Source organism: Phenylobacterium sp., from assembly GCF_004299445.1.
Taxonomy (GTDB): Bacteria; Pseudomonadota; Alphaproteobacteria; order Caulobacterales; family Caulobacteraceae; genus Phenylobacterium.
In genome coordinates, this window is the sequence record NZ_SCTC01000069.1 from 1 (window position 1) to 54,656 (window position 54,656).

At 68.8% G+C, this 54,656-nt stretch carries 55 protein-coding genes and 1 pseudogene (1 of these 56 running past the window's edge); 36 read left to right on the plus strand and 20 right to left on the minus strand.

The annotated features are described in order from the left end of the window. The first annotated feature begins 575 nt into the window (after positions 1 to 575). Both EPN98_RS18660 and EPN98_RS18665 read left to right on the plus strand, forming a co-directional pair. Complete coding sequence (locus EPN98_RS18660; RefSeq protein ID WP_293364431.1) at positions 576 to 2,363, plus strand: ABC transporter ATP-binding protein; 1,788 nt, start codon at positions 576 to 578, stop codon at positions 2,361 to 2,363. Between the two features lie 53 nt (positions 2,364 to 2,416). After that, positions 2,417 to 2,569 (plus strand): hypothetical protein, encoded by a 153-nt coding sequence (locus EPN98_RS18665; RefSeq protein ID WP_293364432.1) that lies wholly within the window; start codon positions 2,417 to 2,419, stop codon positions 2,567 to 2,569. A gap of 29 nt (positions 2,570 to 2,598) precedes the next feature. Here the strand turns inward: EPN98_RS18665 and EPN98_RS18670 are convergent, their stop codons facing one another. From EPN98_RS18670 to EPN98_RS18680, 3 genes are all read right to left on the minus strand, one after another. Beyond that, complete coding sequence (locus tag EPN98_RS18670) at positions 2,599 to 3,810, minus strand: winged helix-turn-helix domain-containing protein (protein WP_293364433.1); 1,212 nt, start codon at positions 3,808 to 3,810, stop codon at positions 2,599 to 2,601. A 180-nt stretch (positions 3,811 to 3,990) separates the two neighbouring features. Then, positions 3,991 to 4,749 carry a polyphosphate kinase 2 gene (gene ppk2, locus EPN98_RS18675; protein ID WP_293364434.1) on the minus strand — a complete coding sequence of 253 codons (759 nt, stop codon included), beginning with the start codon at positions 4,747 to 4,749 and terminating at the stop codon, positions 3,991 to 3,993. A 2-nt stretch (positions 4,750 to 4,751) separates the two neighbouring features. After that, on the minus strand, positions 4,752 to 5,111 hold the full coding sequence (locus tag EPN98_RS18680; protein WP_293364435.1) for a hypothetical protein: 360 nt from the start codon (positions 5,109 to 5,111) through the stop codon (positions 4,752 to 4,754). 75 nt (positions 5,112 to 5,186) lie between these two features. Between EPN98_RS18680 and EPN98_RS18685 the strand changes: the two genes are divergently transcribed. From EPN98_RS18685 to EPN98_RS18700, 4 genes are all read left to right on the plus strand, one after another. Beyond that, positions 5,187 to 5,900, plus strand: coding sequence for a 16S rRNA (uracil(1498)-N(3))-methyltransferase (locus tag EPN98_RS18685; RefSeq protein ID WP_293364436.1), 714 nt, complete (start codon positions 5,187 to 5,189; stop codon positions 5,898 to 5,900). Positions 5,901 to 6,037: 137 nt separating this feature from the next. After that, the gene (locus tag EPN98_RS18690) at positions 6,038 to 7,393 is read left to right on the plus strand and encodes a glutamate--cysteine ligase (RefSeq protein WP_293364437.1); all 1,356 of its coding nucleotides are present in this window, start codon (positions 6,038 to 6,040) and stop codon (positions 7,391 to 7,393) included. A gap of 74 nt (positions 7,394 to 7,467) precedes the next feature. Beyond that, positions 7,468 to 7,863: a GFA family protein gene (locus EPN98_RS18695; RefSeq protein ID WP_293364438.1), complete on the plus strand. Its 396-nt coding sequence runs from the start codon at positions 7,468 to 7,470 to the stop codon at positions 7,861 to 7,863. A 1-nt stretch (position 7,864) separates the two neighbouring features. After that, complete coding sequence (locus EPN98_RS18700) at positions 7,865 to 8,362, plus strand: hypothetical protein (RefSeq protein ID WP_293364439.1); 498 nt, start codon at positions 7,865 to 7,867, stop codon at positions 8,360 to 8,362. Here the strand turns inward: EPN98_RS18700 and EPN98_RS18705 are convergent. Further along, complete coding sequence (locus EPN98_RS18705) at positions 8,359 to 8,877, minus strand: DUF427 domain-containing protein (RefSeq protein ID WP_293364440.1); 519 nt, start codon at positions 8,875 to 8,877, stop codon at positions 8,359 to 8,361. The two genes, EPN98_RS18700 and EPN98_RS18705, sit on opposite strands and share 4 nt — an antisense overlap. A gap of 218 nt (positions 8,878 to 9,095) precedes the next feature. On the opposite strand from EPN98_RS18705, the gene EPN98_RS18710 reads away from it, so the two are divergent. Further along, positions 9,096 to 10,964: an oligopeptide:H+ symporter gene (locus tag EPN98_RS18710; protein WP_293364441.1), complete on the plus strand. Its 1,869-nt coding sequence runs from the start codon at positions 9,096 to 9,098 to the stop codon at positions 10,962 to 10,964. A 66-nt stretch (positions 10,965 to 11,030) separates the two neighbouring features. Here the strand turns inward: EPN98_RS18710 and EPN98_RS18715 are convergent, their stop codons facing one another. Together EPN98_RS18715 and tldD are read right to left on the minus strand one after the other, a co-directional pair. Continuing rightward, positions 11,031 to 13,046 (minus strand): TonB-dependent receptor plug domain-containing protein, encoded by a 2,016-nt coding sequence (locus tag EPN98_RS18715; protein WP_293364442.1) that lies wholly within the window; start codon positions 13,044 to 13,046, stop codon positions 11,031 to 11,033. 114 nt (positions 13,047 to 13,160) lie between these two features. Then, positions 13,161 to 14,591, minus strand: a complete 1,431-nt coding sequence (gene tldD, locus EPN98_RS18720; RefSeq protein ID WP_293364443.1) for a metalloprotease TldD — start codon at positions 14,589 to 14,591, stop codon at positions 13,161 to 13,163. A 400-nt stretch (positions 14,592 to 14,991) separates the two neighbouring features. Between tldD and coxB the strand changes: the two genes are divergently transcribed. The 10 genes from coxB to EPN98_RS18770 all read left to right on the plus strand — a co-directional run bounded on the left by coxB (position 14,992) and on the right by EPN98_RS18770 (position 24,509). Continuing rightward, on the plus strand, positions 14,992 to 15,993 hold the full coding sequence (gene coxB, locus EPN98_RS18725; protein WP_293364444.1) for a cytochrome c oxidase subunit II: 1,002 nt from the start codon (positions 14,992 to 14,994) through the stop codon (positions 15,991 to 15,993). Positions 15,994 to 16,012: 19 nt separating this feature from the next. Further along, positions 16,013 to 17,668 carry a cytochrome c oxidase subunit I gene (ctaD, locus tag EPN98_RS18730; RefSeq protein ID WP_293364445.1) on the plus strand — a complete coding sequence of 552 codons (1,656 nt, stop codon included), beginning with the start codon at positions 16,013 to 16,015 and terminating at the stop codon, positions 17,666 to 17,668. Positions 17,669 to 17,825: 157 nt separating this feature from the next. Beyond that, the gene (gene cyoE, locus EPN98_RS18735; RefSeq protein WP_293364446.1) at positions 17,826 to 18,797 is read left to right on the plus strand and encodes a heme o synthase; all 972 of its coding nucleotides are present in this window, start codon (positions 17,826 to 17,828) and stop codon (positions 18,795 to 18,797) included. Next, positions 18,798 to 18,950 (plus strand): hypothetical protein, encoded by a 153-nt coding sequence (locus tag EPN98_RS18740; protein WP_293364447.1) that lies wholly within the window; start codon positions 18,798 to 18,800, stop codon positions 18,948 to 18,950. Positions 18,951 to 19,008: 58 nt separating this feature from the next. Next, entirely contained in the window at positions 19,009 to 19,557 is a 549-nt protein-coding gene (locus EPN98_RS18745; RefSeq protein WP_293364615.1) for a cytochrome c oxidase assembly protein, read from the plus strand. 343 nt (positions 19,558 to 19,900) lie between these two features. Next, positions 19,901 to 20,773 carry a cytochrome c oxidase subunit 3 gene (locus EPN98_RS18750; RefSeq protein ID WP_293364448.1) on the plus strand — a complete coding sequence of 291 codons (873 nt, stop codon included), beginning with the start codon at positions 19,901 to 19,903 and terminating at the stop codon, positions 20,771 to 20,773. A gap of 9 nt (positions 20,774 to 20,782) precedes the next feature. Further along, positions 20,783 to 21,142, plus strand: a complete 360-nt coding sequence (locus EPN98_RS18755; protein WP_293364449.1) for a DUF983 domain-containing protein — start codon at positions 20,783 to 20,785, stop codon at positions 21,140 to 21,142. Next, entirely contained in the window at positions 21,132 to 21,857 is a 726-nt protein-coding gene (locus tag EPN98_RS18760) for an SURF1 family cytochrome oxidase biogenesis protein (RefSeq protein ID WP_293364450.1), read from the plus strand. The genes EPN98_RS18755 and EPN98_RS18760 overlap by 11 nt, the downstream gene beginning before the upstream one ends. Further along, positions 21,857 to 23,260, plus strand: a complete 1,404-nt coding sequence (gene thrC / locus EPN98_RS18765; RefSeq protein WP_293364451.1) for a threonine synthase — start codon at positions 21,857 to 21,859, stop codon at positions 23,258 to 23,260. Before EPN98_RS18760 ends, thrC begins: the two co-directional genes overlap by 1 nt. Beyond that, positions 23,250 to 24,509 (plus strand): pitrilysin family protein, encoded by a 1,260-nt coding sequence (locus EPN98_RS18770; protein WP_293364452.1) that lies wholly within the window; start codon positions 23,250 to 23,252, stop codon positions 24,507 to 24,509. The genes thrC and EPN98_RS18770 overlap by 11 nt, the downstream gene beginning before the upstream one ends. 30 nt (positions 24,510 to 24,539) lie before the next feature. Here the strand turns inward: EPN98_RS18770 and EPN98_RS18775 are convergent, their stop codons facing one another. From EPN98_RS18775 to EPN98_RS18785, 3 genes are read right to left on the minus strand one after another with little or no spacing between them, the layout of a single operon-like run. After that, a complete protein-coding gene (locus EPN98_RS18775; RefSeq protein WP_293364453.1) occupies positions 24,540 to 24,848 on the minus strand; it encodes a transcriptional regulator in 309 nt (102 codons plus the stop codon). Between the two features lie 5 nt (positions 24,849 to 24,853). Further along, entirely contained in the window at positions 24,854 to 25,465 is a 612-nt protein-coding gene (locus EPN98_RS18780; protein WP_293364454.1) for a hypothetical protein, read from the minus strand. Next, positions 25,465 to 26,706 (minus strand): acyltransferase family protein, encoded by a 1,242-nt coding sequence (locus EPN98_RS18785; protein WP_293364455.1) that lies wholly within the window; start codon positions 26,704 to 26,706, stop codon positions 25,465 to 25,467. Before EPN98_RS18785 ends, EPN98_RS18780 begins: the two co-directional genes overlap by 1 nt. A gap of 186 nt (positions 26,707 to 26,892) precedes the next feature. On the opposite strand from EPN98_RS18785, the gene EPN98_RS18790 reads away from it, so the two are divergent. Both EPN98_RS18790 and EPN98_RS18795 read left to right on the plus strand, forming a co-directional pair. Continuing rightward, complete coding sequence (locus tag EPN98_RS18790; protein WP_293364456.1) at positions 26,893 to 27,504, plus strand: GNAT family protein; 612 nt, start codon at positions 26,893 to 26,895, stop codon at positions 27,502 to 27,504. Continuing rightward, on the plus strand, positions 27,485 to 29,203 hold the full coding sequence (locus tag EPN98_RS18795) for a bifunctional diguanylate cyclase/phosphodiesterase (protein WP_293364457.1): 1,719 nt from the start codon (positions 27,485 to 27,487) through the stop codon (positions 29,201 to 29,203). The genes EPN98_RS18790 and EPN98_RS18795 overlap by 20 nt, the downstream gene beginning before the upstream one ends. A 114-nt stretch (positions 29,204 to 29,317) precedes the next feature. Here the strand turns inward: EPN98_RS18795 and EPN98_RS18800 are convergent, their stop codons facing one another. Continuing rightward, a complete protein-coding gene (locus EPN98_RS18800; protein WP_293364458.1) occupies positions 29,318 to 29,878 on the minus strand; it encodes a YqgE/AlgH family protein in 561 nt (186 codons plus the stop codon). Positions 29,879 to 30,010: 132 nt separating this feature from the next. On the opposite strand from EPN98_RS18800, the gene EPN98_RS18805 reads away from it, so the two are divergent. Continuing rightward, on the plus strand, positions 30,011 to 30,493 hold the full coding sequence (locus tag EPN98_RS18805) for a peroxiredoxin (protein ID WP_293364459.1): 483 nt from the start codon (positions 30,011 to 30,013) through the stop codon (positions 30,491 to 30,493). Continuing rightward, positions 30,493 to 31,470, plus strand: a complete 978-nt coding sequence (locus EPN98_RS18810; protein WP_293364460.1) for a S8 family peptidase — start codon at positions 30,493 to 30,495, stop codon at positions 31,468 to 31,470. Before EPN98_RS18805 ends, EPN98_RS18810 begins: the two co-directional genes overlap by 1 nt. A 13-nt stretch (positions 31,471 to 31,483) precedes the next feature. On the opposite strand, the gene EPN98_RS18815 is transcribed toward EPN98_RS18810, so the two are convergent. After that, positions 31,484 to 31,852 (minus strand): hypothetical protein, encoded by a 369-nt coding sequence (locus EPN98_RS18815; protein ID WP_293364461.1) that lies wholly within the window; start codon positions 31,850 to 31,852, stop codon positions 31,484 to 31,486. A 150-nt stretch (positions 31,853 to 32,002) separates the two neighbouring features. Here EPN98_RS18815 and EPN98_RS18820 point away from each other — a divergent pair, with 150 nt between their 5' ends. Then, positions 32,003 to 32,323, plus strand: a complete 321-nt coding sequence (locus tag EPN98_RS18820; RefSeq protein WP_293364462.1) for a hypothetical protein — start codon at positions 32,003 to 32,005, stop codon at positions 32,321 to 32,323. Positions 32,324 to 32,382: 59 nt separating this feature from the next. Here EPN98_RS18820 and EPN98_RS18825 read toward each other — a convergent pair whose 3' ends face one another. Beyond that, a complete protein-coding gene (locus EPN98_RS18825; RefSeq protein WP_366558499.1) occupies positions 32,383 to 32,994 on the minus strand; it encodes a DNA-3-methyladenine glycosylase in 612 nt (203 codons plus the stop codon). Between EPN98_RS18825 and EPN98_RS18830 the strand changes: the two genes are divergently transcribed. Together EPN98_RS18830 and EPN98_RS18835 are read left to right on the plus strand one after the other, a co-directional pair. Continuing rightward, on the plus strand, positions 32,993 to 34,174 hold the full coding sequence (locus tag EPN98_RS18830; protein ID WP_293364464.1) for an amidohydrolase family protein: 1,182 nt from the start codon (positions 32,993 to 32,995) through the stop codon (positions 34,172 to 34,174). The genes EPN98_RS18825 and EPN98_RS18830 overlap by 2 nt on opposite strands. 142 nt (positions 34,175 to 34,316) lie before the next feature. Further along, entirely contained in the window at positions 34,317 to 35,450 is a 1,134-nt protein-coding gene (locus EPN98_RS18835) for an esterase-like activity of phytase family protein (protein WP_293364465.1), read from the plus strand. Between the two features lie 4 nt (positions 35,451 to 35,454). Here EPN98_RS18835 and EPN98_RS18840 read toward each other — a convergent pair whose 3' ends face one another. Next, a complete protein-coding gene (locus EPN98_RS18840; RefSeq protein WP_293364466.1) occupies positions 35,455 to 37,200 on the minus strand; it encodes an acyl-CoA dehydrogenase in 1,746 nt (581 codons plus the stop codon). A 162-nt stretch (positions 37,201 to 37,362) separates the two neighbouring features. Between EPN98_RS18840 and EPN98_RS18845 the strand changes: the two genes are divergently transcribed. The 8 genes and pseudogenes from EPN98_RS18845 to EPN98_RS18880 all read left to right on the plus strand — a co-directional run bounded on the left by EPN98_RS18845 (position 37,363) and on the right by EPN98_RS18880 (position 45,406). Continuing rightward, positions 37,363 to 37,965: a YceI family protein gene (locus tag EPN98_RS18845; protein ID WP_293364467.1), complete on the plus strand. Its 603-nt coding sequence runs from the start codon at positions 37,363 to 37,365 to the stop codon at positions 37,963 to 37,965. Beyond that, the gene (locus EPN98_RS18850) at positions 37,962 to 39,221 is read left to right on the plus strand and encodes a YceI family protein (protein WP_293364468.1); all 1,260 of its coding nucleotides are present in this window, start codon (positions 37,962 to 37,964) and stop codon (positions 39,219 to 39,221) included. The genes EPN98_RS18845 and EPN98_RS18850 overlap by 4 nt, the downstream gene beginning before the upstream one ends. A gap of 2 nt (positions 39,222 to 39,223) precedes the next feature. Beyond that, positions 39,224 to 40,132: pseudogene (locus EPN98_RS18855) on the plus strand (L-threonylcarbamoyladenylate synthase); the annotation flags it as partial. Positions 40,133 to 40,273: 141 nt separating this feature from the next. Next, entirely contained in the window at positions 40,274 to 41,164 is an 891-nt protein-coding gene (locus tag EPN98_RS18860; RefSeq protein ID WP_293364469.1) for a lipid kinase, read from the plus strand. A gap of 97 nt (positions 41,165 to 41,261) precedes the next feature. After that, positions 41,262 to 42,671, plus strand: a complete 1,410-nt coding sequence (locus EPN98_RS18865; protein ID WP_293364470.1) for an FAD-binding oxidoreductase — start codon at positions 41,262 to 41,264, stop codon at positions 42,669 to 42,671. A 44-nt stretch (positions 42,672 to 42,715) separates the two neighbouring features. Continuing rightward, a complete protein-coding gene (gene yaaA, locus EPN98_RS18870) occupies positions 42,716 to 43,516 on the plus strand; it encodes a peroxide stress protein YaaA (protein ID WP_293364471.1) in 801 nt (266 codons plus the stop codon). A gap of 1 nt (position 43,517) precedes the next feature. After that, a complete protein-coding gene (locus EPN98_RS18875; RefSeq protein WP_293364472.1) occupies positions 43,518 to 44,315 on the plus strand; it encodes a 3-hydroxybutyrate dehydrogenase in 798 nt (265 codons plus the stop codon). Between the two features lie 107 nt (positions 44,316 to 44,422). Beyond that, on the plus strand, positions 44,423 to 45,406 hold the full coding sequence (locus EPN98_RS18880; protein ID WP_293364473.1) for a nitronate monooxygenase family protein: 984 nt from the start codon (positions 44,423 to 44,425) through the stop codon (positions 45,404 to 45,406). 44 nt (positions 45,407 to 45,450) lie between these two features. On the opposite strand, the gene EPN98_RS18885 is transcribed toward EPN98_RS18880, so the two are convergent. From EPN98_RS18885 to EPN98_RS18900, 4 genes are all read right to left on the minus strand, one after another. Then, on the minus strand, positions 45,451 to 45,879 hold the full coding sequence (locus EPN98_RS18885) for an ester cyclase (RefSeq protein WP_293364474.1): 429 nt from the start codon (positions 45,877 to 45,879) through the stop codon (positions 45,451 to 45,453). A gap of 86 nt (positions 45,880 to 45,965) precedes the next feature. Next, on the minus strand, positions 45,966 to 46,391 hold the full coding sequence (locus tag EPN98_RS18890; protein ID WP_293364475.1) for a nuclear transport factor 2 family protein: 426 nt from the start codon (positions 46,389 to 46,391) through the stop codon (positions 45,966 to 45,968). Continuing rightward, complete coding sequence (locus tag EPN98_RS18895) at positions 46,388 to 46,903, minus strand: ACT domain-containing protein (RefSeq protein WP_293364476.1); 516 nt, start codon at positions 46,901 to 46,903, stop codon at positions 46,388 to 46,390. Before EPN98_RS18895 ends, EPN98_RS18890 begins: the two co-directional genes overlap by 4 nt. A 119-nt stretch (positions 46,904 to 47,022) precedes the next feature. Further along, entirely contained in the window at positions 47,023 to 47,595 is a 573-nt protein-coding gene (locus EPN98_RS18900) for a YbjN domain-containing protein (RefSeq protein ID WP_293364477.1), read from the minus strand. Positions 47,596 to 47,716: 121 nt separating this feature from the next. Between EPN98_RS18900 and EPN98_RS18905 the strand changes: the two genes are divergently transcribed. From EPN98_RS18905 to EPN98_RS18920, 4 genes are all read left to right on the plus strand, one after another. After that, the gene (locus tag EPN98_RS18905) at positions 47,717 to 48,685 is read left to right on the plus strand and encodes an SPFH domain-containing protein (RefSeq protein WP_293364478.1); all 969 of its coding nucleotides are present in this window, start codon (positions 47,717 to 47,719) and stop codon (positions 48,683 to 48,685) included. Positions 48,686 to 48,690: 5 nt separating this feature from the next. Beyond that, a complete protein-coding gene (locus EPN98_RS18910) occupies positions 48,691 to 49,149 on the plus strand; it encodes an NfeD family protein (protein WP_293364479.1) in 459 nt (152 codons plus the stop codon). 177 nt (positions 49,150 to 49,326) lie between these two features. After that, a complete protein-coding gene (locus tag EPN98_RS18915) occupies positions 49,327 to 50,652 on the plus strand; it encodes a hypothetical protein (RefSeq protein WP_293364480.1) in 1,326 nt (441 codons plus the stop codon). Positions 50,653 to 50,787: 135 nt separating this feature from the next. After that, on the plus strand, positions 50,788 to 51,078 hold the full coding sequence (locus EPN98_RS18920) for a DUF1330 domain-containing protein (RefSeq protein ID WP_293364481.1): 291 nt from the start codon (positions 50,788 to 50,790) through the stop codon (positions 51,076 to 51,078). On the opposite strand, the gene EPN98_RS18925 is transcribed toward EPN98_RS18920, so the two are convergent. The 3 genes from EPN98_RS18925 to EPN98_RS18935 all read right to left on the minus strand — a co-directional run. Continuing rightward, entirely contained in the window at positions 51,075 to 52,616 is a 1,542-nt protein-coding gene (locus EPN98_RS18925; protein ID WP_293364482.1) for an acetolactate synthase large subunit, read from the minus strand. The two genes, EPN98_RS18920 and EPN98_RS18925, sit on opposite strands and share 4 nt — an antisense overlap. After that, positions 52,616 to 54,391, minus strand: a complete 1,776-nt coding sequence (locus EPN98_RS18930) for a feruloyl-CoA synthase (RefSeq protein ID WP_293364483.1) — start codon at positions 54,389 to 54,391, stop codon at positions 52,616 to 52,618. Before EPN98_RS18930 ends, EPN98_RS18925 begins: the two co-directional genes overlap by 1 nt. 81 nt (positions 54,392 to 54,472) lie before the next feature. Continuing rightward, positions 54,473 to 54,656: the final stretch of an NADP-dependent oxidoreductase gene (locus EPN98_RS18935; RefSeq protein WP_293364484.1), read on the minus strand. The gene runs 800 nt beyond the window's last position; the window shows 184 of its 984 coding nt (coding positions 801–984); its start codon lies beyond the right edge, outside the window; it ends in the stop codon at positions 54,473 to 54,475.

Here is a 54,656-nt window from a genome sequence, read left to right on the forward strand (position 1 = left end):
CCCCGCAAGGGGGAGGGGAGACGTGGTTCCTGAGCCAGTTCTTGCAGAGGTCGCTCCGCCCAGACCCCCCGATCCCCCGCCACAGCCCTACATCCCACCCTGGGAAAAGCTCCGACCCGGTCAGCGCATGCCCGGCGGCTCCGGCTGGTAGACGAACGCCGCTGCGACGCACGCGGCGGCGGCGTCCACCTGTGGCCGCGGCGCAACCCTTGGCCGCAAGCGTCGCTGACGCTAACCGGGTTCCTTGACCGGCTCCCCAGCGCCGCCTAGCCTTCCAACCTTCGAGGCCACGAACGAGGGAGGTCCGTCAGAATGACAGCTGTCGTAACGACCAAATCCCGCGCACGTCATCTCGGGCCGCCGCCGCCGCTCCGTTAAGTCCGAGCCGCTTCGCCGCGTGGCCTGACCGGCCACACTCGCGAAGCCACCCCGCGCGACTCCAAGGCAACTCCCATCCGCGGTCCTCCGAGCCCACCGGCTCGAGGCCCCCGCCAAGCCACGATCCCTTTTCCGCGTCCGGACCTGCGTGCGCTCTCAGATGAGCCCCGGTCCGGCGCCCGCATTCGAGACGTTCCATGACCGACCATTACGAGGATGAAGAAGAGACCCGGGAGCGGCAGCTCTCCAACGGCAAGGTGCTGGCCTTCGTGGCCGGCTACTGGCGACGACGGCCGTGGCTGATGGCCGGCACGGTGGCGCTGACGCTGATCGCCATCGGGTTCGACCTGATGATGCCGTGGGCCGCCGGACGGCTGGTCGACGCGGTCGCGGCGGGGCCGGGCGACGCCGACCCCGCCTGGCGCGCCTGGGCGGTCTTCGTCGGCGTGTACCTGGCCTTCTCGGTGATCCGGAACACCGCCATGCGGTTCCTGATCCCCTTCTCGGCCACCAACATGAAGGAGATGACCGACGACGGCTTCCGCCGCGTGCAGAGCTTCTCCGCCGACTGGCATGCCGACACCTTCGCCGGGGCCACCGTGCGGCGGCTGTCGCGGGCGATGTGGGGCTATGACGTGGTCACCGACGCCGTGCTGATCTGGTTCGGGCCCGCGGTCATCGTGCTGGTCGGCCTGTGCGTGATGATGCTGGTCCAGTGGCCGATGGTGGGTCTGTTCGCCGCCGTCGTGACGGTGATCTACATCCTGTCGAACATCTACCTGACGGCGCTGTGGGCGCGGCCGGCGAACCTGCGCTCGGTCGCGCTGGACTCGCGGATTGGCGGCGCCCTTTCGGATTCCATCTCGTCCAACGCCACGGTGAAGACCTTCGGCGCGGAGGCGCGTGAGGAGGCCCGGATCGGCGGAGTCACCGAGCTGTGGCGCAAGGCGACGATGAAGACCTGGGGCCGGTTCACCGACCTTTGGCTGTTCCACAACCTGATCCTGGTGGGCCTGCAGGCGGGCTTGACGGGCCTGTTGCTGCGCGAGTGGGTGCAGGGCCGGGCGAGCGTGGGCGACATCACCTTTGCGGTGACCGCGTTCATGCTGATGAGCGGCTATCTGCGCAACATCGGCGAGAACATCCGCACGGCCCAGAAGGGCATGGACGACATCGAGGACGTGGCCCGCTACGCGCAGACCGCGGCCCAGGTGCCGGATCGTCCCGCCGCGCCGGCGTTCCGCGCCGACCTGGGCGAGATCGTCTTCGACCGCGTGACCTTCCGCTACAAGTCGGCGGCCGAGCCCTTGTACGACCGCTTCACCCTGCGCATCGCGCCGGGCGAGCGGGTGGCGCTGGTCGGGCCCACCGGCTCGGGCAAGTCGACCTTCGTGAAGCTGGTGCAGCGCCTGTACGACGTGCAGGAGGGCGCCATCCTGATCGACGGCCAGGACGTGAGCCAGGTGACCCAGGGGTCGCTGCGGCGCGCCATCGCCGTGGTGCCGCAGGACCCGGCGCTGTTCCATCGGTCGCTGGCCGACAACATCAGCTACGCGCGGCCTGACGCCACCGAGGCCGAGGTCGCGCTGGCCGCCCGGCGGGCGCGGGCCAACGACTTCATCGCCAGGCTGCCCAAGGGCTACGACACCCTGGTCGGCGAGCGTGGCGTGAAGCTGTCGGGCGGGGAGCGCCAGCGCGTCGCCATCGCCCGGGCCTTCCTGGCCGACGCCCCGATCCTGGTGCTCGACGAGGCGACCAGCTCGCTGGACGTCGAAACCGAGCGCCAGGTGCAGGCGGCGATGGAGGAGCTGATGGTGGGCCGCACCACCATCGTCATCGCCCATCGTCTGTCGACGATCCGCGGCGCCGACCGGATCCTGGTCTTCGACGAGGGCCGGATCGTCGAGGAGGGCCGTCACGACGACCTGGTGAAGAAGGGCGGCGCCTATGCCCGACTGCACGCGGTGACGGAGGGCGTGGTGTAGCCGGAACCTCAGGTGCGTGCGACGGTTCCTCCCGCTCAAGGAGGAGCCGTCGCATGGCCGAGAAGACACCGCAGGCCCCGCACACCGTGCCGGCCGGGATCATGGACGAGTGGCTGGGCCTGAAAGGGCCCAACGGCGAACTCATGCACCAGGGCAAGCCGGCCCTGGTCGTCGACCTGCCCGACGACGAGGACGACGAAGACTGACGTCCGATCACAACGCCGGGGACGGGACGTCAGAGCGCCGCGTCGAGCGCGTGGGCCAGATCGCCCTTGCGCTGCACCCGCACGCTCTCCAGCCCCAGCCAGCCCGCCATGCGCTTCAGCTCATGCGCGAGCTTCACGGGCGTCGCGTCGCTGGCCCAGGGTTCGGCGTGGGCGGACTGGACGATCAGCACGCCGGCCTTGCGGTCGGACTTCAGGTCGACGCGGGCGGTCAGGGCGTCGCCCTCGAGGAACGGCAGAACGTAGTAGCCATGCTGGCGCTTTTCGGCCGGGACGTAGATCTCAATCCGGTAGCGGACGCCGAACATCCGCTCGGTGCGCTCGCGGAACCAGATCAGGTTGTCGAACGGCGAGAGCAGCGAGGTGGTCTCAATCCGGCGTGGCCGCCGCGCGCTGGCGTCGAGATAGGCTGGTTCGCGCCAGCCCTTCACGGCCACCGGCAGCAGGTCGCCGGCCTCGACCAGCTCGGCGATGCGGTCCTTGGCGCCCTCCACCGGCATGCGGAAGTAGTCGCGCAGGTCCTTCGACGTGGCCACGCCCATGGCGCGGGCGGCGATGCGGTAGAGCTGTCGCTGGGCTTCGGCGCGATCCGGCGTGGGCAGCTCCCACACCGCCTTGGGGATCACCTTCTCGGGCAGGCCATAGACCCGCTCGAATGTGCCGCGCCGGGTGGCGGTGGTGAGCTCGCCGGCCCAGAACAGGCACTCGACGGCGCGCTTGGCTTCGCTCCAGCCCCACCAGCCGCCCTGGCCCTTGTGCCCCATCTCCAGCTCGCTCGCCGACATCGGACCGCGCGCGGCGATTTCGTCGCGAACCCGGTCCACGAAGTCGCGCCGTTCCCGCAGGAACTTGGCGACCCCCTTCCAGACGCCGAGGCCGGCCTGGGCGTCCTCCATCCGCCAGCGGAACAGCGGCTGGCTGGCGACCGGCAGGAGCGAGGCCTCATGCGCCCAGTACTCGAACAGCGGCCGCTTCCTGGACCAGGCGATGTCTTCCAGCATCTCGCGCGGGTAGGCGCCCAGCCGCGAGAAGGCGGGCAGGTAGTGAGTGCGCGAGACCACGTTGACCGAGTCGATCTGGATCACGCCCAGCCGGTCGACCAGCCTGGTGAGCTGGCGTTTCGCCGCCCCTCGCTCGATGGGGGGCGACTCCCGATCGCCGCCGAACCCCTGGGCGGCCATCGCGATCCGGCGCGCCTCGCTGGCGGTGAGCGTGTCCTTCATGCGATCCCCACGAGTCAGACCACCACGCTAGCCGCCGAACAAAGGTGGAACAAGATTGAGTCGGCGGATGGTTAACAAGCGTGACCTTCGCCTCGGGCCAGGCAGAACAAATGAGCACTACCTGAGGTGGATTGTCGCATTCGCGTCTAAGGCGAGTTGGGACCCCGTCGGGAAAGTTGGTTACGGCTCCAGCCGCCCGTCGGTCAGAGCGGCAGGCTCGAACGGAAAGACCACGTCCGGGTCGGGCGGATCGATCGCATCGGCGATCTCCGGCGGCGCCAGCTGTTTCAAGAGGTGGCGGATGATGTTGAGCCGCGCCTTGGGCTTCTTGTCGGTGTGAACGATGGTCCAGGGCGCGTCGGTCGTGTGGGTCCGCCGCAGCATCTCGTCACGGGCGGCGGAGTAGTCGTCCCACTTCTCCTGGGCGACGGCGTCCAGCGGACTGATCTTCAGCGCCTTCAGCGGATCGGTCTTGCGCGCCTCGAGACGGTCCGCCTGCTCCTTTCGGGAGATATCGAGCCACAGCTTGATGACCTGCACGCCGCTGCCCGTCAGCATGCGTTCGAAGACGGGCACGTCGCGCAGGAAGATTTCCTGCTCCTCCGGCGTGGAGAACCCCATCACCTTCTCGACGCCCGCCCGATTGTACCAGGACCGGTTCAGGATCACGAGTTCGCCCTTGGCGGGCAGGTGCTCGACATAGCGCTGGAAGTACCACTGGCCGCGCTCGCGCTCGGTGGGCTTGGGCAGCGCCACCACCCGCGTGGAGCGGATCGACAGATGCTCGACGATCCGCTTGATCGCACCATCCTTGCCGGCGGTGTCGCGGCCTTCGAAGATCACCAGGTCGCGCTCGCCCGCCTCGATGGCGTGCTGCTGAAAGCGCACCAGCGCCACCTGCAGGGCTTCGAGTTCGCCGTCGTCGTCGTCCTTGGCCATGGCTACCTTTGTGTCTGGTTGGGGGTGGCGCGGCCGTCGGCGGTGACGATGGTGACTGGACCACGGCGCGCCGTGGGCGGAACCAACGCCGCGAGGTCGCGGTAGATGCGGTCGGTGTCGGCGCGGGTGCGGGTTACGACACAGCGGGTCGATTCGCCTTCGCGTCCCCAGGCGCTGGAGGTCGAACTCGCCACACCGCGGGCGCCCTCGAGGTAGCGTTCGACCGCCGCCTTGGTCTCGCCGTCGACGCCACAGCAGTAGCTGCCGAAGTCGATCTTCACCGAGCACGGCGCCTGGGCCGTGGGTACGGTGGCGCAGCCGGCGGCGGCGAGGAAGGCGAGGGGCAGGAAGCGCAGTATCATCGAATCCGCATCTGGCGCGCCGGGTGCGGCGCGGGCAAGGCCGCGCTAGAACGCCCCGAAGGCAAGAAGGCTCAAATGATCCGCCTCTTTATCCCGCACGACCTTGTCGCCGGCGCGCGCCTGGACCTGGATGAGGGCCAAAGCCGGTATCTGGCCGCCGTCATGCGCCAGGTGGTCGGCGACGCCGTACTCGTATTCAACGGCCGCCAGGGCGAGTGGCGGGCGACCGTGGCGGCCGTGGGCAAGCGGGAGGTGACCCTTCACGTCGAGGCGCAGACCCGAACTCAGGCGATCGGCCCCGACCTCGACCTGGTGATCGCCCTGGTCAAGCGGGCGCGGCTGGAGACCATCGTCGAGAAGGCCGCCGAGCTGGGCGCCCGGCGTGTCCGCCCGGTGATCACCGAGCGCACCAACGCCGACCACACCCGCGTCGACCGGCTGCAGGCCATCGCCACCGAGGCGTCGGAGCAGACCGGCCGGCTGGACGTGCCGGAAGTCGTTGAGCCGGTGAAGCTGGAGAAGCTGATCGGCGGCTGGGAAGCGGGTCGCCGCCTGCTGTTCTGCGACGAGGCGGGAGACGCGATGCCGGTGCTGCAGGCGGTGGGCGAAGGCGGCTCGTGGGCGATCCTGATCGGGCCGGAAGGGGGCTTTTCCCCGAAGGAGCGCGAGATGCTCCGATCCCTGTCCTATGCGACGCCGGCGACGCTGGGGCCGCGAATTCTGCGGGCCGACACCGCGGCGATCAGCGCGCTCACACTCTGGCAGGCCGCGGTCGGGGATTGGCGCTAGCGTCCGACGCAACCCAGGAAATCTAGCCCGGGCTTGAGCTTGGCGGAATTGCGCCCACCTATCCTGACGGCGTAAAGACGCGGCCTGGGCGGGACCTCAACCCGGCGACTAGGGCGGTTCGCCCGTGGAGGAAATGTATGGCCGAGGTCGCCTGCGACGATCGTCCCCTGGTGTTTGAAGACCTTGTGCGCTGGATGGCCGATGGGGCCAAGCCTGCCAGCGAGTGGCGATGTGGCGCCGAGCACGAGAAGTTCGTGTTCAAGCTCGCCGACCATTCGCCGGTCCCCTATGAGCCGGGCGGCATCAAGGCGCTGCTGGACGGCCTGACCCGCTTCGGCTGGACGCCGGTGATGGAGGGCGAGAACGTCATCGCGCTCGAGCGCGGCATGGCGAACATCAGCCTGGAGCCGGGGGGCCAGTTCGAGCTGTCGGGTGCGCCGCTCGAGACCGTCCACGACATCTGCGAGGAGACGGGCTCCCACCTCAACGAGGTGAAGATCGTCGCCGATGAACTGGGCCTGGGCTTCCTGGGGCTTGGCTTCACGCCGGTCTGGCGGCGTGACGAGATTCCGGTGATGCCGAAGGGCCGCTACAAGATCATGCGCGAGTACATGCCGAAGGTCGGCAAGCTCGGGCTCGACATGATGTTCCGCACCTGCACGGTGCAGGCGAACCTCGACTTCAGCTCCGAAGCCGACATGGTGGCGAAGTTCCGCACATCGCTGGCGCTGCAGCCGATCGCAACGGCGCTGTTCGCCAATTCGCCGTTCATCGAGGGTAAGCCGTCGGGCTTCGTGTCCAGCCGCGCCAACGTCTGGACGGACACCGATCCCGCCCGCACCGGCATGCTGGACTTCGTGTTCCAGGACGGCTTCGGCTTCGAGACCTACGCCCGCTACGCGCTGAACGTGCCGATGTACTTCGCCAAGCGCGGCGACCGATACATCGATCTGGCCGGCCGCTCGTTCGTGGACTTCATGGACGGCAAGCTGGTCGAACTGCCGGGTGAGCGGCCCACGCTCAAGGACTGGGCCGATCACACCACCACGATCTTTCCCGAGGTCCGGCTCAAGAAGTACCTCGAGATGCGCGGCGCCGACGCCGGGCCGTGGAGCCGGCTCTGTGCGCTGCCGGCGCTTTGGATGGGCATCTTCTACGACAGCCAGGCGCTGGCCGCGGCCTGGGACCTCTGCAAGGACTGGAAGATCGAGGATCACGAGCGCCTGCGCGCCGACGTGGCCCGCGTGGGCCTCAAGGCCCAGATCGCCGGGCGCTCGGTGCAGGAGGTGGCCAAGGACATGGTCGCCATCTCCCGATCGGGCCTCAAGAACCGCAACCGCCTGTCGGGCGGCATGGTCGACGAGAGCGGCTACCTCGCCGAGTTGGAACACATCGCAGAGACCGGCGTGACGCCGGCCGAACGGCTGGTGGAACTGTACAACACCCGCTGGGGCGGCAAGGTCGATCCGGTGTTCGAGGACTTCGCGTACTAGCCACCCGAACGCAGGCGCGCCGCAGCGTCTGAAGTGGCCCTTTGCGCGCGGCGCCGGCGGTCTAGAACGGACTCATGGGCGTCTGGTCGGGATCCTGTCATTGCGGCGCTGTCCGCTTTCGCGTCGAGGCCGAGATCGACGAGCTGACGCGGTGCGACTGCTCGCTCTGCCGGCGCAAGGGCGCGCTGATGGCCAAGATCCACGAGAGCGGACTGACGGTTGAGGCCGGCGAGGATCAACTGACGCTCTACCAGTGGAACACCAGGGTCGCGCGCCACTGGTTCTGCCGCACCTGCGGGATCTACACCTTCCACCGCAAGCGGGCGGCGCCGGATCACTACGGCGTCAACGTCGGCTGCCTCGAGGACTTCGACCCGCAGGCGTTCGCGTTTCGCCTCGCGGACGGCTTGACGATGAGCGTACGGTCTGGCGAGGGTCGCCCGGAGTGGAGCGGCCCGCGCGAGGACTGAGATGCCTGTCACACTGCCGAAGTACGCGCACTGGGTGGCGGAACGGCGCTTCCTCGTGGATGCGAAGGCCTTGCCCGCGCTCGACCTTGGCCACGCCCGCCGGATCGAGGATCTCTATGTGGAGGGCGGTCGCCTTCGATTGCGCGCGACCACCGACCTGTCCAACGGCGAGCGGACCTTCAAGCTCGCCAAGAAGTACGCCCCGGACAATCCGCTGATCGGACCGATGACCAACCTCTACCTGACGGAGGAAGAGTACGCGGTCCTGAACGTCCTGCCCGGTCAACGACTGTCGAAGCTGCGCCACAAGGTCGGCGGCTTCATCATCGACGTGTTCGAGGGCGCGCTCGAAGGCCTGGTGACCGCCGAGTGCGAGGCGACCAACCGGATGGCCGCCATGCGCTTCGACGTCCCCGAGTGGTGCGTGCGGGAAGTCACCAACGAGCCAGCTTACACCGGCTGGCAGCTGGCCCAGAACCAGTCCGCGCCGGCCGCCTAGCGGGCGCCGTCGTCCGCCCGAGGCATGCTGACGTTCGGGGGCCAGTGCTCGCGCTGCGACGCGCCGCTGCCCGAGTCGGTGTGCAGCACGATGTCGTCGACCGAGGGCGCCGCCTGGACCGGAGGCGCATCGACGGCTTCCTGGGCCGCTTCGGCGTCGTCGGGCGAATAGACCTCGACCTTGTTCGTATAGAACGCCAGTCGCCCCGCGATCTCCGCCATCGCGGGGTAGGGCTCCTCGTAGCTCCAGATGGCGTTCTCGGCGAAATGGCCGTCCATCTGCAGCGTGTAGTAGGACGCGTCGCCCTTGTAGGGGCAGTGCGTGGCATGGGCCGTGTGGGTCAGGAACGCCATCGAGACGTCCTCGCGCGGGAAATAGACGACCGGGGGATAGCTCGCTTCCTGCAGGACCAGCGCGTCGCCTGAGTCGGCGATCACGTGGCCCTGGTACCTGGCGCGCCAGCGGCGGCCGGCCGGCGTGATCGTGATGGGATGGTCGGGGCCGGGCATCTTCATGGGGTTCGCGTCTCCTGACGGTCTGAACGCACCAGCTCGCGACCGGCTGCCAAGGGATATGGGCGCCCGTCCCGGCGGCGCCAGGCGCCCGGCCGACGGCGGTTTGCTTGTGTCCTGAACGGGTTGGTGGTTCTCTGCCCGCAATTCAGGCTAGGCCGGGTCGAAAAGACCCCGTGGGAGACGTAGGCCGGCCCTTAGGATCGGAAGCAAACCCTCAAATGCCAATCGTACTGCTGGCCGGGATCGTCATCACGCTGGTGACGGGTATCCCGGTGCTACTCCAGATGCTCCGCCATCACCCGCGCGGCCTCATCATCCTGTTCTTCGCCGAGATGTGGGAGCGCTTCTCCTACTACGGCATGCGCGGGATCCTGATCTTCTACCTGACCCAGCACCTGTTGTTCGACCAGGACGTGGCCAGCGGCCAGTACGGGTCGTACACCAGCCTCGTCTACCTGCTGCCTCTCATCGGCGGCATGCTGGCCGACCGCTACCTGGGCACCCGCAAGGCGGTGGCGTTTGGCGCCCTTCTGCTGGTGGCGGGACACCTGACCATGGCGGTCGAGGGTCGCCCGGCGACCCAGACGCTGACCTATGCGGGCCAGACCTACAACGTAGCCATCGAAGGTCGCATGGAAGACCGCTCGGTGAAGCTGGTGGTGGGCGACAAGGCCTACGACTTCTCGGCCAACGAGGCGGGCGGCTTCGAGATCAAGGACCTGCCGGCGACCGCGCCGCTACCGGCCGTACTGCCCAAGGGCTCGTACGAGCTGAAGAAGGACGTCGATCCGTTCGGCAAGAACGCCTTCTACCTGGCGGTGGCGCTGATCATCATGGGCGTTGGCTTCCTGAAACCGAACATCTCCACGATCGTGGGCCAGCTCTATCCGCAAGGCGATCCGCGACGGGATTCCGGTTTCACGCTCTACTACTACGGCATCAACCTGGGGGCCTTCTGGGCCTCGTTCGCTTGCGCCTGGTTCGGCCTCAACGTCGGCTGGTGGGCGGGCTTCGGCCTGGCCGGGGTCGGCATGGCCGCGGGCTGGGTCGTCTTCGTGCTGGGCAAGAAGCACCTCGAGGGCAAGGGCGAGCCGCCAAACCCAGCGCTGCTGCAGGAAAAGGTGGCCGGTCCGCTCAATCGCGAGTGGCTGATCTATCTCTGCGGCGTGCTGGGCGTGATCCCGGTGTGGTTCCTGGTCCAGCGCAACGACTGGGTGGGGGTGATGCTGATCGCCTCGACCCTCGCGGCCCTGGCCTATGTGATCTACTTCATCGTCACCCAGTGCGACAAAGTTCAGCGCGAGCGCATGATCCTGGCCCTGGTGCTGGTGTTCGGCGCGGTGGTGTTCTTCACCCTGTTCGAACAGGCCGGCACCTCGCTCAACCTCTTCGCCGCGCAAAACGTCGACCTGAACCTCACACGGCAGGCCAGCACCTTCCTTGGCATCCCGATCGGCAGCGCCGATCAGCTGGCCGCGGCCGGGATTCAGCCCACGGGACTCTGGATCGACACCGGCATCGGCGCGGCCCAGACCCAGTCGTTCAACGCCGGCTTCATCCTGATCTTCGCCCCGATCTTCGCGGCGATGTGGGCGTGGCTCGGCCGGCGCGGCCAGGCGTCGAACCCGGTGATGACCTTCGGCCTGGGCCTGATCCAGGTGGGCCTGGGCTTCCTGGTGGTGGTCTGGGGCGCCGGGTTGGCCAACAGCGCCTTCCAGGTGCCGCTGATGCTGCTGGGCCTGCTCTACCTGCTGCACACCACGGGCGAGCTCTTCCTGTCGCCGGTGGGCCTGTCCGAGATCACCAAACTGTCGGTGGCCAAGGTGGTGTCGTTCATGATGGCCATCTGGTTCCTGGCTTCGTCGATCGCCCAGTACGTCGGCGGCTTCATCGCGGGCCTCGCCGGCACCGAGACGGTGGGCGGCCAGGTGCTGAACCCCGAGCTGGCGCTGAAGACCTCGCTGGGCGTGTTCAACACGCTGGGCTGGGGCGGCTTCGCGATCGGCGTGGCGTTCGTCCTGATCAGCTTCCTGATCAAGCACTGGGCGCACAGCGAGACCGAGCCGGACGAGAAGGTCGGCGCCTGACCCCAGGCCTCGGACACGACGAAGGCCGCGGAGCGATCCGCGGCCTTCTGTGTTTTCGCACGCCCGCTAGCCGAACGTCTTGCGGATCCGCAGGAACGTGCCGCCGGGGGTCTGGTTGGTTCGCTTGTCGTCGACCGAGGTGGCCTCGGCCCCGGCCGTGCGCAGGCCGCCGTAGAACGCGTAGGTCTCGTGCAGATTGCGCCGGGTCGCGTTCGGCAGCTCCAGCCGGATGTTGAGGTCGGGCTGCGGCTTGTACTCGATGAACGGCTTCACATAGGTGTTGAGCTTGCGCGTGTAGACGAGGTTGTAGCGGTAGGTCGTCTCCCTGAACCCGCCGAACGCATCGACGCCCCACGTGATGTCGTACTGCGGCATGTCCCAGGTGAAGGTGGCGTTCCAGTCCAGGCCCCGCAGCGCCGACTGCGACCGAGTCTCCATCGTCGTCGGGTCGGTCACCTCGCTCCAGCGCCTGGTGAGGTTGCCTTTCAGCAGCGCCCCCTTCGCGCCCAGCCGGTCGAGCGGAAGGGTCAGGTCGAGGGCCAGGATGTCCTTGGTCCCGTCGCCGATGTTCTCGGGCCGGTCGAACACACTGCCGCCTGGGCCCCTGACGGGCCCCCGGTCGACCACGTCGCTGAGTTCTGCGTGGCGGTAGCTCAGCGCCACCGACCCTGACGTCCAGAACCGCTGCTCCAACGCGAATTCGCCCACCCAGGCCTGGCCGGGGTTGAGGTCGGGGTTGCCCGCCGTGACGCCCCCCGCCTGGTTCAGCCCCCCGGCGGCCACGAAGTCGTTGAAGTTCAGCTGGTCGACCTCGCGCTCGAGGCGCAGCCGAAACTGGGTCATCTCCAGCGGGGACCAGCTCACCGCCAGCCGCGGCTTGAGGTAGCGCAGCGACTTCTCGAGGACGACGTCGCCCTCGGAGCTGATGGTCGAGAACTCGTAGCGCAGGCCGGCATCGACCGTGATGGTCTCGAACGGACGCCAGGCCGCCTTGGCGAACAGCTCCTTGCGGTCTTCCTCGACCTCGACGGAGCCGGCGGGCAGACGGACGATGGCCCCGTTGCGGCGGAGCGTGGTCTCGCTGTCAAGCGTGTTGACGGCCCGTTCGCCGCCCACCTCGAACGAGAGCTTCGGATCGAAGCGATACTTCACGACTGCCCGGCCGATGGTTTCCACGGTGTCGCGGTCGACGAGCAGGCGGTTGGCGACGTCCGGCGCGTCGAAGTTCTCGGTGACCAGCCGGTCGCGCCCCGTGCGCAGGGCGACCAGCTCCACGTCCCAGTCCGCGCCCAGCTTGCGCGAGTAGCGGGCCCCGAACTCGGTGTCGTCCTGCTCCTGCAGGTAGACGTACTGCTGGTCGGCGATGGGCGACGAGAAGATGCGGGTCTTCTCCTCGAACTTGAAGTCGTCCGTCAGGAGGCGCCCGTTCAACCGCAGGGAGCCGCCCAGCACGGGCGCCTCGGCCGCGGCCGTGAGTGAGTAGAACAGACCGTCACCCTCGGCGTCGTAGCCGTTGAGCACCGTGGGTTCGCCGACCGTGATCAGGGCCCCGCGCCCGGCGCCTGCGCCGTCGTCCAGCCCGCGCGCCGCCCGACCCGAGGCCTCCCATTTCACGTCGCCCAGCGCGCCCGAGCCCTCGATGCGCATCTGGCCCAGGTCGCGGCCGTCGTCGATGTGGTTGTCGGCGATCGCGAACACGCCGCGGACGCTGTTGTCCTTCTTCTGGATGACGTTCGCCATCACCGTCTTGCCCTGCATGTCGATGCCGGGCGCGCCGCCGCGGATGATGTCGATGCGCTCGACCTTGGACGCCGGAATTCGGAAGAGGACGTCCTGCAGGCTGTCCGACTTGCTGGACGGGCGCTGCCCGTCGATCAGCACATTCCCGGCCGCGCCCTCGAACCCGCGCACGGAGGCGCCGTTGTCGAGGGTGAAGCCGGGGATCCGATTGAGCATGTCCACGACGGTCGCCGGCTGCTGGGCCGCGAAGAAGGCGGTCGCATAGCTGGTTACGCCTTGCTGCACGGCGGCTTCCGGCGCCGCGGCGATCGCCGCCTGCGCCAGGAACTGAACGAATGGCATCGACGGTCTCTCCCCAAGAACGAGGGGAGAGGTGGCCTGGAGCGCAGCCCTGGCGCGAGTTAAATGCCTGTAAGGTGAATTAAATTCCGGACAGGGTTCCGCTCGACCCGATCGTCAGACCGCGGTGCCGCCGACCGTCAGGCCGGTGATCTTCAGCGAGGGCTGGCCCACGCCCACCGGCACGCTCTGCCCGGCCTTGCCGCAGACGCCGACGCCCAAGTCGAAGTCGAAATCATCGCCGATCATGGTCACCCGGGTCAGGGCAGAGGGACCGTCGCCGATCAGGGTCGCGCCCTTGACCGGGGTCGTCACCTTGCCGTCCTCGATCAGGTAGGCCTCGGTGCACTGGAAGACGAACTTGCCGTTGGTGATGTCCACCTGGCCGCCGCCGAAGTTGGCGCAGTACAGACCCTTCTTCGTGGAAGCGATCATCTCCTCGCGCTTGTGGCCGCCGCCCAGCATGGCGGTGTTGGTCATCCGCGGCATGGGCATGTGGGCGTAGGACTGGCGGCGACCGTTGCCGGTGGCGCTGAGGCCCATGAGGCGCGCGCTCATCCGATCGTGCATGTAGCCCACCAGGATGCCGTCCTCGATCAGGATGGTGCGCTCGGTGGGCGTGCCCTCGTCGTCCACCGTCAGCGATCCGCGGCGGCCCGGCAGAGTCCCGTCGTCGAACACGGTGACGCCCGGCGCGGCCACCCGCTCGCCGATGCGGCCCGAGAACGCCGAGGTGCCCTTGCGGTTGAAGTCGCCTTCCAGGCCATGGCCCACGGCTTCGTGCAGCAGCACGCCGTTCCAGCCGGGGCCCAGCACCACGTCCATCTCGCCGGCCGGGCAGGCGACGGCGTCCAGGTTGGTCAGCGCCTGGCGCAGCGCCTCGTCCACCTGATCCTGCCACTTGTCGGGGCTGATCCAGGCCTCGAAGCCGGCGCGGCCGCCGGCGCCGGTGTAGCCCTGCTCGCGCCGGCCATCGCGTTCGACGGTCACCTGGACGTTCACACGGCAAAGGGGGCGCACGTCACGGATCAGCCGGCCATCGGCCCGGAGGATCTCGACCGTGCGGCGCTCTCCGGCGATCGAGGCCATCACCTGCACCACCCGCGGATCCCGGGCGCGGGCCCAGGCGTCGATCTCCTGCAGCAGCGCGACCTTGTCGGAGAAGGCGGGCGAGCTCAGCGGGTTTTCCTCGCCGTAGAGCTTGGTGTTGGTAGCCCGCGGCGCCTCTGCGGTGACGCCCGCGTACCCGCGCTTGGCCAGCCGGGCCGAGTCGGCGGCGCGGCGGATCGCCGCTTCGGAAATCTCGGACGCGTGGGCGTAGCCGGCAGTTTCGCCCGCCACCACCCGCAGGCCGAAGCCCTCGGTCGAATCGTAGGCCGCCGATTTGAGCCGACCGTCGTCGAACAGGAACGACTCGCTCTCGGACCGCTCGACGAACAGTTCGCCGTCGTCGGCCCCCTGCAGGGCGTCAGCCAGGATTTCCTGGGCGCGGGCGGGGTCGACCCCAACGGAATCGAGGATCGAGGGAGCGGGCACTGGAGCGTTCATGCCTGGAAGATAGGGGCTCGAAGGTGGGGCGTCACCCGCGAGATGGCTCTTGGCCCTCGCCAGCCTCTCTTTTCGTCTTGGGGACGATTCGCGCCTGCTGCAGGGCCGTTGCAATCTGGCCAGCGCCCGCAGGGTCCGCTCCCCGCCCCATTCCAGAACAGGCCGCGAGCGATGCAGCGATTGCGGCGAGACGTCGCGCCATTTCCGTGTGCAAACGACGTCGAGAGCCGGTGGACGCTACGTAAGACCCGCCGACGCCTTGGCAAGCCCGAACGATGCGCGTATGGACCCCGGCGAAGGGGCCGGTCGGGCGTCGCGCAAGTCGCGCCCGCGCGTCCCGTTCCGTAGCGTCGGACCGCCTGTTGTTGAGGGCGTCGCCGGCCAAACTGACCGAGGGGACATGAAGTCGAGCTTTCACGGATTGCGGACGCGGGCGGCAGGCGCTCTCGCGGGCGCTGCGGCGGCGTTCTGGGGCGCGGCCGCCATGGCTCAGGACAAGTTCGGCGAGCCGACGGACAAGGCGATCGACCTGCAGCCGGGGGTGACCCCGCTGCGCCACGACGCGATCTGGTTCCACAATTGGATCCTGATGCCCGTGATCACGGTCATCACGCTGTTCGTGCTGGCGCTGCTGATCTGGGTGGTCATTCGCTATAACAAGAAGGCGAACCCGGTCCCGGCGAAGTTCACGCACAACACGATGATCGAGGTGATCTGGACCCTCGCGCCCGTCGCGATCCTGGTCGTGATCTCGATCTTCTCGTTCAAGCTGCTCTTCGCCTACAACGACATGCCGAAGCCGGACCTCACCATCAAGGCGGTCGGCTACCAGTGGTACTGGGGCTATGAGTACCCCGACCAGAAGATCGGCGAGTTCGTTTCGAACATGCTGCCGGAAGACGAAGCGAAGAAGGTCGCCAAGCCGTACCGCCTCGCCGTCACCGAGCCGCTGGTCGTTCCGATCAACAAGGTGGTCCGCGTTCAGGTCACCGGCGCCGACGTGATCCACGCCTTCGCCGTCCCGTCGTTCGGGATCATCGCCGACGCCATTCCCGGACGCCTGAACGAAACCTGGTTCAAGGCCGATCGCCTGGGCACCTACTACGGCAACTGCCGTGAGCTGTGCGGCGTCGACCACGCCTTCATGCCGATCGAGGTCCGCGTCGTGACGCAGGCCGAGTTCGACGCCTGGGTCGCCAAGAAGGGCGGCTCGGTCGCCGGCGCCGCGCCTGCGCCCGCTCCGGCCGCTGCGCCCGCCGCCGAGGGGGCTCCGGCCGCCGACGCCGCGGCGACGCCGGCCACCGCCACGGTGAACCCTGCCGCCCCGCCTCCGGCGACGCCTGAGCCCAAGGCTCCGGTCGCCGCCACCACGCCCGCGCCCAAGGCGCCGGCCGCGAAATAAGCCTTAGGATCCGCGTAAGATGGCTCAAGCCGCCGCTCACGATCATCACGACGACCACGGGCACATGCCCGGGTTCTTCGCCCGCTGGTTCTTCTCCACGAACCACAAGGACATCGGCACGCTCTACATCCTGTTCGCCATCATGGCGGGGATCGTCGGCGGCCTCATGTCCGGCCTGATCCGCTGGGAACTGGCCGAACCGGGCATCCAGGTGTTCACGGAAGGCTCGTGGCTCGCCACGACCGGCCTCGTGGAAGCCTCCAAGCACGGCTACAACGTGATCGTCACCGGCCACGCCCTGGTCATGATCTTCTTCATGGTCATGCCCGCGATGATCGGCGGGTTCGGCAACTGGTTCGTGCCGCTGATGATCGGCGCGCCCGACATGGCCTTCCCGCGGATGAACAACATCTCGTTCTGGCTGCTGGTCGCCGCCTGGGTGATGCTGATCGTCTCGATGTTCGTCGACGGCGGCCCCGGCAAGGGCTTCGGAGGCGGCTGGACGATCTATCCGCCGCTGTCCACGTCCGGCCATACCGGCCCGGCCATGGACTGCGCGATCCTGTCGCTGCACCTCGCGGGCGCCAGCTCGATCCTGGGCGCCATCAACTTCATCACCACGATCTTCAACATGCGCGCGCCGGGCATGACGCTGCACCGGATGCCGCTGTTCGTCTGGTCGATCCTGGTGACCGTGTTCCTGCTGCTGCTCTCGCTGCCCGTGCTGGCCGGCGCGATCACGATGCTGCTCACGGACCGCAACTTCAAAACCCACTTCTTCGACGCCGCCGGCGGCGGCGACCCGGTGATGTTCCAGCACCTGTTCTGGTTCTTCGGTCACCCGGAAGTGTACATCCTGATCCTGCCCGGGTTCGGCATGATCTCGCACATCGTCTCGACGTTCAGCCGCAAGCCCGTCTTCGGCTACCTCGCGATGGCGTACGCCATGGTGGCCATCGGCTTCATCGGCTTCGTCGTGTGGGCCCACCACATGTACACCGTGGGCATGGGCATCCAGCTGCGGGCCTACTTCGTCGCGGCGACGATGGTCATCGCGGTGCCGACCGGCGTGAAGGTGTTCTCCTGGATCGCCACGATGTGGGGCGGCTCCATCACCTTCAAGACGCCCATGCTGTGGGCGATCGGCTTCATCTTCCTGTTCACCGTGGGCGGTGTGACGGGCGTCGTGCTGGCCAACGCCGGCATCGACTACAGCCTGCACGACACCTACTACGTGGTGGCCCACTTCCACTACGTGCTGAGCCTCGGCGCCGTGTTCGCGATCTTCGCGGGCTTCTACTACTGGTTCGAGAAGATGTGGGGCGTGAAGTACAACGAGTTCCTCGGCGCGCTGCACTTCTGGGTCATGTTCGTGGGCGTGAACCTCGTGTTCTTCCCGCAGCACTTCCTGGGCCTGCAGGGCATGCCGCGTCGCTACGTCGACTATCCGGACGGCTTCGCCTACTGGAACAAGATCTCGTCGATCGGGTACGCGATCACGGGCGTGGCCGTGGTGATCTTCCTGCTGGTCCTGCTGGAAGCCGCCATCCGCCGCCGCAAGGCCGAAGCGAACCCGTGGGGCGAAGGCGCCACGACGCTGGAGTGGACGCTGAGCTCGCCTCCGCCGTTCCACCAGTTCAACGAACTCCCGGTGGTGAAGCCCGACGCGCACTAGGCGTTCGGTCCACCTATCCAAATACGAGCCGGCCGCTCCCAGGAGCGGCCGGCCTTTTTCGTTTTTCGGCCATTTTTGTCGCGGCGGGGCTGGACGTGCTTCGCCCGGGCGCCGATCTGCGCTAGAGAGCGCCACCCCGCATTCAGGTGTATCCTTGATGGCCATGGCTACGGCCCACGACACTCCGCGCACGACGCCCGCTCGCTGGCAGGACTTCCTGCAGCTGATGAAGCCGCGCGTGATGTCCCTGGTGGTGTTCACCGCGCTCACCGGGCTGGTCTGCGCGCCGGGAACGATCAATCCGATCCTGGGCGCCGTGGCCGTGCTGTGCATCGCCGTCGGGGCCGGCGCGAGCGGCGCGCTCAACATGTGGTACGACGCCGACATCGACGCCAAGATGCGCCGCACGCGCGGCCGGCCGGTGCCTGCGGGCAAGGTCCAGGGCGCAGACGCGCTGGGCCTGGGCGTGGTTCTGTCGCTGTTCTCGGTGATGCTGATGGGCGTGGCCACCAACTGGCTGGCCGCCGGCCTGCTGGCCTTCACCATCGTCTTCTACGCCGTGGTCTACACGATGTGGCTCAAGCGCTGGACGGCGCAGAACATCGTGATCGGCGGCCTGGCCGGGGCGCTGCCGCCGGTGATCGGCTGGGCCGCGGTGACCGGCACGGCGCCGGCCAATGCCTGGCTCTTGTGCGCCATCATCTTCATGTGGACGCCGCCCCACTTCTGGGCGCTGTCGCTCTACACCTCCGAGGACTACGCCAAGGCCGGGGTGCCCATGATGCCGGTGGTGAAGGGCGCGACCTCCACCCGACTGCAGATCCTGGTCTACAGCCTGCTGCTGATCCCGATCTGCATCGCGCCGGCCTTCACGGGCCTGGGCGGGCCGGTCTACCTGGGCGTCTCGGCGCTGGGCGGCCTGGTGTTCCTGCTCCTGGCCTGGCGGCTCTATCGCAGCCATGCGGGCGAGGCGGCCGATCCGCGCAACGACGATGGCCTCTACGATGTCCGCGCCGGCGCCCGCGACGCGCGGAATCTGTTCGCGTTTTCGATCCTCTACCTGACCCTGCTGTTCGCGACCCTGCTGGGCGAGCATCTGGCCGGCGTAGCCCCCCTGGAGCTTCTCTAGATGAGCGATCCCAACGGAGAGGGCGACGACTTCGCCAAGGCCCGACGCGGCCGTAATCTCGCCATCGCGCTGGGCTTGGTGGCCTTCGTGATCATCGTCTACGCGGTCTCAATCATCCGGATGGGCGGCAGTGTCCTCGAACGCACCTTCTGACCCCGCGCCCCACAAGGCGCCCGTCGATCCCGATCGCGCTCGCAATGTGAAGGTCGCGATGATCTGCGCCTCGGTCTTCTTCGGGATGATCGGGGCGGCCTTCGCCTCGGTGCCGATCTACCGGGCATTCTGCCAGATCACCGGGTTCGACGGCGCCACGCGCCGCGCCGAAGCCCCGTCCGACACGGTGCTGGACCGCAAGCTGACCGTCCGCTTCGACGCCAACGTCCGCGACCTGCCCATCGCTTTCTCGGCGCAGCAGACCTCGCAGGAGGTGAAGATCGGCGAGACCAAGCTGGCCTTCTTCCGCGTGACGAACAACTCCGACAAGCCGATCATGGCGCGGGCGCTCTACAACGTCGTGCCCGAGCAGGCGGGACCCTACTTCCAGAAGCTGCAGTGCTTCTGCTTCGAGGATCAGACGATCGCCGCCGGGGCCACGGTGGACATGCCGGTTCTCTACTACATCGACCCGAAGTACGCGGCCGACGTCGACACCAAGGGCAAGCCCGAGGTGACGCTGAGCTACACGTTCTTCCCGTCGACCAACGCCCAGCCCAAGCAGGCCGACGCCGCCACAAGCGTGAAGACCCACACCGGCGGCTGATCAGAGGCTGACGCTCAGCGTCAATCAGAGACGCTATCCTCGCCCTCTGAATAGGAGGGCGCGAAGCCCATCGAGATGCATGGTCTGTGGGACGAGATCACCGGCAAATTCCACCGCCGGAGCCAGTCGATCTCGTGCGGCGGCCGCCGCGCCTGGGAAGACAACCGGGTTAAGTGTTGGATCAAGGCTCGGCCCTGCGACCGCCCTGGCCCAATCTGCGACGCTGGAGCGCGCCTTTCCCCTTGGCGGATGCCGCTGGCGAGCGCTATAGCGTCCGCGACTGACCGCGCGCGACTCTGTCCGGAGTCGTGTGCGTGGGGATTTGACGAGGGGTTAGGACGCAATGGCTGCTGGCGTGAAGCACGACTACCACCTGGTGGACCCGAGCCCGTGGCCGTTGGTTGGCTCGATCGCCGCCACCGTCATGGCTCTGGGCGGCGTCACCTGGATGAAGGGCCTGTTCGGCCTGCCGCAGCACACCTCGTGGCTGTTCTTCGCCGGCCTCGCCGGCGTGCTGTTCACGATGCTGGGCTGGTGGGCCGACGTCGTGAAGGAAGCCAACCGCGGTGACCACACCCCGGTCGTCTCCATCGGCCTGCGCTACGGCATGGTGCTGTTCATCGCCTCGGAGGTGATGTTCTTCGTCGCGTGGTTCTGGATCTTCTTCGAGATGGCCCTGTTCCACGGCAACCGCACGCACGCCCCCATCGAGGAAGTGCGCGCCGCCTGGGCCGCCTGGCCGCCCAAGGGCATCGAGACGGTGCCGGCCTTCCAGCTGCCGCTGGTGAACACCCTGACGCTGCTGCTCTCGGGCACGACCGTCACCTGGGCGCACCACGCGCTGCAGCAGGGCGACCGCAAGAACGCCAAGATCGCGCTGGTGCTGACGATCGTCCTGGGCGCGCTGTTCACCGCGATCCAAGCGTACGAGTATCACCACATCCTTGAGCACAAGTACTTCTTCGGCGGCGAAGGCCAGGAGAACTCGGGCCTCTACGGTTCGTCCTTCTTCATGGCCACCGGCTTCCACGGCTTCCACGTGCTGGTCGGTACGATCTTCCTGGCCGTCTGCCTGATCCGCCTGATGGGCACGGGATTCACGCCCAAGCAGCACTTCGGCTTCGAAGCCGCCGCCTGGTACTGGCACTTCGTCGACGTGGTGTGGCTGTTCCTGTTCGCGTTCATCTACGTGATCTTCGGCGGACCGGCGCACTAGGCTGATCATGTGAGCAAGCCCAATCCGTTGCTGGCTGGGGTGGCCGGACGCTGCCCCAACTGCGGAGAGGGTTTTCTCTTCGACGGCTTCCTGAAGGTCGCTCCGGCCTGCGAAGCCTGCGGGTACGACTTCGCCAAGGCGGACTCGGGCGATGGCCCTGCGGTGTTCGTGATCATGATCGCGGGCTTCGTCGTGGCCTTCTCCGCCCTCTTCGTAGAGTTCGCCCTGCATCCGCCCGTCTGGGTGCACCTGATCCTGTGGCTGCCGGCGACCCTGATCATCTCGCTGGGCCTGATGCGGCCTCTGAAGGGCGCCATGCTCGCCGCCCAGTTCATGAACAAGGCCTCCGAACACCGCAATGACGAGTGAGGCCCCAGGGCGGCCGCGTTTTCCTGTCGGCCTGACGATCGCCGTCGCTATCGCGCTGGCGATCCTGGTGGCCCTGGGCACGTGGCAACTCCAGCGTCTGGTGTGGAAGCAGGGCGTGCTGACCCGCATCGCCGCGCTGCAGGCCGCTCCGGCCCAACCGATCGACGCGGTGCTTGCGCGGGTGGCGACCGGCGCGGACGCCGACTTCACCCGCGTGACCGTGACCTGCCCCGGCCTGGGCGCTGCGCCGTTCCTGGAGCTCTATTCGGTGCGAGACGGCCAGGCCGGCTCGCGTCTGATCTCGGCCTGCCGGGTGGCGGCCGGAGGCTATGCGACGGTGCTGGTGGACCGCGGCTTCGTGGCCGACGACGTCTCGGCTCGCCCGGCGGTGGCCGCCTCGACCGCCCCGGTGACCGTCCAGGGCGTCCTGCGCACGCCCGAGCACGGCAACGCTTTCTCGGCCCCCAATCGGCCCGACCGCTGGTACACCCGCGACGTCGCCGCCATGGCCGCCCAGCTCAAGGCCACGTCGCCTGCGCCCTTGTTCCTCATGGCCGAGACCCCGAGCAATCCCGAGTGGAAGGCCCTGGTCCCTGCGCCGATTCCCACCGACATCCCCAACCGCCATCTGGAGTATGCGCTGACTTGGTACGGCCTTGCGGGCGCCTTGCTCGGCGTCTATGCCGCCGTGCTTCTTCGCAGGCGGAAATCCTGATGCGCTATATCTCGACCCGTGGTCAGTCGCCGGCCGTCGGTTTCACCGACGCCGTTCTGGGCGGCCTTGCGCCCGATGGCGGCCTCTACGTGCCACAGGACTGGCCGACCTTCACGAAAGCCGAGATCGCCGCGTTCGCGGGAAAGCCCTACGCCGAGGTGGCCGCCGCCGTGTTCGGCAAGTTCGCCGGGGACGAGATCGCGCCGGCCGACATGGCCCGCATGTGCGCCGAGGCCTACGCCAGCTTCCACCACAAGGCCGTCGTGCCGATGGTGCAGGTGGGCCCGCAGACCTTCATCGCCGAGCTGTTCCACGGCCCCAGCCTCGCCTTCAAGGACGTGGCGATGCAGATTCTGGCCAAGCTGTACGACCACCTGCTGGGCCGGCAGAACCGCAAGCAGACCATCCTGTGCGCCACCTCAGGCGATACTGGCGGCGCGGCCGTCGAGGCGTTCCGCGGGGCGTCGAATGTCCGGGTGGTGGTGATGTTCCCCGAGGGCCGCATCAGCCAGGTGCAGCGTCGGTTCATGACCACGGCGACCGAGACCAACATCGCCTGCCTGTCGGTGGCCGGCACGTTCGACGACTGCCAGGCGATCCTGAAGGACGCCTTCCAGGACAAGTCGCTGAAGCAGGCGGTCGACCTCACGGGCGTCAACTCGATCAACTTCGCCCGCATCGTGGCCCAGTCGGTCTACTACTTCACCACCGCCGTGGCCCTGGGCGCGCCGGACCGCGCCGTGAACTTCGTGGTGCCGTCGGGCAACTTCGGCGACGCCTTCGCGGGCTATGTGGCGATGCGCATGGGCCTGCCGATCCAGCAGATCGTGGTGGCCACCAACTCCAACGACATCCTGGCGCGGGCGCTGACCACTGGCCGATACGCCGGCGGGGCCGTTCATGCCACCCTGTCGCCCGCCATGGACATCCAATCGGCGTCCAACTTCGAGCGGCTCTACTTCGAAGCCGGCGGCCGCGACGCCGCCGATACAGGCCAGGCCTTCGAAACCTTCAAGACGGCCGGCGCCATCGACATCCCGGCTGCGGCGCTCGCCGTCATGCAGCGGACCTTCACCGGCGTCGCCGTCGGCGAGGACGAGACGGTGGCGACCATCGTCTCCACCCTGGACGAGACCGGCGAGCTGATCGATCCGCATACGGCCGTCGCGATGGCGGGCCTCAAGCACGTCGCCCTGGACGGCCCCACTGTGGTGCTTTCGACCGCGCACGCGGCCAAGTTCCCCGAGGACGTGGAGAAGGCGACCGGCGTCGAGCCGGCGCTGCCCCGTGGCGTGGCCAGCCTGGCGGATCGGCCCGAGCGGTTCCAGCGCATCGCGGGCGATGCGACGGCCATCAAGGACTATGTGCGCGGCTTCGCGGAGGCGGCCTCGGTTGACGCCTAGAGTTCATACGCTGGCCAACGGGGTGCGGGTCGTCTGCGATCCGCTCCCGGGCTGGCAGACGGTGGCGCTCTCGGTCGTGGCCGGTCGCGGCGCCCGGTTCGAGGACGCTGCGCGATCGGGCTGGTCGCATTTGCTCGAGCACATGGTCTTCAAGGGCGCGGGCGGACGCTCGGCCCGTGACATCGTCGAGGTCATCGAGGCCGAGGGCGGCCACATCAACGCCGCCACCGGCTATGAGCGCACCAGTTTCCAGGTCCGCGCGCTGAAGGACGGGCTGGACCTGGGCTCACGCGTGCTGTCCGACCTGGTGCTGCGGCCGACGATGGACGCCGAGGACCTCGCCCGCGAGAAGCAGGTCGTGGGCCAGGAGATCGCCGAGGCCGCCGACACGCCCGACGATCTGGTGTTCGAACTGGCGCAGGAGGCGGCCTTCGACGGCCAGCCGCTGGGCCGCCCGATCCTGGGCACCCCCCGGTCGATCAAGGGGGCGACCCCGGAGACCCTGGGCGACTGGCGCACAGCGCTCTATGCGCCCGAGACCCTGATCGTCAGCGCCGCCGGCGCGGTGGACGAGGATGAACTGATCAGGCTGGCCGAGCGCGACTTCGGCGGCGCCGTCGGCGCGGGCGTTGCCGACGCCCCGCCCGCTGCGTTCGTGGGAGGAACCCGCTCGGTCGCCAAGCGCCTGGAGCAGGCCAACATCGTGCTGTTGCTCCCGGCTGTGGGGGTGATGGATCCCGACTACTTCGCCCTGCGCCTGCTGGCCGAGATGCTGGGCGGCGGTATGGCCTCGCGCCTGTTCCAGGAAGCGCGCGAGAAGCGTGGCCTGGCCTACGCCATCGACGCCTACTCCGAGACCTATGCCGATATCGGCGCGCTGGGAGTCTTCGCCGGTTGCGACGCCAAGGACGCGGCCGAACTGGCCCAGGTGACGGCCGGCGAGCTCCAGGCGCTGACCAAGCCGGTGGGCGAGGCCGAGCTCGCGCGCGCCAAGGCCCAGCTGAAGGGCTCGATGTTCATGGGCCGCGAGTCGGCCCTGGCCCGCGCCGAACAGGCCGCCGGCCAGGTGCTCCTGTTCGGCAAGACCCTCGACGCCGAGGCCGTCGCAGCCGAGGTCGACACCGTCACCGCCGACCAGATCGCCCGTCTGATGGCGCGCATCCTCGGCGAGCGAAAGGCGGCCGTTGCGATCCTTGGACCGAAGCCGGCGCTGGCCGCGGCCGACACGTTCCAGACCCTGTTCGCCTGAACCTGTCGCCTATGGGTGGCGGCTTCGGACTCACGGCGCTGGGGGCTGGCCGATCAGCCTGCCCAGCGCCTCGAGGTAGGTGGCGAAGGCCTTGCGGCCGTCGCTGCTGATCCTCACCTGGGTTCGCGGCTTGCGGCCCAGGAAGCCCTTTTCGATCGTGACATAGCCGGCCTCCTCCAGCTTGCGCAGCTGAACCGACAGGTTGCCCTGGGTGACCTCCAGCACGGACTTCAGCTCGTTGAAGTCGGCGACCTCGGCGTTGGCCAGATAGGCCATGACCCCCAGCCGCAGGCGGCCGTGGATGACATCGTCGATCTTCCCGATGTCAAAGCGCGCCATTGGGCTCAGGCCGTCCTCGGCTGTCGCATCATCACCCAGCCCGGAACCAGCATGAAGGCAATGAAACCAGCACCGCCTATGGCGATGAAGGCGGGCGCGTTCTGGATGGCAAGCGCCATGCCGACGCCGGTGACGAACCAGCCGACGGCGACGGCGCCGTACCAGGCGCGGCGGCGCAGGGCGTAGACGACCATCCAGGCCATGCCCTGCAGGATCAGGACGACGCAGGGGTAGATCAGCCAGATGGTGAGGCTCTGCTCGCGCCAGGCCACCGAGCCGATCACCGCGATGAGGGCCAGGTTGGCCGCGCCGACCGCGCCGAACATGGCTCCCACCGCCCGGGATACGACGCCGCGGCCGGTCGGCTGGCGGCTGCCACGTGCGATGATCCAGATGAGCAGGGTGATGAAGACGACCGTGGGGCCCAGGCCGATCGCAAGTCCGACGGCCCCGTCGCCGATCCAGCCCAGCATCTGAATCGCGTGCAGCAGCATCTGGACGCCGTAGCAGAGGCCGGCGGCGAAATAGGCCTCGCCGAACGAGCGCTGGAAGCCGCCGTGCGTGTCGACCAGCGCGCGCATGAAAGCCAGGTCGTCCTGGGCGGATTTCGGCGTCATCAGGCAGGTTCCTGTCCGGAGGCTGAGGTTGCGGGGATTCGGGCGCCCGTGCGCGGCTGGCGGCGGCCGTTGAGGATCGCGCCCAGCCAAGTGTAGCGAACCATCGTCTGGTAGCTGGCCAGCATCAGCGGGAAGGCCACCAGCAGGATCAGCGCGTACTTGAACTCGGGAGGCGCATCGAAGCGAGCGACCAGCCCCTGGAGCAGGATCACGAGCGGCAGGTGGATCAGGTAGAGCCAGTATGAGGCGTCGGCGAGATATCGGCGCCAGGCGCTGAAGCCCGACATGAACTGCATGGCCAGGCCGATGAAGGCGAAGCTCCAGGTCCAGGCGGCGAACGCATAGTTGGCCGCGAACAGCTGGCGGTCGACTCCGGGCAGGTTTGTGGCCGTTGTGGCGACGAGGCCGGCCTGCGCCAGCAGCGCAATCGTCAGGGCTAGGGCGGCGGCCAGGTGGACGGGCCACCACCTCTGGATCGCGCCCAGGAGGTCTGGCTGGCGTTGAAGCATCCAGCCGAACACAAACGCAGTCGCGAACTCGGCGAAGGCCGGCAGGTTGGGGATCAGCGAGCTGTCGGGCGTCGGCACGCCCATCCACATCATCCAGCGGCTATAGCCGGGCAGGGCGAGCGCCAGGGGCAGGGCCAGGAGCAGCGGAGCGACGCCGCCGCGCACGAGAAGAGCCAGCCACCGGTCCACAAGTCCGCGAAGGGCCTCGTTCCTGTCGACCGCGACGATGGCGGTCCTGCCAGCGAGGCTGAGGACGTAAAGGATCACCAGCAGGTACAGGAACCACAGGTGCGTCAGCGGGAACGGCAGCGGTGGAGGGTTCGGGTCGGCCGGCGGCGGCCGGAACGGCGGGGCGCCGTCGTACTGAATCAGCGTGCCGGCGATGGTTGCGCCCACGATCAGGACGAACACCGGCAGCCAGCTGGCCACAAGGGGCAGAGCGATCCGCTTACCGCGATCCCGCGCAAAGCCGGCCAAGCCGCGCCGGTGGAACAGCATCCGCGCGAAGAAGCCCGCGATGACGAAGAAGGTCGTCATCCGGAAGATGTGCAGGGTGAAGAAGGCGACCGCGAACGGCGTGCTGCGCTGCGGATCCGAGATCATCCAGGTCGGCCCCTCGCTGGGCAGGAACGACATGGTCGCGTGGAAGAATATCCCGAGCACCAGGGCGAACCCGCGGACCGCGTCCAACGCGTGCAGGCGCTCTGCGCCCGAAGCCGTGTCCGTCGCCATATGTCGCCTCCTGCGAAAAGGGCGCCGGGCGCGGGAGGAGCCGCGCCCGGCAGGTTCGAACGGCCTTGGGCTTGGACGGCCGCTCGCGATCAGAGTTATGCGTCAACCAGTCTATAAAGTAAACTAGTCTAAGGTGTCCTTCGCAGTGGGCTTGACGAGGCCGGGAATTGCGCGACCCTCCGTCGCATGGCCCTGCTGGACTGGATCGCGCCCGAGAGCGGCCTTCGCATAGAGGGCGACGGCGTGCGCCTGCGCCCGCCGCGGGCCACGGACTATGCCGAATGGCGCGATCTGCGCGCCGCGAGCCGAGGGTTTCTGCAGCCCTGGGAGCCGACGTGGCCCACGGATGACCTCTCCCGGGCCGCCTTCCGGCGCCGCCTTCTGGCCTATGCCCGCGACCGCGAAGCCGGGGTGGCGTACCCGTTTTTCGTCTTCCGCGCCTCGGACGACGCTCTCACCGGAGGCATCACGCTGTCGAACGTGCGGCGTGGCGTCGCGCAGATGGGGTCGGTCGGCTACTGGTGCGGCAAGACCTACACGCGCCAGGGCCTGACCCTGGCCGCGGTGCGGGCGCTGTGCGAGTTCGCGTTCCGCACTTTGGCCCTCCACAGGCTGGAAGCGGCCTGCATTCCTGACAACGCGCCGTCCCGAACTCTGCTCGGAATGGCGGGGTTCAAGGAGGAGGGATTCGCCCAGGCTTATCTTAAAATTAACGGCGCATGGCGAGACCATGTCCTGTTCGGACGCCTGACCCCCTATCGGGGCCACGAGGGTCCGGATGAGGGGGTGTCGGTCTGACCTGACCGGCGCCGTGACACGGGCTTCGTTTCGGGACGGCATGGCGAACGATCGCTGGATGTGGGACGCCACGGCCACGCTCGAGGCCCTGGGAGCGGCGGAAGTCGCGCTCTGGGTCTGGGAGCCGGAGAAGGACCGTCTGCGCCTCACGGGCGCCACCCGCGCGCTCGGCCTGGGTCCGCTTGCCCCTGACTGCTCATCAGCCGCCCTGCGGGCGCTGGCCCTGCCTCAGGACCGCGCCGTCGCCGAGGACATCCTTCGGGTGCAGGAGCCGGGAGAGGAAGTCGCCGTGCGGCTGCGCCTGCGTGGCGGCGAACCCTGCATCTGGCGCGGCGTCTGGCTGGAAGAGGGCGTGCGCGCCGCCGGCGTGGTCGCCGCCGAAGTGCGCTTCGCCGCCTCGGGCCTGGATCACCTGACCGGACTGGCCGACCGCAAGAGCTTCATCGCCCTGGCCCGCGAGCGCCTGCAGGCGCCGGGTCATCACGAACTGATCGTCGCCGACCTGGATCGCCTGCGCCGCCTCAACGAGGCGCTGGGCCACGAGCGCGCCGACCTGGTGCTAGCCGCATTGGGCTCGCGCCTGGCCGCGGCCTTCCCGCCCGGCGCCCTGCTGGCCCGGATCGGCGAGGACGAGTTCGCGGCCCTTGCGCCGGTGGGCGCCTCGCCGGGCGCCGAGACGCTGCGCCGCGCCCTCGAGCAACCGCTGCGGGTCGCCGGCTTCGATATCCATCCCACCCTGTCGATCGGGGCTGTGGAAGCGCAGGGCGGCGCCGACGCGCCCGAGGCGGCCGAGCTGCTGCGCCGCGCCGAGCTGGCGGTGGAATCGGCCAAGAGCAACGGCCGGGGCGGCGCCGCCGCCTACGGCCGCAGCCTGGAAACCGACGGCCTCTCGCGCCTGGCCCTCGAAGGCGACCTCAAGGGCGCGCTACGCCGCGGCGAGCTTATGCCGTTCTACCAGCCCATCGTTCGGCTCTCGACGGGCGCGCTGTCGGGCTTCGAGGCGCTGGTCCGCTGGCGCCATCCGCGCCGGGGCCTGTTGATGCCCGAGCAGTTCCTGCCGCTCTGCGAAGAGATGGGCCTGATGCCCGAGCTGGGCGCCATGATGATGCGCGAGGCCGCCAGCCAGTTGTCGATCTGGCGCAAGCGGCACCGCGCCGCCGGCGAACTGACCGTGGCCGTGAACCTGTCCACCGGCGAGATCGACCGGCCGGACCTGGTCTCCGACGTGGTCTCCATCCGCCAGGCCACCGACCTGCCGCCCGGCGCGCTGAAGCTGGAGGTCACCGAGAGCGACGTCATGCGCGATCCCGACCGGGCCGCGGTGGTGCTCCGCAACCTGCGCGCTGCCGGCGCGGCGCTGGCGCTGGACGACTTCGGCACCGGCTTCTCCTCGCTCAGCTACCTGACGCGGCTGCCCTTCGACACGCTGAAGATCGACCGCTACTTCGTCCGCACGATGGCCACCAACGAGGGGTCGGCGAAGATCGTCAGCTCGGTCGTGAAGCTGGGCCAGGATCTGTCGTTGGAAGTGGTGGCCGAGGGCGTCGAAAACGCCGGCATGGCGCGGCAACTGCTCTCTGTGGGTTGCGACTACGGCCAGGGCTTCGGCTATGCGCCGGCCCTGTCGGCCCAGGAGGCCGAGGTCTACCTCAATGAGAGTTATGTCGACGGCGCCGCGCCGGTGAAGGCGCGCGGCTAGCCCGAGCGCGTTGCGGAAAAGGGTGCGCCGGTTTTCCGCGCCGAACCGTGCTTCAGCTTTTGATCTGGCGCCTGTCTCCTCCGCTCGGGCGGCTCCGCCTGATCGGAACCGGCTCTAGGCCCGTCCCCCCTCCGAACTCAGGAACTTGGGATCGATCCGTAGCTTGGCCAGGGCGCGGGTCCACTTGGTGTCGTAGTCGTCGTCGAAGACCAGGGCCTCGTCGGCTTCGACGGTGAGCCAGACGTTCTCGCGAATCTCGCGTTCCAATTGGCCCGCGCCCCAGCCGGCGTAGCCCAGGGCCAGGATCGCGCGGCGCGGATGGTCCGGCCCGGCCATGGCCTCCAGGACCTCGCGAGTGGTGGTGAGCGCCAGACCTCCCTCGACGCTGAGACTGTGTTCGGCGTGATAGTCGTCCGTGTGCAGCACGAAGCCGCGCTCGACCTCGACCGGGCCGCCGATCCGCACCAGATCGGCTTCCACCTCGCCGTCGGTCTTGATCTCCAGCCGCTCCAGCAGGTCAGGGACGGTCACGCCCTCCAGCGGCCGGTTCACCGCGATGCCCATGGCGTGGTGTGCGTCGTGCGCGCAGAGCAGGATCAGGGAGCGCTCGAACCGGGGATCGCCGATCCCCGGCATGGCGATGAGCAACTGGCCCGAGAGGAACGCGCTTTCCATCCTGACGTAAAGATTCTGCCGGATCGTGGCGACTTCAAGTGCGGCGCGTCCGTATCTCTCCTGAATCGAGGTTACCTCGGCCGGGGTTCTTGCTTATCTGCACGTCCGTAACCCTTCGAAGGAGAGACCCCCATGGCGATCAAAGTGGGCGACAAGCTGCCGAACGTGACCCTCACCCAGGCGACGGCCGAGGGGCCGAAGCCGGTCCAGACCGAGGACTTCTTCAAAGGCCGGACGGTCGCCCTGTTCGCCGTACCCGGCGCCTTCACCCCCACCTGCTCTGCCAAGCATCTGCCGGGCTTCAAGCAGCACGCGCCCGATCTGAAGAGCAAGGGCGTCGACGAGATTGCCTGCCTGTCGGTGAACGACGCGTTCGTGATGCGGGCGTGGGGCGAGGATCAGGCGGTGGGCGACGACATCGTCATGCTCGGCGACGGCAACGGCGCCTTCACCGAGGCGGTCGGCCTGGAGATGGACGGCTCGAAGTTCGGGCTGGGCAAGCGCTCGCAGCGCTACTCGATGATCGTCAAGGACGGCGTCGTGACGGAACTCAACGTCGAGCAGGGCGGCGAGTTCAAGGTTTCGTCGGCCGACTATATGTTGGCGCAGCTCTGATGTCCCGGGCGGGGCTCGGCCTGATCGCGGCCCTGGCGGTTCTGCTGCCGGGATCTGCTGCGGACGCGCGCGGGCCCCGCACGGACTCTGACGAATACCGCAAGAGCTGGGGCCTCGAGGCGATCGGGGCGCGGGCGGCCTACGAGGCCGGCCTGACTGGCAAGGGCGTGACGGTGGCGATCCTCGATTGCGGCGTCGCCACCGCCCAACGCGAAGTGCTGCGCAACGTCTCCCGGCGCTCTACCGACGTGGTGCCGGGCCGCAAGGCGCCCGTCATCGATCCGCACGGGGCCTACACCGCCGCGCCCCTCGCCGCCGCGCTGAACGGGCGGGGGATGGTGGGGGTCGCCTATAACGCCACGCTGCTGGCGGTGCGGGCCGACGTGGAAGGCGGTCTGAACGGCAAATGCGCCTTTCGTCCCAGCGACCTGGCCCGCGGCCTGGACTATGCCGCCGAGCAGAAGGCCCGGGTGGTGGTCCTGCCCCTCCAGCACAGCAAGCCGCTAGGGGCCGCGTTCGAGGCGTCGCTGCAGAGGCTGGTCGATTCCGGGGCGGTGGTGGTGATCGCCGCGGGCAACCGCAACGGCCCCGACCCCAGCTGGCCGGCCATGTATGCGATCGATCCGCGCTATTCGGGCTCGATCGTCGTGGCGGGGGCCACCGGCTACTACGGCTCGATCACAGGCTGGTCGAACCGGGCCGGACAGGTGAAGGCCTGGTACATCGCGGCTCCGGGCGAATGGGTGCTCACCGACTGTCTCGCCAAGTGCCAGTTGGTGTCGGGGACATCCTTCTCGACCTCTTACGTCGCCGGCGGTCTGGCGCTGATGATGGAGGCCTGGCCGCAGATGGCGGGCCGGGACATCGCTGCGCGCCTGCTTTCATCGGCCCGCGACGCCGGCGATACAGGCGTCGACGACGTCTACGGGCGTGGGGTCCTCGACCTGGGAGTCGCGTTCGGGTCGGCGGCCGAATAGGCGCCAAGCGCCGTCAGAAGTATTCGCAGTCGCCCATGGGCGGAGGCGGGGCGTCCACCGCCGCCATGCTCAGGGCTGCGCCCATGCGCTCGGCGACTTCAGCCAGCGTGATCGCCGGCAGGGCTTGGCCGATCTCCAGCAGCGACTCGCCGCAGTCGACTCGGCGCAGGAAGGTGTCCAGGGCTTCCAGCTGCTGGTTGAGGCGGTCCACGACGTGCAGTTCGCCTAGGAGCGTTCCGCGCTGCTCGGAGCTGGCGCCTTCAAGGACGCTGACCATGGCGCCATCGAGGCGCGCGCAGGCCTCGCGGGCCAGTGCGAGCTCGGCGGTCAGGGCCGACATGACGTCTTCGGTCGGGACGACGAGGTGTTCAGCGAGCTTCACAGAGGACTTCCGGCAAGGTGGTTCATCCACCATGCACGCAGGCATCTTGCCTGCGGGTTAAGGCCACCGAACGGCGGTGCGCCATGCGCCGAAGACGGAGGCGGGGTGGCCTGTCGCGACGCACCGGGCTAACTCCCATCCATGGCGCGAATGAAACAGAGCCCGGAGTTCGACATCGAGGTGGATGGCGATCCGTATGTGTGGCGGTTGCAGCGTCAGCCGGCATGGTCCAGCGACGCCGCAGGGTGGCGAGGCATGGCGATCGCGGTGCGTCATAAGGAGGGGCAGCGCGAGGTGGTTATCGAGTTTCCCCCCGGGCCTCAGCGCCGCTTCGGCGCGCCGCTGCTGCATGCCTCGCAGATCGCGCCGGCTCTGGTGGCGAAAGCCATTGCCTCCGCCATGGCGGCGGGGTGGGAGCCGCACTCGCGCGGCAAGACGGTCACCGTTGTCGTCGACGCGACCGGCGGCTGATGGGGTCTCGCGGTGAGCGCCGCGGTTGCGCGCGCAACGACTTGCGGACCTGGCGACGTCTAACGGGGGAACGGCCGGCTCAGGAACCTCGAGCCGGCCTCTCCGAACCGCCAGGGCGTTTCGGCAGCCTTGGTGATGCCGATGCGCGGGCCGGCGATGATGCCTCGGCCTCGGCCTTCCCGCAGCTCGAACGGCGCACCGTCGAGCGGCAGGCCGTCGTGGTCGCGGGTGACGGCCATCGCCTGGCAGAGCTTGCCGGGGCCCGAGCAGAGGGCTCTTGGATCGGCGAGGTTCCGGCGCTCGCGCATCGATTCCAGCCCCCGGAGCGGCTCGAGGGCGCGGATCAGGACGGCGCTTCCAGGGGCCTCGCCACAGACGAAGTTCAGGCACCAGTGGATGCCGTAGCTCCGATAGACGTAGGCATGCTCCGGCGGGCCGAACATCACCGCGTTGCGGGGCGTCTTGCCCGAGAAGCTGTGCGACGCCGGGTCTTCGTGGTGGTAGGCCTCGGTCTCGACGATGCGGCCGCCGACGCCGCCCACATAGACCTCCCAGCCGATCAGGTCGGCGGCCACCCGCGCGGGATGGCGGGTCCAGAATCCTTGACGTTCGGAATTTGAAGGTCCGGAATGTCGGCCAACGAGAACACTCATCCGGGGAAGATGCGCCATGGCTTATGTCGAAGGCCAGACCGTCCACGACGCCGACAGCCACATCATGGAGCTGCCCGGCACGATCAACCGCTACCTCGATCCCAAGTTCCGCGACGACTTCGTGGCCAAGACAGGCCGCAAGGACGTGCTGCCCGAGTGGTTCGCCAAGGCGGCGGAGACGGCGCGCGACCCCGAGTTCCTGGCGGGCGCCGAGGCCAACATCCTGCTGCGCAAGAACTATGAGGCGCTGGGCGCCTTCAATGCCGACCAGCGGCCCAAGACCCTGGATTACCTGGGCTTCGCCAGCCAGCTGGTGTTCACGACCGCCTGTCTTTCGAACTTCGGCCTGGAGCAGATGGGTGAAGTGGAACTGGCCGCCGAGGCCGCCCGTGGCCACAACCGGATGATGGCCGAGTTCTGCACCGTCGACCGCCGCCTGCTGGGGACCGGCTACGTGCCGCTGATCGACCGGAAGCGGGCGCCGGAAATCGCCAGGGAGGCGCTGGCGCTGGGCTGCAAGGCGCTGGTGATCCCGTCGCGCCATCCGCCGGGCTTCTCGCCCAGCCACCGCGAGCTCGATCCTTTGTGGGCGCTGGCCCAGGAGGCGGGCGTGCCGATCCTCTTCCACGTCGGCGGGGAGGAGAAGATGCACAAGGATTATCTGGAGAACGGGCTGCCCTTCGTGAAGGACTTCCACGGCGGGGACGAGAACTTCACCTCGCTCACCTTCATGGCGATCCCGCTGAGCGTCTGGCAGACGCTGTCGGCCCTGGTGATCGACGGGGTGTTCGACCGCTTCCCGCGCCTGAAGTGGGGCGCGATCGAGCTGGGGGCCTCATGGCTGCCCAGCCTGATGAAGTTCCTGGATTCCGGCTGCGCAGCGTTCGGGAAGGAGGAGCGGCTGCAGAAGCTCTCGGACACGCCGTCCAACATCCTGCGCCGTCAGCTGCGGGTGACGCCCTATCCGCACGAGGACGTGGCCTGGATCATGGCCAACTCGGGCCAGGAGATGGTGCTGTTCTCCTCGGACTTCCCGCACGTCGAGGGCGGCCGCAATCCGCTGAAGCGGTTCAACGACAGCCTGGCCGGCGTGAGCGAGGCCGGGAAGCGCGCGTTCTACCGCGACAACTTCATCGACCTAATGGGCAAGGGTCTCGACCCGTCGCTGCACGACCTGCCGTCGCTGGCGGCGGCCTAATACCTAGCCACCTCACTTGAACGTCATGGTCGGGCTCGTCCCGGCCACCCAGAAGCGCTTGCGTTGGCCGCGGATCTGCGGCGTCGATGCCGTGCGCCGCAGGACGCGCCTCGTATCCGGATGGCCGGGACGAGCCCCGGCCATGACGTTCAGGGAGGGTAGGGTGGGCAATCCCAAGGTCACCGAACTGAAGTGGCGCGATGCGCCGCTCGCCAGCGTGAGGACGCCGAAGGGGAAGCTGCGACTGACCCTGGGGCTGGGGTCGGGCCTGTCGCGACGCGACAGTGATCCGCCAGGGATCGTCTGGGCGATCGGCGACCGCGGGCCGAACCTCAAGATCAAGACGGCGATGAAGACCTACGGGCTGGACCACCTGGCGCCGCTGGCCGAGCGGGATGGCGCCAAGGTGCTCCCGTTGCCCGACTTCCAGCCGTGCCTGGCGCAGCTGCGGGCGGGCAAGAAGCGGATGCACCTGGAGCGGATCGTACCGCTGGAGGGGCCGGACGGACCGCTCTCGGGCCGGGCGCCGGCGGGGAGCGCCGAGGCGGCGATGGAGCCGATCTTCGACCTGGCCGGCCGCGTGCTGCCGTCCGATCCGGCGGGGGTCGACACCGAAGGCGTGGCGGCCGCGCCGGACGGCACGTTCTGGGTCTGCGAGGAGTATGGACCGTCGCTGATGCAGGTGGGGCCGGAGGGCGCCGTGCTGCGCCGCTGGACGCCCGAAGGTCACACCCTGGCCGGCGCGCAGGCGTTGCTGCCGGCGGCGGCGCAGCGGCGTCGGCTTAACCGCGGCTTCGAGGGCCTGGCGGTGAGCGGCGATGGCGCCGCGATCTACGCCGTCTTCCAAAGTGGGTTCGAGGGCGAGGCGCACGAGACGACGGCGATCTGGAAACTGGACGCCGTCTCCGGAGCGCTGCTGGCGACCTATGACTATCCCTTCGATGCGCCGGACAGCTTCACCGCGGATGCGGCGGCCGACAGCGTCGAGGGCAAGGACCTGAAGGTCTGCGATCTGAGCTGGGTCGCCCCCCACCGCCTCCTGGTCCTGGAGCGGGTCAGCCTCAGTGCGCGCATCTACGCGGTTGACGTCGCCGCGCCGGGGCGGCTGGCCAAGACCCTGGTCTTCTCGACCGACGACCACCCGGAGATCGCGCCCGACCTCGAGGGCGTGTCGATGCTGAGCGACCGCCAACTGCTGCTGGCCACCGACAACGACTTCGGGACCGAGGGCGCGGAAACGCGGTTCTACCGGGTGACGTTCGACGCGCCGCTTTAGGGCGCTAGCCCGCCAGCGCCGCCGCGTGCGTCTCGGCCAGGTCGGGCCCGCTCTCGGCGATCGCGTCGGCGAGGCCCGGGGCTCCTGTAAGCACCTGGCTCGCATAGAGTCGGGCGAGGGCGCCCTTGCTCTGTAGCCAGGGGTCGTCCGAGCCCGCCGCAGCCAGGGCCTGGCGGCCAAGGATCCAGCCGCCGCAAACGTCGCCGGCCAGCTTCAGGAACGGGGTGGCGGCGGCCAGCGCTGAGATATTGTCGGCGGCCACCAGCCAGTCTGTGGCGCGTTCCAGGACCGCGACGCCGGCCGCCAGGCGTCGGCCGACGCCGTCCAGTTCCGCAGTCTGGTTCAGGGTTTCGGCGGTGAGCGCGATCTCGGCGCACAGCGCACGCAGCGTCTCCCCTCCATTCAGGCGCACCTTGCGGCCGACCAGGTCCATGGCCTGAATCCCGTTGGTGCCCTCGTAGATCGGGGCGATGCGGGCGTCGCGGTAGTGCTGGGCCGCGCCGGTTTCCTCAATGAAGCCCATGCCGCCGTGCACCTGGACGCCTGCGGAAGCGACCTCGACGCCGATGTCGGTGGACCAGGCCTTGGCGATGGGCGTCAGCAGTTCCTGGCGCGCGCGGGCGGCGGCGCGCTCCGCGTTGCTGCCGGCATGTTCGGCCAGGTCGGAGAGGACGCCGACGGTCAGGCAGATGCCGCGGGCGGCTTCGATCTTGGCCTTGGACAGCATGAGGGTGCGGCGCACGTCGGGGTGGCCGTAGATCATCCCCTGTGCGTCGTCGAAGGCAGGGCGGCCCTGCTTACGATCCTGGGAGAAGGTCAGGGCCTGCTGGAAGGCGCGCTCGGCGATGGCGACGCCCTGGACGCCAACCTGCAGGCGCGCGGCGTTCATCATGACGAACATGTGGGCCAGGCCCTGGCCCAGTTCGCCGACCAGCTCCGCCTGCGCGTCTTCGTAGGCCATAATGCAGGTGGGCGAGCCGTGGATGCCCAGCTTGTGTTCTATCGAGACGGGCCGGAAGTCGTTCCGGGCGCCCAGGCTGCCATCGTCCTTCACCTGGAACTTTGTGGTCAGGAACAGGCTGATGCCCTTCACGCCGGGCGGGGCGTCGGGCGTGCGGGCGATGACCAGGTGGCAGATGTTGTCGGCCGCGTCGTGGTCGCCCCAGGTTATGAAGATCTTTTGGCCGGTCAGCAGCCAGCCGCCCTCGCCGTCGGGCCGGGCGATGGACGTGAGCGCCGCGAGGTCTGTGCCGGCGTGGGGCTCCGTCAGGCACATGGCGCCCGTCCACTCGCCCGACACCAGCTTGGGCAGCACCAGACGCTTCTGGCGCTCGGTGCCGTGCTGGGCCAGGGCCTCGATGGCCGCCTGAGTCAGCATGGGGCAAAGGCCAAAGGCCATGTTGGCGGCATGCACCATCTCGAACACCGAGAGCTCCATGGCCTTGGTGAGGCCCTGGCCGCCGTAGGCCGGGTCTGCGGAAAGCGAGTTCCATCCCTGCTCGACGAAGTGCTTGTAGGCGTCGGCGAACCCGGGCGCGGCGCTGACCTTGCCGTTCTCGTAGCGCGCGCCCTGCTGGTCGCCCTGGCGGTTCAGCGGGGCCAGCTCGCCGTCGGCGAAGGCGGCGGCCGCTTCCAGCACGGCCTGGACGGTGTCGTCGTCGAGATCGGGAAAGGCCCGCTCCAGGAGCTGCGGATGGCCGACGGTCTTCAGCGCGAAGGCCAGGTCCCGAACAGGGGCGCGGAATGTCATGACGTGGGTCTCCGAAAGCTCGAGCGCCTTCTAGCCGCGCAGCCCGCCGAGGGAAGCCGAAAATATCCGCCACGGCGGCGCCCGATGCGCCGAAGCATGGCATTAACGTGCGCGCCGCCCGCATCGGCGCATATCATGCCCGCAGTTGCAGAGAGCCGCCCGATGCTTCGACGTCTTGTCCTCGCGTCCGCCATCGTCCTTCTGGCCGGAGGGGCAGCCGCGGCCGACCCCACCAGCCGCGATCCGGCCAAGGCGCCCCCGGGCGAGTACGCGCTGGACCCGCGCCATGCCAGCCTGGTCATCCGCGTGCCGCACATGGGCGGGTTCTCGCGCTACACCATGCGCTTCAACCGGCTGTCGGGCAGCTTTTCCTATGACCCGGCCAGTTGGCAGGCGACGAAGGTGACGATCTCGGTGGACCCGAAGTCGATCGACACCGAGGACAACGTCTTCAACCGCACAGTCGCGGGGTACTTCGAACCCGACAAGTACCCGGTGATCCTGTTCAGCTCGACGGCCCTTGTCGCCACCGCTGAGGGCCGGGGCCAACTGACCGGCGACCTGACGTTCCATGGGGTGACCAAGCCGGTGACCCTGGACGTGGCGTTCAACGGCGTGGGCCCCGGTATCCTAGGCGCCGGCACACGGATGGGATTCTCGGGACAGGGCAGGATCAAGCGGTCCGAGTTCGGGGTGACCCAGGCGCGGCCGTTCGCCGGCGACATGGTCGACCTCGAATTCGAAGTCGAGTTCGTGAAGAAATGAGCGAGCGTCTCCAGGCGCGCTATTCCGGCGTCGCCATCGCACTTCACTGGGTCATCGCCGCGCTGATCGCGCTGCAGGTCGCGCTGGCCGGACGGATGGAGGACCGCACGCCCGAGGCGTTTGCGGTCACCCAGTTCCACAAGTCGATCGGGATTACGATCCTCCTGCTCAGCCTTGCGCGGCTGGCGTGGCGGCTGATGCATCGGCCGCCCCCCGAACCCGCCGGGTTGGCGTCCTGGGAGCGGACGCTGGCGCACGCCGTGCACTGGGCGTTCTATGCGGTGATGATCCTGATGCCCGTGACGGGGTGGATCATGGTCTCGGCCAGCCGGATCGAGCTGCCGACGCTGCTCTTCGACGTGGTCCCGTGGCCGCACCTGCCGGGGCTGCCGGACATGGCGCCCGCGGCCAAGGAAGCCTGGCGCGAAGGCGCGGAGGCGGCGCACGAAGCCATCATGAAGGGCGCCTATGGGCTGGTCGCCCTGCACGTGGCCGGGGCGCTGAAGCACCATCTTGTGGACCGCGATGCGCCGGTATTGCCGCGGATGGCGCCGGGCGCCGTGACCGGACGGTGGTGGGAGCCGCGTCTGGCGGCGATGGTCCTCGGGCTGGCGGCCGTCATCGCGTTCGGCAGGCTGTACGATCCGCCCCGACGGGCGCAGGCCCCGCTCCCGCCCCCCGTGGTGGAGGAGACCCGAGAGTCCGTGGCGGCCGCGCCGGCGGCGCCGGTCGTTGCGGCCGCCCCGGCGGCCAAACCAAGTCCACGCTGGACCGTAAGGCGCGGCTCGACGCTGGGCTTTGCGACGGCCTGGAGCGGCGAGGCGATCGAGGGGCGGTTCGATCGGTGGACGGCGGACGTTGTCTTCGACCCTGACGACCTGGCGAGCGCGAAGGTCAGCGTGAGCATCGACATGGCTTCGGCCCGCACCGGCGACGACCAGCGCGACGCCAGCCTGCCGGCGCCCGACTGGTTCGACACGGCCAGTCATCCCAAGGCCACGTTCACCGCCACCCGCTTCGAAAAGACGGGCGAGGGCCGCTATGTGGCGCGGGGCAATCTCAGCCTGCGCGGGGTGTCGCGGCCCCTGTCGCTGCCGTTCCGCCTGACGATCGACGGCGACAGGGCGACGGTGGCCGGTGTAACGAGCCTCGACCGGACGGCGTTCGGCGTTGGACAGGGCGAGTGGGCGAGCAGCGATCAGATCCCGGCGAAGGTGAGCGTGCGCATCGACCTGAAGGCGGTTCGCGCGCCCTAGCGGCGGATGTCGCGCAGGCCGCGCGGGCAATCCGCGACGGCGGCCTGGTGCTGATGCCCACTGAGACCGTGTACGGGCTGGCGGCGGATGCGGGGAATGCGCGCGCCGTGGCGGCGGTCTATGAGGCCAAGGGCCGGCCCAGTTTCAACCCCCTGATCGCCCATGTGGCCGACGTGGCGATGGCGCGGCGGATCGCACGCTTCGATGCCCGGGCCGAGGCGCTGGCGCAGGCTTTCTGGCCGGGGCCGCTGACCCTGGTGCTGCCGGTGGCGGATGAGCGCGCGGTCTGCGACCTGGCGCGGGCGGGGCTGGACACGGTGGCGTTGCGCGCGCCGCGCCATCCGCTGGCGCATGCGCTGATCGTAGCCGTGGGCGGGCCGATCGTGGCGCCGTCCGCCAACCGCTCGGGGCGGCCCAGTCCCACGACGTTTGCGGACGCCCTCGAGGAGACGGGCGCGGCGGCCGCCGCGGCGCTGGACGGCGGCGCGTGCCGGATCGGCCTCGAGTCGACGGTGGTGGCCCTGCTGGACCAGGCGCGACTGTTGCGGCCGGGGGCGGTGACGCGCGAGCAGATCGAGGCGGTGATCGGGCCGCTTTCCGAGGCTGAGGCGGACGCAAAGCGCTCCCCAGGGCGGCTGGCGCGCCACTACGCGCCGAACGCGCCGGTGCGGCTGGGCGTGACCGAGCCTGTGGCGGGTGAGGCCTGGTTGTCGTTCGGGCCAGCGGGGTCAGGCCCCTTCAACCTCAGTCCGACCGGTGATCTTGCCGAGGCCGCGGCCAACCTGTTCGCCTATCTGCGAGCCGCCGACCGGACGAATCCGATGGGTATTGCGGTGGCGCCGATCCCCGATGGAGGCCTCGGCGAGGCGATCAACGATCGGCTGAAGCGGGCCGCGGGATTCGTGGGGTAGGGGTCTCCCGACCCAGCGGCTGACGGCGGAAGGCCTTGCCATGTGAATGACGCGAACCTTTGGCGTAGAGATGTGGTCGCCGCGCGCCAGAGGACCGAAGTGCCTGCTCTGTCGAACCCAGACGTAGTCCGACCCCGAACCGTGGCGGCCGCGCGGCGGCGCGGCCTGATGCTTGTGAACCCTAACGCCCGGCGCGGCGCGCAGGCTCTCGAGGTGATCGACCGGCTGGTCGCCGGGGGCGTGGACGTCACGGTCGAGCGCTTTGATTCCCCTGCCGAGGTGTCTGCCGACATCGTCCGCCGCGCCGGCGAGACGGACCTCGTGATCGTCTGCGGCGGCGACGGTACGGTTGCGGCTGCGGCGCGGGGCTTGCTGCAGACCGGCCTGCCGATGGGCGTGCTGCCGTTGGGCACCGCCAATGACCTGGCCCGGACCCTGGGCCTGCCGCTGGATCTCGCCGCGGCGGCGGATGTGATCGTCAGGGGGCGCACCGAGCGGATCGACATGGGCGAGGTGAACGGCCACCCGTTCTTCAACGTGGCCAGCCTGGGACTGAGCGTCGACCTGGCGCGTGGGCTCACGCGCGAGAGCAAGCGGCGCTGGGGCCGCCTGGCCTATGCCTTCCGCGCGTTGCAGGTGCTGTTCGCGGCGCGTCCCTTTCACGCCGAGGTCATCAACCGCCAGGAGCGCATCCACGTGCGAACGCTGCAGATCGCCGTGGGAAACGGACGCCACTATGGCGGCGGCTCGGTGGTCCACGAGCACGCCAGCATCGCCGACGGTCACCTCGACCTCTACAGCCTCGATCCGGGCGCGGTCTGGAAGCTGGCGCTGATGTTCGAGACCTTCCGTCGCGGTCGGCACGGGATCTGGGCCGAGGTCCAGACGTCGAAGTGCGTAGAGTTCGACGTCCGCACCCGCAGGCCCCGATCGGTCAACGCCGACGGTGATATTGTCACCCAGACTCCGGCTCACTTCGTCGTCCGCCCTGCCGCCATCGAGGTATTCGTGCCCGGGCCGTCGGGCTCCTGAACGGGCTTGGCCCTACGGCGGTTGACCAAGGCGGCCACATCCGGCCCGACACAGATCGGAGTTTCGAACGAGAGGCCGGAGGGCTAGGTATCGGGCCATGACCGTCCAAATGCCCGCCGATGTGATCTCGCGCCTGAAAGCTGTTCTCGGGGAGGGCGGCTGGAGCGAGGATCCTGAGCGGATCGCACCGAAGCTTGTGGAATGGCGGGACCGCTGGGTGGGGCAGACGCCCTTCCTGGCGCTGCCGAAGACGACCGAACAGGTCGCCGCCGTGGTCGGAGTCTGCGTCCAGGCGGGCCAGCCGATCACGACCCAGGGCGGCAACACCGGGCTGGTCGGTGGCCAGATCCCGCAGGGCGAAATCCTGCTGTCGACCGAGCGCTTGAAAGCGATCCGCGACGTGGACGCCCGCGATGACGTGCTGGTGGCCGAGGCGGGCGTGACGCTGTCGGACGTTCATGCCGCGGCGGCCGAGGTGCGGCGGCGCTTCCCGTTGGGGCTGGCGTCGGAGGGAACGGCGACCGTGGGGGGCGTGGTCTCGACCAACGCCGGCGGCACCCAGGTGCTGCGCTACGGGATGACGCGCAACCTGGTGCTGGGCCTGGAGGCCGTGCTGCCGAACGGCGAGATATGGAATGGCCTGAAGCGGCTGCGCAAGGACAACACCGGCTATGACCTGAAGCAGCTGCTGATCGGCGCCGAGGGAACCCTGGGCGTGGTCACCGCCGCGGCGCTGAAACTCTACCCCGTGATGGCGTCGCGGGCGGTGGCGATGATCGGGTTGGCCAGTCCCGAAGACGCGATAACGCTCCTCGCGCGGGCCAAGGACGAGACGGGCGGAGCCGTCGAGGCCTTCGAGTTGATGGGCCGGTTGGGCGTCGCGTTCGCGCTGCGCAACATCCCCGGCACCCGCGACCCGCTGAGCGAGGCGCACCCCTGGTATGTGCTGGCCGAATTTGCATCGGGCGAGCCGGGGTCGGCCGAGGCCGCGATGGCGCGCTTCCTGGAGTCAGGCTTGCAGGCCGGCCTCGTCGCTGACGCTGTGGTCGCCCAGACAGAGGCTCAGGCAAAGGCGCTGTGGGCCATCCGCGAGAACCAGTCGCCGGCCCAGAAGCCGGAAGGCGCGACCTGGAAGCACGACATCTCGGTTCCCGTGAGCTGCGTCCCGGCGTTCCTCGCCGAGGCCACCGCGGCGATGGAGGCCTTTGCGCCAGGCGCCCGGATCGCCGCCTTCGGTCACGTGGGCGACGGCAACATCCACTACGATGTGCTGCGGCCCGATGGCGGGTCGGACGCCGAACACGCGGCCAAGCGTGACGCCGGCTCGCGGATCGTCCACGATATCGTGGCGAAGATGGGCGGTTCAATCAGCGCCGAACATGGCCTGGGCGCGATGAAGACGGCGGAGGGCGCTCGCTACAAGTCGGATGTGGAGCTTGCCGCCCAGCAGGCGATCCGTCGTGCGCTGGACCCGAAGCGGATACTGAACCCACGCGTACTCTTCTAGCGCCGCCCTTGCCGCCCCCGCCAAGTCGCGGCAAAGGACCCGTGATGCTGATCGTGCTCTCCCCGGCCAAGGCGCTGAACTTCGCGGCCCCCCCGGCCGTCGCCCCGTTGACCACGCCGCAGTTGGCCGACCAGACCGCCGAACTGGCCAAGACCACAAAGAAGCTCAGGGTCGCCGACCTGAAGCGGATGATGGACTTGTCGGACAACCTGGCGAAGCTGAACCGCGAGCGGTTCCAGGCCTTCGATCCTGAAAGCGAAGATGGCCTGCAGGCGGCGTTCGCATTCAACGGCGATGTCTATCTGGGTTTGAAGGCGCGCGAGCTGGACAGGAAAGCGCTCACCTGGGCGCAGGACCGGGTCCGCATCCTGTCCGGGCTCTATGGCGTGCTCCGGCCCCTGGACGCCATCCAGCCCCACCGGCTGGAGATGGGCGTGCGCATCAAGACCAAGCGCGGCGGCAGCCTCTATGATTTCTGGGGGGCCCGCATCTCGGAGCAGCTGAACGCGGCGGCCGAGAGCCACAAGGACAAGACGCTCGTGAACTGCGCCAGCAGCGAGTACTTCGGCGCGGTCGATCGGGCGGCGCTGAAGCTGCCGGTGGTGGGCTGCCGGTTTGTGGAAGAAAAGGACGGCGAGGGGCGGGTGATCTCATTCTTCGCCAAGCGCGCACGCGGCGCCTTGGCCCGCTACGCCATCGACCATCGGATCGACCGCGCCGCCGACCTACGGGCCTTCGATACCGGCGGCTACAGGTACCAGGCCCACCTCTCCTCGGACGAGGAGTACGTCTTCACCCGGCCCCAGCCTCCGCCGGTCGCCGCCAATCGCAGGAAGGACGCCTGACATGGCGATCAACTATCGCCTCGAGGGTCACGCGGCCGTCGTCACCGGGTCGACCAGCGGGATCGGCCAAGCCATGGCCGGGGCGCTGGCCGAGCAGGGCGTCAACGTGATGCTGAACGGCTTCGGCGATGCGGCGAAAATCGAAGCCGATCGCGCGGCGCTTGCGGCGCGGACCGGCGTTCAGGTGCTCTTCCACGGCGCCGACATGAGCAAGCCGGCCCAGATTGCAGACCTCATCGCCACCGCCCACAAGGCGTTTGGCCGGATCGACATCCTCGTGAACAACGCCGGCGTCCAGCACGTCGCGGCGGTCGATGAGTTTCCGGACGAGAAGTGGGACCAGATCATCGGCATCAACCTGTCGTCGGTCTTTCACGCCACCAAGCACGCGCTGCCGGTGATGAAGGGCCAGGGCCGCGGGCGTATCGTGAACATCGCCTCGGCGCACGGCCTGGTCGCCTCGCCGTTCAAGTCTGCCTATGTGGCGGCCAAGCATGGGGTGGTGGGCTTCACCAAGTCGACCGCGCTGGAGGTGGCGCGCGCGGGGATCACCGTGAACGCCATCTGCCCGGGGTATGTGAAGACCCCCCTGGTCGAGATGCAGATTGGCGACCAGGCGCGCACCCGGGGGATCAGTCCCGAGCGGGTCGTTGAGGAGGTGATTCTGGCGGCCCAACCCAACAAGGCGTTCGTCGAGTACGACCAGTTGGCCGGCATGATGCTGTACCTTGTCTCGGACCTGGGCGCCTCGACCACTGGAGCGGCCTACACCATCGACGGGGGCTGGACGGCGGCCTGACCACCTGACGGTCCCTGTTCATCGCAGGCGACTGACCTCGCGTCACGGTTTCCATTGATAACCTGCGGCGCCATGCTCTCCCGCAACGAGATACGGGAGGACGTCCGATGACCCTGCACACTCCGCTATGCGACCTGCTGGGCGTGAAGCATCCGATCATGCTGGCCGGCATGGGCGGTGTCTCGTACGCCGAACTGGCCGCGGCGGTATCGAACGCAGGCGGCTATGGCGTGCTGGGCATGGCCGGGACCACGCCGGACTTCATCCGCGAACAGATGCGCCAGGTGAAGCGCCTCACCGACAAGCCGTTCGGCGTCGACCTGCTGGCGGCGAGCCCGGAGAGCCTGACGGCCTCGGTGGAGATTATCATCGAAGAGGGCGCCTCTTCGTTCGTGGCGGGCCTCGGCGTGCCGATGCCGATCATGGAAAAACTGAAGAAGGCTGGCCTGAAGGTCATGGTTGTCTGTGGGGCGGTGAAGCACGCCGTGAAGGCCGAGCAGGCGGGGTGTGATGCGGTGATCTGCCAGGGCGGCGAAGGCGGCGGGCACACGGGCCTGGTCGGCACCCTGCCGCTGGTGGCGCAGGCGGTCGAGGCGGTGAAGATTCCGGTGGTCGCCGCGGGCGGTCTCTACGACGGCCGCGGTCTCGCGGCGGCGCTGAGCCTGGGCGCGGTGGGCGTCTGGATGGGCACGCGCTTCATCGCGAGCCAAGAGGCGCATGCCGGGCAGATGTACCGGGACGTCATCCTGCAGGCGACGGACGAGGACACCATCCGCACCCGCAGCTATTCCGGCAAGCCGATGCGGGTGAAGAAGAACCCCTATGTCGAGGACTGGGAAAAGCGCCCGCAGGACATCCAGCCGTTCCCGCAACAGGCCATGCTGTCGAGCCGGGCCGGGGTCATGGGAGGCATCGGCGGCCAGATCGAGGGGCTGGACGAGGACCGCTCGTGCTTTGCGATGGGCCAGTCGGCCGGCGGCGTGCGGGATGTGCCGACGGCCGGTGCGATCGTTGCGCGCCTGATCTCGGAAGCCGAGGCGGCGATCGATAAGGTGGCTGCGATCCGTAAGGGCGCCGCGGTTCCGGCCTAGGCATCCTGCCGAAGCCGACGAACCCGCTTCTCCGGTCTGTTCGGCTAGCCGTGTTGGGCGGCAAGTTGCTGAAAAATCCCCAGACGATCGGTCACCTGCCAGTGGCCGGTCAGCCTGTTCTCTGCGTCGAAGCCGTAGACCGTGGCGCCTGACGTACGGATCTCACGTCCGGTCGGCGGGAAGCCGGCAACTTCGCCCTGATGCGTGGCGCACCAATGCCAGGTGATCATCACCTGGTCGCCCGCGACAGCCATGTGGCGGACTTCGAACCGCTGGTCGGGAAAGGGCGCGCGCGACTGCGCGAGACGGTCGCAGAAGCCGGCCGGGTCCAGCGTCTGGCCTTCCCACGGGTCCCCAGGGTCGTGCCAGATCGTATAGCGGGCAGCCAGGTAGCGCCTTGCCGCGCTCGCCTCGCCGCGATTCCAGACCGAATCCAGGAAGTCGGCGAGCAGCGCTTCTCGGTGCGTGGGCATAATTGGGTCTCCTGGTCGGATTCCAAATATACCCGGGTAAAAATATCGACAACAGTCCCGCCGTTCGAAACCCTCTGGCGGGCGATCTAAAGGCCCAGGGCGCGGCCCACCGCGCCGGGATCGAAGAACGGCCGCTCGCAGACGATCTTGTCCGAGCCGGGCGCGAACTCGAAGCTTGCGGCCATGCGGACGCGGAAGGTCCTGCCGGTCGGCTCGATTATGCCTTTGGATGTCCGCAACGGACCCAGGTGGGTGCCGGTCAGCCAGAACTCGACCAGCACGGTGTCGCCGTCGTGCGCCAGCGCAATGATCTCGTTGCCCTGATCGGGGAAGGGCGTGCGCGAGGCGGCGAAATAGCCGCGCACGGCCGCCTCACCATCGAACACCGCGCCGGACGCCATCTCGTAGCGGGGGTGCTCGAAGGTGGCGATCACGCCATCCCAGTCGTGGACAACCTCCAGGGCCATGTGATCGCGCACGGTCTGCAGCCGGCGCTGGACGAGGTCGGTCATGCCGGCTCCAGCGACAGGTCGACCATGATCTCGGCCGAGATGGCTTCGAGCGCGTCCTGGACGGCGGCGGCCTCGAGGCCGGGCGGCAGGCGCAGGGCGGCGTTCAGATTGAACAACGGCGCGCCCGAGTGGGGTTCGGAGGTGATCTCGGTGCGCAGCGTCTCGATGTTCACGTCCAGGCCGCTCAGCACCCCGGTGACCTGACGCACGATTCCCAGCCGGTCCTGTCCCACGAGACTGAGGCGCAAGGCCTCGCCCGTGACGCCCGGCGCCTCGACGGCGCTGGCGATGCGCACTTCCAGGCCCTTTGCGTCGACGGCCTGCACCGCCGCGCGCAGCGCATCGATCCGCTCGGCGTCCAGCGCAACGAGCACCGAGCCCACATAGAGCCCGCCCAATTGGCTGAGATGGCCTTCCAGCCAGTTGCCGCCGGCCGAAAGGACCGCGTCGGCGAGCGCCTCCGTCAGGCCGGGCCGGTCGCTTCCGATAACGCTCAGGATCACCGAAGGCATCTGGGTCTCTCTCTTGGGGGCGTGGCCTTGCTCTAGCAGAGCCAGGACGCGCGACGCGACCCTGAACCGGCCCAGGCCGGACGCGGCGCGGCGGTTCGAGGTGGCCTCCGCGCCCCCAGCTAGGCCGCGTTGGCGAGGTAGCCGATGGGGTCGCGCATGAAGTCCCGACCGTCGGCCAGGCACCCCTGCCAGGCCAGCAGGTGGGTCGCGGCGTCGTCGCGGGTCGTGCTTCGGAACAGGATCGCCGAATAGACCACGTGCGCCACGCCGCCCCGGTCCTGATAGATCCGGCACATCACCGAGGTCTGGTTGAAGGCGTTCATCTGCGCCGTGGTCGCCGGCCCTCGCTCCATGGCGTTGTCGAGCAGCACCGCCTTGCAGGCGCGGCCCTGGGGCGTGCAGCCGGCGAACTGCATCGAGAACGACGCGGCGGCCGAGGTGACGGCCACGAAGACGGCGTCATCCTCCTTGCGGCTGGTCTGCAACTTGGCCCCTGCGGCGGCCAGCAGGTCCATGAACGACTGCGGATTGGTGGCGTCGAACGGGCCGGCGGGCGCAGCGGGCTTTGGCGCCGGTTTGGGCGCCGGCGTGGCGGTCTTGCCGGGCGCAGCCTTCGAGGTCGGGGCCTTGGCCGGCGCAGCCGCCAGACAGGCCATCGCGGCGGGCAGGATCAGGAGGGTGCGGAGCATCATGTCGAAGCGCTAGCATCGCTGCGACCTGGGCGCGAGCATGGCGGATGCGCGTCCGTCCGGTTTCCGTAGCGGCGAGCCTCAGGCGTGGATAAGCTCTGCCTGAGCTTGGGGGAGACATGAGATGGGTTTGATCGTCGCCGGAGTCTTCCTGGTGCTGGCGCTCTTCGTGGCTCTCGGCTCCATCAAGATCGTTCCGCAGGGCCGTGAGTTCACCGTCGAGCAGTTCGGACGCTACACGCGGACCCTTAAGCCAGGGATCAGTTTCCTGACGCCGTTCGTCGAGGGCATCGGGCGCAAGATCAACATGATGGAGCAGGTGCTCGACGTTCCTCGCCAGGACGTGATCACCAAAGACAACGTCTCGGTCCAGGTGGACGCCATCGTGTTCATCCAGGTGATGGACGCCGCCGCGGCCGCCTATCGCGTCACCAACCTCGATTTCGCCATCACACAGCTGACCATGACCAACCTGCGGACCGTCGTCGGCAACATGGAACTGGACGAGGTGCTGTCGCAGCGCGACCAGATCAACAGCCGCCTGCTCGAGGTCATCGACGAAGCGACCAGCCCCTGGGGCGTGAAGGTGGCGCGGATCGAGATCAAGGACCTGCAGCCGCCGCCGGACATCACAAACGCCATGGCCCGGCAGATGAAAGCCGAACGCGAGCGCCGCGCGGTGATCACCGAGGCCGACGGCGAGAAGCAGGCCGCCATCACCGTGGCCGAGGGGCAGAAGCAGTCGGCGATCCTGCAGGCCGAGGGCCGGCGCGAAGCCGCGTTCCGCGACGCCGAGGCCCGCGAACGCGCCGCCGCCGCCGAGGCCAAGGCCACCGAACTGGTGTCCAACGCCATCGCCGCCGGCGACGTGAACGCCATCAACTATTTCGTCGCCCAGAAGTACGTGGAGGCCTTCGCCAAGCTGGCCGAGAGCCCGCAGCAGAAGACGGTCATCGTGCCCGCCGACATGGGATCGCTGGTCGGCTCGATCGCGGGCATCGGCGAGCTCGTGAAGTCGATCAACACCGATGGCCCGGCGCCGCGGGCCCCGTCGCCGCCTCGCGGCCGGGCGGCCCCGACGGCGGGAACCTAGTCGCCATGGACACGATCCTCGGGGTTGTCGCCGATCAGCCGTTCTGGCTCTGGGCCGGCCTGGCGGCCGGGCTCCTGGCGGCCGAAATCGCGACCGGGTCAGGCTGGCTGCTGTGGGCGTCAGCCTCTGCAGCGGTCACTGCGGTGGCGGTGGCGCTGCTTGGTCCCTCCCATCCGACCGCGATCCTGATCTTCGCCGCGCTGACCATCGCCTCGACACTGCTCGCGCGCCGCTATCTGCCGCGGGCCGCCGAAGCGCCAGGCGGCGACATCAACGACAATGTCGCGAGGTTGATCGGTCATCGCGGCTCGGCCGTGAGCGCATTCCAGAGGCGAGCCGGCCGCGTGTTCGTGGATGGCAAGGAATGGGCGGCCGAACTCGAGGACGGCGAGGCGTTGGATGCCGGCGCTAGCGTCGAGGTTGTCGGTGTCGACGGGGCGCGCCTGAAGGTGCGACGCGGCTAGAAACCCATGGTACGAGAGGGGCGGTTGCGGCCAAGCTAAGTGATTGGAAATGTGTCACACTTCGGCCTGCTTCCTCAGCCAGCTTGACCCCGTAGTGTTCGCAGCGCTTATAACGCGCAAAACCATGACCTGAGGGACCTGGGCCCGAGGGAAACAAACGTCCAGGAGATGACACAGGTGAAGACGCCCAAAGCCATCGGGTTGCTGATGGTGCTGCTTGCCGTGACGCTGACGCCGGCGGCCGCAGTTTCGCAAAAGAAGGCCGCCGCGTCCGCGGTGCCGGAAGCGGCGCGCAAGGCCGGCATGGCCGAGGCTCCCGCCGTTCTCACGGCCGCCAACGTGCCCTGTCAGCTGTCCGACGCCCGCAAGATCGGCGAGGACAAGAAGACCAAGACGGCCTACTACGAAGTGGCCTGCGCCCCGGGCTCGATGGGCTATGTTCTGCAAGCCCCGGCCGGCGCTCCGGCCACCGTCTACAGCTGCGTCGAAGCCAACACGCCGCCGGCTCCCGGCCAGCCGCCCTCGGCGCCTTGCCTGCTGCCGGGCAACTCCGACCCTAAGGTCGCCCTTCAGACGATGATCAAGGCCAGCGGTTTCGACTGCCTGCCCGAGCAGGCGCGCGGCATCGGCCAGACGAAGACCAGCACCTACCTCGAGGTCGCCTGCCAGGGCGGCGCCGGCTACATCGTCGTGGCCAGCGTCCCGTTCGACGGCGCCAAGCCGGCCCAGGTGCAGAGCTGCCTGATGTACGACGAAGCCGAGACCAACATTAAGTGCGCCCTCGGCGACAAGGCCACGCGTCTCGCCGTGATCGACAAGTACGCAGCCATGGCCAACAACGGCTGCACCGTGAAGGACAAGCGCTTCGTGGGCGTGTCCAAGGACAACTCCACCTTCTACGAAGCCGCGTGCGAGAACGGTAAGGGCTACATCTACAAGGTGGCCGCCGCTGGTACGCTGACCGAGGCCTACGAGTGCGCCAAGGCTACCTCGATCCTCGGCGGCTGCACGCTCACCGACGCTCGCCAGGCCCTGAACGAACAGGCCGCGCTCTACACCCGCCTGTCGACCAACGCCGGCGGCAAGTGCGACGTCGAGAAGTACGCCCTCTTCCCCTCGCGCAATCCGCGCGAGGAAGTGGTCGAGATGGTCTGCAAGGACGGCACGGGCGCCATCGGCATCTTCCCGGCCGGCTCGAAGGGTCAGGTTCTGGACTGCGGTCGTGCGCCGGTGGCCGGCTACAAGTGCTCGCTGGCCAAGGACGTCACGGGCTACACGGCCCTGACCGCCGACCTGAAGAAGTTCAAGAGCGACACCACCTGCCAGGTCTCGGAAAGCCGCGTCGTCGGCAAGACCGCGACGGGCACGACCTACGTGGAAGTCGCCTGCGCCGACAAGTTCAAGGGCTACATCATCGAGTACCAGAGCCAGCCGGTGGTGAACGCCATCGCTGTCACGGGCTGTGCGATGACCCGCGACTGCAAGCTGCCCGGCAACACCTAAAGCCGGATCAGAGATGAGACGAAGGAGGCCCGCGGAGCGATCCGCGGGCCTTTTTCGTCGGCGGTCGGAGTGGGGGCTTGGCGGACGCCGCGGAAAGCCCCGAGGTTGCGCGCCTCATCCCTTTCGGAGCGCGCGATGCCCGCCTACGCCATCTTCATCAAGAACAGCACCAAGGACGCCGACCTGCTGAAGGTCTATGGCCAGAAAGCCGCCGGGGCGCGGGGTGATCATCCGCTGACGGCGCTGGCCGCCTACGGCGCGATCGAGACGATGGAGGGCGATCCGGCCGAGGGCGTCGTGCTGCTGCAGTTCCCCGACATGGACGCCGCGAAGGCCTGGTACAACAGCCCGGCCTATCAGGACGCCAAGGAGGTGCGGCTTAGGGCGGCCGATTACCGTGTGCTGTTCTTCCAGGGCCTGGGCTAGATCTTCGCCTCGATGAGCATCGGCCCTCGCTGGCCCATGGCGCCGGCGAAGGCGGTCTCGAATTCCTCGGCGGAGGCGCAGCTGACCGCCGGCAGGCCGAGGCCCTTCGCCACGGCGACGAAGTCGATGTTGGGGCCGCCCAGGTCCAGCAGCTGCTTCGCCGACGGGCCGGCCTTGCCGGCGCCGGTGCGCTCCATCTCCACGTTCAGGATCCGGTACGTATAGTTGGCGAAGATCACGACGGTGATGTCGAGGTTCTCGCGCGCCATCGTCCAGAGCGACTGGATCGTGTACATCGCCGCGCCGTCCCCATTGAGGCTCAGCACCTTGCGGTCGGGCGCGGCCACTGCGGCGCCGATGGCGAGCGGCAGGCCGATGCCGATGGCGCCGCCGGTCAGGGCCAGCGCCTCGTGTGGACGCGCCGCCGCCGTGCCGGCCGAGACACCGGCGCCCGAAGTCACCGCGTCGTCGCAAAGGATCGTATGGTCGGGCATGTGGCGGGCGATGGACGCGCCGACCGCATAGGCGGTGAGCTTGCCGGTGGGGGCGGCGTCGGGGATCGCGAGCGACGTGGTCGGGCCGGTCTTGGGCGCGCCCAGCGCATCGGCCAGCGCCGCCAGTCCCACGACCGAGTCCTCGGCCCGCTCTGACAGGGTGAGCGTTGCGCAGCCCTCCGGGACCAGCACGCTGGGCCGGTTCGGATAGGCGAAAAAGGCGACCGGCATGGTCGTGCCTGCAAAGACCATCAGGTCGACGCCCTCAAGCTCGGCCAGGGCCATCTCGCCGAAGTACTGCATCTTCTTCGGCGTGAAGCCGCCGGCGCCCTTGGGCTGACGGGCGACGAAGGTGTCGGTGTAGACGGTGACGCCGGCGGCCTGCAGGCGCGCGGCCTGGGCCAGCGCCTCGGCGCGGCAGGCCTGGCCGCCTAGCAGGACGACGGGGTTCCTGGCCGCCTTGATCGCCTTGGCGGCGGCCTCGACCGCGGCGGCGGCGGGCGCGGGGCGCACCGGCTTCTGGGCCAGGACCACGTCGCCGCTGGCCGGGAGCCAGGCGCTGTCGGCGGGCAGGATCAGGCTGACCGGACCCCCGGGAGGGCCATAGCTGGCGGCGACGGCCTCGGCCGTCACGCTGGCCACCTCGTCGGGTCGGTCGGCCGACCTGGTCCAGATCGAGTTGGGCTTCACCAGCGTGGCGATGTCGGAGTTCAGCGGCGCGTCGTACTGGCGGTGATAGGTGGCGTGGTCGCCGATCACGTTGACGATCGGCGTGTAGGCGCGCCGCGCATTGTGCAGGTTCGCGACGCCATTGCCGTAGCCGGGTCCGAGGTGCAGCAGGGTGCAGGCGGGTTTGTCGGCGATGCGGCCGTAGCCGTCGGCGGCGCCGGTGGCCACGCCCTCGAACTGGCACAGCACCGGGCGCATGGCCGGCACGCCGTCCAGGGCGGCGACAAACTGCATCTCCGACGTGCCGGGGTTCGCGAAGCAGGCGGTGACGTCGTTGGCCACCAGGGTCGAGATCAGGGCGTCGGCGCCGTTCATCAGAACACCATCACGTCGGAAGCTGCGGGGGCGGCGTAGAGCCGGTCGATGGCCTCGGCGCGGCGGGCGCGGGCGAGGCTCTGGGCGATATAGCCTTTGTCGGTGATTTCCCCCGATCCGGCGTCGGGCCCATCGGGCAGGACGAGCGCCCGGGCCACCCGGCCGCCCGCGCCCTTGGCGCGCGCGTTGAAGGCCTCGAGGCCCTTTCGGACCGCGGCCTCGATCTCGGGGCGGGGCAGGTTGGGGCTGGGGTACAGCAAGAGGCCCACGGCCTCCTGGTTCTCGCCGCAGACGACGGCGTCGGTGACCGCGCCGCCGATTGCGTTGAGGGCGCTGATCCGCAGATCGCCCACCATCACGAAGGTGCCTGACGCGAGCTTGAAGTTCTCGGAGATGCGGCCATCGAAGACGAGGCCGGCGTAGGGGTCTTCCGGGTCGGCGAAGCGCGCGGCGTCGCCCAGGCGGTAGTAACCCTCGTCGTCGAAGGCGGCGGCCGACTTCTCGGGCTGGTTCAGGTAGCCCTCGGTGACCTGCGGGCCCTTCACGCGGAACTCCAGCTTGCCCGCCTCGGGCAGCAGCCGCACCGAGGTGCCCGGCAGCGGCAGCCCCATCAGCCCCATCCGCCCGTTCGGCCAATGGACGTTGGAGGCGGTGGGGCCCGTTTCGGTGGCGCCGTAGCCCGAGCCGAAGCTGATGCGCTCGCCGACCGTGCGCACGGCCACCGCCTGGATGCGGTCGGCGTAGGCCTGTCCCAGCGCTGCGCCGCCGTACTGGAGGAGGCGCACCTGGGAGAAGAAGTTGCGGGCCAGGGCCTCGTCGTTCTCGAGCGCTTCGGCGAACAGCATCCAGGCGGCCGGGACCATGTTCTGATAGGTGGGCGCGACCTCGCGCAGGTTGCGCACCGTCTCGGCGAACTTCGCACCCGTGGGCTGGCCGGCGTCGATGTACAGCGACCCGCCGCGATGGGCCGAGTAGTGCAGGATCGCGTTGGCGCCCAGCGAGTGGCTCCACGGCGCGGCGTGCACCATCACCGGCGGGTCGGGATCGTCGAAGCAGGCCGTGATCTGGGCCGCGTTGGTGCTCATCGCCCGATGGGTGCAGATCACGGCCTTGGGCAGGCCCGTAGACCCTGACGTCAGAAGGTATTTGGCGTGCCGTTCCGGCGTCGCGGTGGGGGCGGCGGAGCCTGCGCGGTAGAGGCTCGCGAGGTCCATGTCGCCGGGGCGGGCGTTGGCGCTGGCGATCACCGGCAGGCCGGCCAGGATGTCGGCGCCCAGGCCCTCGGCAAAGAGAGCCGCATCTTCGACGTACACGGCGGCCGGCTTCAACACCTCGCAGGCGTGGGTCAGCCGCATCAGGTTGGCGCCGGGCAGGCCGTACTGTGGAGACACCGGCGCGACGGGCATGCCCTGGCCCATCGCCGCGTAGGACATCAGGGCATGGTCGATGGTGTTGCGGGCCAGGATCAGCAACGGCCGATCGCCGACGACGCCCAGGTCGCGCAGGCCCGCAGCCAGCCCGGCGATCCGCTGCCAGGCCTCGGCGAAGGTGACAGTGCGCCAGCCGTCGCCCGAGCGTTCGGCCAGCCAGATCGTATCGGGTGTGGCGGCGGCCCAGTGGCCGAGCGACGCCGTGGTGGTCTGGAACGCGGTCGAGTAGGGGCGCGGATTGGTGAGGATGATCTCACCTCCCGGCCTACGGTCGATCACCAGCTCGCGCGGCGCATAGCGCGGGTCGCGGAACGGGGCGGTCGCGATATTGAGCTCGGCGTCCATGGCCGACCGTTACGAGGGCGGGCGGCGAAAGGGAAGCCCCGGGTGGGCCTTCCCACCGCCCACCCGCCTGACCGCGGCGCGTCAGTCCGCCGCGCGGACCAGCATCTTGCCCGCGTTCTTGCCGGAGAACAGGCCGACCAGGGCCTCGGGCGCGCGCTCGAAGCCGTCCAGGATGGTCTCCTGGTACTTGAGCTGGCCCGACTTCAGCCAGCCGGTCATGTCGGACTGGAACTGGGCCTGTAGGTGGGGGAAGTCGCTGGCGACG

Bases quoted from the DNA above. Each gene is read 5' to 3' on its own strand.
- EPN98_RS18660 (WP_293364431.1), top strand. From the start codon at position 576: ATGACCGACCATTACGAGGATGAAGAAGAGACCCGGGAGCGGCAGCTC.
- EPN98_RS18665 (WP_293364432.1), top strand. From the start codon at position 2,417: ATGGCCGAGAAGACACCGCAGGCCCCGCACACCGTGCCGGCCGGGATC.
- EPN98_RS18670 (WP_293364433.1), bottom strand. From the start codon at position 3,810: ATGAAGGACACGCTCACCGCCAGCGAGGCGCGCCGGATCGCGATGGCC.
- ppk2 (WP_293364434.1), bottom strand. From the start codon at position 4,749: ATGGCCAAGGACGACGACGACGGCGAACTCGAAGCCCTGCAGGTGGCG.
- EPN98_RS18680 (WP_293364435.1), bottom strand. From the start codon at position 5,111: ATGATACTGCGCTTCCTGCCCCTCGCCTTCCTCGCCGCCGCCGGCTGC.
- EPN98_RS18685 (WP_293364436.1), top strand. From the start codon at position 5,187: ATGATCCGCCTCTTTATCCCGCACGACCTTGTCGCCGGCGCGCGCCTG.
- EPN98_RS18690 (WP_293364437.1), top strand. From the start codon at position 6,038: ATGGCCGAGGTCGCCTGCGACGATCGTCCCCTGGTGTTTGAAGACCTT.
- EPN98_RS18695 (WP_293364438.1), top strand. From the start codon at position 7,468: ATGGGCGTCTGGTCGGGATCCTGTCATTGCGGCGCTGTCCGCTTTCGC.
- EPN98_RS18700 (WP_293364439.1), top strand. From the start codon at position 7,865: ATGCCTGTCACACTGCCGAAGTACGCGCACTGGGTGGCGGAACGGCGC.
- EPN98_RS18705 (WP_293364440.1), bottom strand. From the start codon at position 8,877: ATGAAGATGCCCGGCCCCGACCATCCCATCACGATCACGCCGGCCGGC.
- EPN98_RS18710 (WP_293364441.1), top strand. From the start codon at position 9,096: ATGCCAATCGTACTGCTGGCCGGGATCGTCATCACGCTGGTGACGGGT.
- EPN98_RS18715 (WP_293364442.1), bottom strand. From the start codon at position 13,046: ATGCCATTCGTTCAGTTCCTGGCGCAGGCGGCGATCGCCGCGGCGCCG.
- tldD (WP_293364443.1), bottom strand. From the start codon at position 14,591: ATGAACGCTCCAGTGCCCGCTCCCTCGATCCTCGATTCCGTTGGGGTC.
- coxB (WP_293364444.1), top strand. From the start codon at position 14,992: ATGAAGTCGAGCTTTCACGGATTGCGGACGCGGGCGGCAGGCGCTCTC.
- ctaD (WP_293364445.1), top strand. From the start codon at position 16,013: ATGGCTCAAGCCGCCGCTCACGATCATCACGACGACCACGGGCACATG.
- cyoE (WP_293364446.1), top strand. From the start codon at position 17,826: ATGGCCATGGCTACGGCCCACGACACTCCGCGCACGACGCCCGCTCGC.
- EPN98_RS18740 (WP_293364447.1), top strand. From the start codon at position 18,798: ATGAGCGATCCCAACGGAGAGGGCGACGACTTCGCCAAGGCCCGACGC.
- EPN98_RS18745 (WP_293364615.1), top strand. From the start codon at position 19,009: ATGATCTGCGCCTCGGTCTTCTTCGGGATGATCGGGGCGGCCTTCGCC.
- EPN98_RS18750 (WP_293364448.1), top strand. From the start codon at position 19,901: ATGGCTGCTGGCGTGAAGCACGACTACCACCTGGTGGACCCGAGCCCG.
- EPN98_RS18760 (WP_293364450.1), top strand. From the start codon at position 21,132: ATGACGAGTGAGGCCCCAGGGCGGCCGCGTTTTCCTGTCGGCCTGACG.
- thrC (WP_293364451.1), top strand. From the start codon at position 21,857: ATGCGCTATATCTCGACCCGTGGTCAGTCGCCGGCCGTCGGTTTCACC.
- EPN98_RS18775 (WP_293364453.1), bottom strand. From the start codon at position 24,848: ATGGCGCGCTTTGACATCGGGAAGATCGACGATGTCATCCACGGCCGC.
- EPN98_RS18780 (WP_293364454.1), bottom strand. From the start codon at position 25,465: ATGACGCCGAAATCCGCCCAGGACGACCTGGCTTTCATGCGCGCGCTG.
- EPN98_RS18785 (WP_293364455.1), bottom strand. From the start codon at position 26,706: ATGGCGACGGACACGGCTTCGGGCGCAGAGCGCCTGCACGCGTTGGAC.
- EPN98_RS18790 (WP_293364456.1), top strand. From the start codon at position 26,893: ATGGCCCTGCTGGACTGGATCGCGCCCGAGAGCGGCCTTCGCATAGAG.
- EPN98_RS18795 (WP_293364457.1), top strand. From the start codon at position 27,485: ATGAGGGGGTGTCGGTCTGACCTGACCGGCGCCGTGACACGGGCTTCG.
- EPN98_RS18800 (WP_293364458.1), bottom strand. From the start codon at position 29,878: ATGGAAAGCGCGTTCCTCTCGGGCCAGTTGCTCATCGCCATGCCGGGG.
- EPN98_RS18805 (WP_293364459.1), top strand. From the start codon at position 30,011: ATGGCGATCAAAGTGGGCGACAAGCTGCCGAACGTGACCCTCACCCAG.
- EPN98_RS18810 (WP_293364460.1), top strand. From the start codon at position 30,493: ATGTCCCGGGCGGGGCTCGGCCTGATCGCGGCCCTGGCGGTTCTGCTG.
- EPN98_RS18820 (WP_293364462.1), top strand. From the start codon at position 32,003: ATGAAACAGAGCCCGGAGTTCGACATCGAGGTGGATGGCGATCCGTAT.
- EPN98_RS18830 (WP_293364464.1), top strand. From the start codon at position 32,993: ATGGCTTATGTCGAAGGCCAGACCGTCCACGACGCCGACAGCCACATC.
- EPN98_RS18825 (WP_366558499.1), bottom strand. From the start codon at position 32,994: ATGGCGCATCTTCCCCGGATGAGTGTTCTCGTTGGCCGACATTCCGGA.
- EPN98_RS18835 (WP_293364465.1), top strand. From the start codon at position 34,317: ATGACGTTCAGGGAGGGTAGGGTGGGCAATCCCAAGGTCACCGAACTG.
- EPN98_RS18840 (WP_293364466.1), bottom strand. From the start codon at position 37,200: ATGACATTCCGCGCCCCTGTTCGGGACCTGGCCTTCGCGCTGAAGACC.
- EPN98_RS18845 (WP_293364467.1), top strand. From the start codon at position 37,363: ATGCTTCGACGTCTTGTCCTCGCGTCCGCCATCGTCCTTCTGGCCGGA.
- EPN98_RS18850 (WP_293364468.1), top strand. From the start codon at position 37,962: ATGAGCGAGCGTCTCCAGGCGCGCTATTCCGGCGTCGCCATCGCACTT.
- EPN98_RS18865 (WP_293364470.1), top strand. From the start codon at position 41,262: ATGACCGTCCAAATGCCCGCCGATGTGATCTCGCGCCTGAAAGCTGTT.
- yaaA (WP_293364471.1), top strand. From the start codon at position 42,716: ATGCTGATCGTGCTCTCCCCGGCCAAGGCGCTGAACTTCGCGGCCCCC.
- EPN98_RS18875 (WP_293364472.1), top strand. From the start codon at position 43,518: ATGGCGATCAACTATCGCCTCGAGGGTCACGCGGCCGTCGTCACCGGG.
- EPN98_RS18880 (WP_293364473.1), top strand. From the start codon at position 44,423: ATGACCCTGCACACTCCGCTATGCGACCTGCTGGGCGTGAAGCATCCG.
- EPN98_RS18885 (WP_293364474.1), bottom strand. From the start codon at position 45,879: ATGCCCACGCACCGAGAAGCGCTGCTCGCCGACTTCCTGGATTCGGTC.
- EPN98_RS18890 (WP_293364475.1), bottom strand. From the start codon at position 46,391: ATGACCGACCTCGTCCAGCGCCGGCTGCAGACCGTGCGCGATCACATG.
- EPN98_RS18895 (WP_293364476.1), bottom strand. From the start codon at position 46,903: ATGCCTTCGGTGATCCTGAGCGTTATCGGAAGCGACCGGCCCGGCCTG.
- EPN98_RS18900 (WP_293364477.1), bottom strand. From the start codon at position 47,595: ATGATGCTCCGCACCCTCCTGATCCTGCCCGCCGCGATGGCCTGTCTG.
- EPN98_RS18905 (WP_293364478.1), top strand. From the start codon at position 47,717: ATGGGTTTGATCGTCGCCGGAGTCTTCCTGGTGCTGGCGCTCTTCGTG.
- EPN98_RS18910 (WP_293364479.1), top strand. From the start codon at position 48,691: ATGGACACGATCCTCGGGGTTGTCGCCGATCAGCCGTTCTGGCTCTGG.
- EPN98_RS18920 (WP_293364481.1), top strand. From the start codon at position 50,788: ATGCCCGCCTACGCCATCTTCATCAAGAACAGCACCAAGGACGCCGAC.
- EPN98_RS18925 (WP_293364482.1), bottom strand. From the start codon at position 52,616: ATGAACGGCGCCGACGCCCTGATCTCGACCCTGGTGGCCAACGACGTC.
- EPN98_RS18930 (WP_293364483.1), bottom strand. From the start codon at position 54,391: ATGGACGCCGAGCTCAATATCGCGACCGCCCCGTTCCGCGACCCGCGC.